A 42,399-nucleotide genomic window follows, 5' to 3' on the forward strand; every position below is an offset into this window, starting at 1 on the left:
GGGGTGCTCGAGGAGTGGGGGGTGATCATGCGGCTCATGCTGGCCGACGGGGATGAGAGCCCGCCGAGAGATACGTCGGAGTCCGCTGTGCGTCCGGTCCCCCGGGGGCCCGGAGTTGAAGGTTTCGTGTGTCAATGACCCCCAGGTGTACACAACTCGGCAGGCGGGCGAACGCTCATTTCGAATGCGGGTGCGGATACCGTCGGTAACTTATCTGAAGTTGCCCATCTTTGAACTTTGGTCATCTGAACTTCTTGTTTCCTGTACATCAATTGTGCGAAAGTGAGCGCCCTCATAGCGGTGAGTAACTGACGCCGCATAGGTATGCACCAATCAGGCACCTGCTTTCCGACGGACGTGCGCATTCCGCCTGCCGTCCTGCGGCTTGGAAGGAATTGGTTCAGTGCAATCCCCCTACCCCCCACGACCTCCGTTCCCGCCGCGCCCCGGCTCCGCTCCGGAGGAGTCCGACCGCAACCTCGTCGCGCGACTGGGCCAGGGTGTCGACGGTACGCGCGCGGGTGCGTTGCTGCTGGCCAGGCACTGGCAGGCGACATACGACTACGCAGCCATATGTCTGGTCTCGGCGGACGGTCCGGCGTCCATGGTCGCCGCCGCCGCGTTCCACCGGGTGCTCGGCCGGCCCGCTCCCGGCGCACTGCGTCCGCAACTGCTCGGAGCCGTCCGGGACACGGTCAAGGAGTGGGCCGCGGACGAGCGGATTTCTCTTGTGCTGCCGGAGCTCCGCAAACCGACCGGAGGGCGCGGGCTGCGTGCCGCACGCTCCGTGACGCCCGAAAGGCGACAACTCGCCGAACGGGCATTCCGCGCCCTTCCCGGAGCCTCGCAATGCCTGTTGTGGCACACCGAGGTGGAGGCGGAATCGATAACCATACCGGCCGGTCTGTTGGGTGTGGACGCGCCCACCGCCACGGCCGCGCTGGAGCAGGCGCGCGAGCAATTCCGCACCGGCTGCGTACGCGCCCACCGGGAACTGGCACCCGGCAGGGAATGCCGCTTCTACAACCGCCTCCTCGACGTCCCCATCCGCCGGGGCGGCGCCCTGCTCCCGGACGTCCAGCAGCATCTGACGGAGTGCCGCTACTGCCGCCACGCCGCCGAGCAGCTCAGCCACTTCGAGAGCGGGCTCGAGGTGCTTCTCGCCGAGACCGTCCTCGGCTGGGGCGCCCAGCGCTACCTCGACTCCCGCCCCGGCCGCGGCGGGGACCGCGCGGGACGCCCCGGCCGTCCGAACAGCGGCGGCCGGCACCGGCCCGCCACGCCTCACAGGCGCACCAAAGCCGTGGTCGTCGGGGTCGGCCTGACCGCCCTCGCCCTGCTCCTCACCGTTCTGGTCACCAAGGGCTGGTCCGAGGACAGCGGTGTCCCGAACGTGCGGGCCACCTGGAGCGCGGTGAGCAGCAGGTCCCTCGATCCGGCCAGGTCCGCCGGCGACACCTCGTCGGCCGGATCACCCTCGCCCGCCTCCGCCGGGCAGTCCGTCGAGGTCGGCCGCGGGCGGCTCCGCAACACCGACCGGGGCCTGTGTCTCGACGCCGAGGGCGGCCGGGCCGGGGCGGGGGTGGCGGCGGTGCTTGCGGCCTGTTCCTCCGCCGCGTCCCAGCAGTGGTCGTACCAGGACGACGGGCTGCTGCGCAGCGACGCCGACCCGACCCTGTGCCTGGACGCCGACAAGCGCTCGCTGGTCCTCGCCGGTTGTGTCGTACACGCGGGGGAGGTGCGCTACGACCTCACGGTGCGCGGGGAGCTGCTGCTGCGCGGCGGCGGCGGACTGCTCGTCGCGGCCGGACGGGGCACGCGCCTGGAGGTCGCCGAGCGGAACGGCTCGGCCGGGCAGCGCTGGGAGCTGGAGACCGGCGGCGACGTGCGCACCCCGGACGACCCCGGGAAGCGGCCCTCGGAGGAGCAGCCCGTGCCCGGCGCGACCCCGCCTGCGCCGCCCCCCGGCCGCGCCCCGCGTCCGGCGCCGCAGGACGAGCAGTACCGGCCGAAATTCGCCCAGGTCCACAGCGAGCCCCGGCCGGCCGAGCCGCCGGCCCCGCTTGCCCCTCCGCTGGACCAGGTCCGCACGCTGACCGCCGACGCCCTGAATACGGTCACGGCCACCCTCGGGTCCGTCCTGAACCGAACGGGTCCCGCCGGCCTGGGTTGAGGAACTGCCCCAGCCGGATGCCGTACGCCGTTGTCCTCCGGGAAAATGGGGGCCATGTCTTCCGGGAAAATGGGGGCCATGTCGACGGCATCCGGAACCGGACTGGGCGCGATGATCCGCACGTGGCGGGACCGGCTGCCACCGTCGGCCGCCGCGCTGCCGACGGCCCGCGGGCGCCGGGCGGCCGGCCTGCGGCGTGAGGAACTGGCTGACCTCGCGGGAGTCTCGGTCGACTACATCGTGCGCCTGGAACAGGGGCGGGCCACGACCCCCTCGGCGTCGGTGGTGGCGTCCCTGGCACGGGCCCTGCAGCTGTCCACCGCCGAACGCGACCACCTGTACCGGCTGGCGCAGCTCGTCCCGCCGACGGACGGCGCGATCTCCGACCATCTCCCGCCCGGCATGCAGCGAGTGCTCGCCCGGCTCGGGGACGTGCCGGTCGCCGTGTTCGCGGCGGACTGGCAACTGGTGTGGTGGAACCGCGGGTGGGCCGCCCTGCTCGGCGACCCCTCCGCCTCACCGCCGCGGCTGCGCAACTTCGCCCGCGACAGGTTCCCGGTGGACGCCGGCCCGGGCCACCTCGCGCACTGGCCGGTGACCGAGGCGGACCGCGCCGCCACCGACGCCGCCGTCGTCTCCGACCTGCGCCGCGCCACCGGCCGCTTCCCGCAGGACACCCGCCTGGCCGCGCTGATCCGTGAACTGACCGCGGGCAACAGGAGGTTCGCCGAGCTGTGGGCGGCCGGAGAGGTCGCCGCGCACCGCGAGGACCACAAGACGATCGACCACCCCTCGGTGGGCCCGGTCACCGTGGACTGCGACACCCTGACCGACGGCGACACCGAGCTCAAGATCGTCATCATGACCGCCGTACCCGGCAGCGAGGACGAGACCAAGCTCCGCCTCACCGCCGTCGCCGGCCCACCGGCCACCAAGCACAACTGACCGGCTCCGCCTGACGGCCGACCGGCCGCGGATGCTCGGTGGACCGTGGCGTGAACCATGTCGTACCTGGTACTGGCAGTCCTACCGTCACCCAGGGCACTGGTTGTCCTCTCGTCACGGTCCGAGAGTGGACGCATGACCACAACATTCATCACAGGTGCCAACAGGTCCCTCGGCCACGAGACCGCCCGCCGTCTGATCGAGGCCGGACACACCGTCCTGGTCGGCGCGCGTGACCCGGAGCGTGGCCGGGCGGCCGCCGACGCACTCGGTGCCCGTTTCGTTCAGATCGACGTCACGGACGACGCGTCGGTCGCCGCGGCCGCCGCCGACGTCGCGGCTCATGAGGGCGGCATCGACGTCCTGATCAACAACGCGGGTGTCCTCGGGACGCACAGCCCCGCCGACCAGATCACCGCCGCCGACGCCCGCGAGGTGTTCGAGGTCAACGTCGTGGGGATCGTCCGGGTGACGCACGCGTTCCTGCCGTTGCTGCGCAAGTCCGCGCAGCCGGTCATCGTCAACGTCTCCAGCGGGATGGGGTCGTTCGCGCTGACCCACGACGCCGGGCGCGCCGAGGGCCGGATCCTCGCGCCACTCTACACCGCCTCGAAGGCCGCGGTGACCATGCTGACAACGCAGTACGCGAAGTCCTGGCCGGACGTGAAGGTGAACGCGGCCGACCCGGGCTACACCGCGACCGACTTCAACGGACACAGCGGCCCGCAGACGGTGACCGAGGGCACCGACGCCATCGTCGAACTCGCCACCATCGGGGCGGACGGCCCGACCGGGACCTTCCGTGACCGTCACGGCGAGGTGGCCTGGTGACGGCGGGAACCCCTGAGCACCGCGATGTGCGCTCTCCGGGACGGCGCCCGGGTGGGCCGACCCGGTAGGCTTCCCGGCATGCGCCCCCGTGCGGCGCATGCCGGGAAGACGGCTGTCAGGGTTCACGATCGGGGAGGAACCTGCGTTGCACGTCCAGGAGTGGCTCGACACCGTGCCCGCGGCCGCCGTCTACGCCGTGGTGGCGCTGGTCATCGGCCTCGAGAGCCTGGGCGTCCCGCTGCCGGGCGAGATCGTCCTGGTCTCCGCGGCTCTGCTGTCCTCCCAGCACTCCGGCATCAACCCGGTGGTCCTCGGCGCCTGCGCCACCCTCGGCGCGGTCATCGGCGACTCCATCGGCTACGCCATCGGCCGCAAGGGCGGCCGGCCCCTGCTCGCCTGGCTCGGCAGGAAGTTCCCCAGACACTTCAGCGAGGGCCATGTCGCCACCGCCGAGCGCTCCTTCGAGAAGTGGGGCATGTGGGCCGTCTTCTTCGGCCGCTTCATCGCCCTCCTGCGCATCTTCGCCGGCCCCCTCGCGGGCGTCCTCCACATGCCGTACTGGAAGTTCCTGATCGCCAACGTCCTCGGCGGCATCTGCTGGGCGGGCGGCACCACGGCGGTCATCTACTACGTCGGCGTCGTCGCCGAGGACTGGCTGAAGCGCTTCTCGTACGTGGGTCTGGCGGCCGCGGTGCTGGTCGGTGTGGCGTCGATGCTGCTCGTACGGCGCAAGGCCAAGAAGGCGGCGGCGGAGCGGGAAGCGGCCGAGTCGGAGCCGGTCCCCGCCGCCGACTGACGTCCAGGACCGACTGACGTCCACGACCGGCTACGGCTGCCGCCGACCGACGTCCACGACCGACTACGGCTTCTCGTGCACCTCCTGGTGCGCCTTGGCGAGTTCGGCGTAGAGCGATCCGTTCAGCGTGATCCCTTGGCGCTCCTCGTCCGTGAGGGGCCTCTTGACCTTGGCGGGCACCCCCGCCACCAATGAGCCCGGCGGCACCTGCATCCCCTGCGGCACCAGTGCCTGCGCGGCGACCAGCGACCCCTCGCCGATCACGGCGCCGTTCAGCACGGTCGCGCCCATCCCGACGAGGCAGTCGTCTCCCACGGTCGCCCCGTGCACCACCGCGTTGTGACCGACGGAGACCCGCTCCCCGACATGGACCGGGAACCCCGGGTCCGCGTGCAGGGTGCAGTTGTCCTGGATGTTGGCCTGGGCCCCGACGAAGATCCGCTCGACATCGCCCCGCAACACGGCGCCGTACCAGACGCTCGCGCCCGGCGCCAGCGTCACGTCCCCGATCACCGACGCCGTCGGCGCGACGAACGCCTCCCCGTCGATCCTCGGTTCCTTCCCGCCGATGCCCGTGATCAGTGCCTTGCCCGCCATCACCGCTCCACCTTCCGTCCTGGTACCGGCACCGTAGGCGATGAGCGGCCGCGATGTGCTGCCGGGGGCGGCACATCGCCTGTGGAGGGTGATGCCGGCCGGGCCGCGGGAGGCCGACCGTGGTGTCATGGAATTCACGACTCCGCGGCAGCGCTGGCTGGCACGGACATCACTGGTGGCGGGGGCCGCCGCGGTCGCCGTCCTCGCCGTGTTCGGCGGTCTGCGGACGGTGGGCCTGCTGACCGTCGGACTGACCGGTACCGCGGTCACGTTCATGGCCGTCCGGTGGGCACTCGGCCGACCGGGCCCCTCCCGCCCGCTCGCCGTTCTGCTCGCCTCCGCCGCCCCCGTCTGGGTGCTGGTGGTCTACAACCGCGCCCATCTGGGCTGGGTCGTCGCCGTGGCCTGGGCGCTGTGGCTGCTCGCCATCGCGACCGGCCGCGACGCCCTCGCCCGGACCGACGCGCCGCTCCCGCTGGCGGAGCGGCCGGCGCCGCCCGCCCGGCACGCCGTGTTGATCATGAATCCGCGGTCCGGGGACGGCAAGGTCGAACGCTTCCGGTTGCGCGAGAAGGCCCAGTCCCTCGGGGCACGGGTGGTGCTGCTGGAGGGGCCGGGCGAGACAGACGTCGCGGGACTCGCCCGCAAGGCCGTCGAGGAAGGCGCGGACCTGCTGGGCGTCGCGGGCGGCGACGGCACCCAGGCCCTGGTCGCCGATGTCGCCGCGTCGTTCGGTATCCCGTTCCTGGTGATCCCCGCCGGCACCCGCAACCACTTCGCACTCGACCTCGGCCTGGACCTCGCCGATCCGTCCGCGGCCCTGGACGCGCTGCACGACGGCGTGGAGTTGAGGGTCGACCTGGGCCGGGCGGGCGCCCGGCCGTTCGTCAACAACGTCTCGTTCGGCGCCTACGCCGAGGTCGTACGGAGTCCCGCCTACCGCGACGGCAAGACCCGCACCACCCTGGAACTCCTGCCGGACCTGCTCATCGGTCACCCGGGCGCCGTCCTGCTCGCCCAGGCCGGACGGACGGTCTTCACCGCACCGCAGGCCCTGCTGGTCAGCAACAACCGCTACGGCACCAGCGACATCGCCGGCCTGGGACGCCGGGCACGTCTGGACGGCGCGGAGCTGGGAGCCGTGGGCGTCGACGTGAACAGCGCCGCCCAGGCCGCCGGGCTGCTGCGCGGGCGGCGCGCCGCCGGACTGACCTGGACAACGGCCAGGCGCGTGGTCGTCGACGCCGACCGGCCCTCCCTCCGGGTCGGCGTCGACGGCGAGGCGCTGACCCTGCCCGCCCCTGTGCGCTGCGAGATCCGGCCCCGTGCGCTACGGGTACGGGTGCCACGGCAGCGCCCGGGCAAGCGCGCGGCGCGACCGCGGTCGGCCTGGCGCCGGCTCCTGCGGCTGAGCCGCCCGGCACTGCGACGCGAAAGCAGGACGCCGTCGCCCTGACCGACGCGAAGGCAACTCCGCGTCCCTGTCCTGCTCCGTGCGGACCACCTTCGTCAGCCCGCGGCCCCCGCCTGGGGCATGCGGCTGCGGGCGACGGCCTTGCCCAGTTCCCACAAGGCCAGCAGCGCCAGAGCCGGCAGCAGGGCCCAGCCGAACTGGCCCAGGGTGAGCGGTGTCGTACCGAGCAGGCGGTTGAAGACGTCCGTCTGGGTCGCCAGGACCGCGAGGACGAACTCGCCGAACATCGCCCAGTTCATCTGCCTGCTGTCGAACGTGTCGGTGGTCAGGGCCGTCTCCGTCTCGCTGCGGCACTCGACGGCGGCGACGATCAGGCACAGCGCGAACGAGGTGAAGGCGATGGAGTTGCCGATCGCGACGCTGTCGAAGCGGACCTCGCCCAGCTTGATCAACGACAGCAGCCCGATCGTGATCGCCAGCCCGGCGAGACCGACCGTGACCATCAGACCCGGTGTCATCACCGGTTCGCCGCGGGGCCGCGGCCTGCGGGACATCAGCCCGGGACTGACCCGGTCGAAGCCCAGCGCGAAGCCGAACGCCGCGTTGACGAAGAAGTGGATCCACAGCACCTGGGCCGGCGTGAACGGCTCACCGCCCGCGATGTTGAACAGGGACGCCCCGAGGAAGGTCAGCACGAACACGACCAGCAGAACCAGCACGAAGCGGATGTACTTGGTGAGGTTGTCGTAGATCTTCCGCCCCTGCTCCACCGCGAAGACGATCGTGGCGAAGTTGTCGTCGGACAGGATCAGCCGCCCGGCGTTCTTGGCCACCTCGGTGCCGGAGCCCATGGCGATCCCGATGTCCGCCGCCTTGATGGCCGGAGCGTCGTTGACGCCGTCCCCGGTCATGGCGACCACCTCGCCCTTCTTCTTCAGCGTGTCGGCGAGGAGCACCTTGTGCTCGGGGGCGACCCGGCCGATCACACCGATACGGTCGATGCGGTCCAGCCGTTCCTGCTCGCCGAGCGCGGCGAAGTCGGAGCCGAGGACGGCCTCGCCCTCGATGCCCACCTGCTCCGCGATCGCGGCTCCCGTGACCACGTCGTCCCCGGTCACCATCCGCACGCGGATGTTGGCCGCCCGCGCTCCGGCCACCGCCTTCTTCGACTCCTCGCGCGGCGGATCCTCCATCCCGACCAGGCTGGTCACCCGCACCCCCGTGACCAGGGCGAGCAGATCCCCGTCGGCGGCGAAGCCGTCCGGGTCGACGTCGACGGTGGCGGCCGCCATCACCCGGCGCCCCGCGCGTTCCATCCGCTCCATCTCCTCGTGGGCCCGCTTGTCGAGCTCGGAGCTCCAGGGAATGCTCGCGCCGTCGCTCAGCGCCGTCGCCGCCCGTGCCATCACCGCGGGCGCGGCCCCCTTCACGAAGCACCGCACGACCGGCCTGCCGCGGCCGTCGGTCGCGGAGTGGAAGGTGGCCATCAGCTTGTACGAGGGGTCGAAGGGCAGAGTCGCCAGCCGTGGGAACCGCTCCCGGCTCGCCTCCAGGTCGAGGCCCGCCTTGTGGCACAGCACCAGCAGCGCCCCTTCGGTGGGGTCTCCCACCACCCGGCCGTCGACCAGCTCGGCGTCGTTCGCCATGAGATAGGGCAGGATCGCGTCCTCGATGCCCGAGGAACGGCCGACGGCGTGGTGGATCCGGCCCTCCAGCTCGTACCCGGAGCCCGAGACGGTGTAGCGGTCGAAGGCGTCCACGACCTCGACGGCCGTCATCTGGTTCAGCGTCAGGGTGCCGGTCTTGTCGGAGTTGATCGCCGAGGTGAAGCCCAGCGTCTCCACCGACGGAAGGTCCTTGACGATCGCGTGGTGCCGTGCGAGGTCCAGTCCGCCCAGCGACAGGATGGTCTGGGTCACCGTGGGCAGGGCCTCGGGGATGGCCGCGATCGCCAGCGACACGGCGGCGACGAACAGCGCGTCCCACGCCTCGCCGCGGGCCCGGCCCAGGACGAACATCACGATCATGGTCAGGCCGGCTGCGCCCGCGATCCACAGGGTCAGCCGGTCCAGTTCACGGGTCAGCGGCGAGGCCTCCCGCGGGGTGGCCGAGAGCATGCCGGAGATCTTGCCCAGTTCCGTGTCGGCGCCCGTGCCGGTGACGAGCATGACGCCACTGCCGTGGGTGACGGGGGTGTTCATGAACGCCGTGTTCGTACGGTCCCCGGGTCCGAGCCCCGTACCGCGCACGATCGCGGTGTCCTTGGCGGCGGGTGTGCTCTCGCCGGTCAGCGCCGACTCGTCGATCTGCAGCGCGCTCGCCGCGACGAGCCGGCCGTCGGCGGGCACGTCGTCGCCGGCCGCGATCAGCGCGACGTCCCCGGTGACGACCTCTTCGGCCGGTATCTCCGTCTCCGTCCCGTCCCGCCGCACCCGGGCCGTCGCCTTCATCATCGACTTCAGGGCGTTCATGGCGCTTTCGGCCTTGCCCTCCTGGCGCATGCCGATCACCGCGTTGAGCACGGTCAGGACCAGCAGGAGTACGGCCGTGCCCCACTCCTGGATGGCCAGCGACACGATCGCCGAGGCGACCAGGATGATCTGCATGTAACTGCGGTACTGGTCCAGCAGACGGCGCCAGCCGGGCCGGGGCTGTTCCTCCGGCAGGGCGTTGGGACCGTCGCGGGTGAGCCGCTTCGCCGCCTCCGCGGCGCTGAGTCCGGACCGGGGGTCCACACCGAGGGCGCTCGCCACGGCCTCGGGCGACTGCGCGTACCACGGCTCGGCAGTCATCGGCCCGCTCTGTTCCCCGTGCGCCGGGGAACTCGGGGAACTCGGGGAGCTCGGGGAGTTCGGGGAGTTCTGGGAGTCCGGGGAGCCCTGGGAGGTCATGTGCCGTGCCCGCCCTTCCGGTGGGCCACCGAGGCGGCGTACGGATCGGCCGGTGCGCCGGGCGGCGCCTCGGCCTCCAAATCCTCCTTCACCAGGGACAGTTCGTGCCGGGCCTTCTCGCCGACCTCCGGGTACTGGGGGTCGATGTCGATCAGCGTGTGGGCGAGCACGGAGGCCGCGCAGATCCTGGCGAACCACTTGTGGTCGGCGGGTACGACGTACCAGGGGGCCCAGCGGGTGCTGGTGGCGGACAGCATGCGGGAGAACGCGTGCTGGTAGTCGTCCCACCAGGCCCGTTCACGGACGTCCGAGGCCGAGAACTTCCAGTTCCGTTCGGGTACGTCGATCCGCTTCAGGAAACGGGTGCGCTGCTCCTCCTTGGAGAGGTTCAGGAACAGCTTCACCACACGGAAGCCGTTGTCGTACAGATACCGCTCCCAGTCGTTGATCTCCCGGTAGCGCCGCCGCCACACGCCCTTGGCCTTCGCCTCCTCCGGCAGCCGCTGACGCTCCAGCAGCTCGCTGTGCACCCGCACCACCAGCACCTCCTCGTAGTGCGAGCGGTTGAAGATGCCGATCTCACCGCGCCGGGGCAGCCGGCAGGCGTAGCGCCACAGGTAGTCGTGGTCGAGTTCCTCGCTGGAGGGCACTCTGAAGTTCGCCACGTGGACGCCCTGGGGGTTCACCCCGGTCATCACGTGCCGGATGGTGCCGTCCTTGCCGCCCGCGTCCAGGGCCTGCAGGCACAGCAGTACCCCGTATCTGCCCTCTGCGGCCAGCCGGCGCTGGTAGTCGGCCAGCAGGGCGACGCCCGTCCGCAGCAGTTCCCGGCCTTGCTTCTTGCCGCCGATCCCGCCCTTGAAGCCGGGGTCGAAGTCGGTGGCGAGATCCACCTTCGACCCCGGCTTCACCCGCAGCGGTGCGATGAACTCGGCGATGCGCTCGGCCCGTTCGTCCGTCATGGTGGTCGCCCGGCCCGTCAGGAGGGCTCCCGGTCCCGCTCCACCACGCACAGGGCCCAGATGACGAAGGCGTACAGCGCGATCAGGGTCAGGGACCAGAACGGGTAGTAGGGGACGTCCAGGAAGTTCGCGACGATCGCCAGCGCCGCGATGCCCACGCCCAGCACGCGCGCCCAGGTCGCGACCACGACGAGCCCGAGACCCACGACGATGGCGACGGTTCCGACGGCCAGATGGATCCAGCCCCAGCTCGTCAGGTCGAACTGGAAGGTGTAGTCGCGGGTGTTGAGGAACACGTCGTCGTTCGCGACGGCCATGATGCCCCGCACGACGTCGAGGATGCCGCCCATGATGAGCAGGACGGCGCCGAGCGCGGTCAGTCCGCTCGCGGCCTGCTGGACGCCCTCGGAGCGGTGGTGCTTCACAGCGGTGGTGGCCATGGCTGGGACCTCCGTCCCTGGATCGGCCGCCGGTCGCGGCCCTGCTCCTCCACGCCTACTCCGCCGTCACCCGTTCCGCGTCACCTTCTAAGGGTGATGCCGTCCGGCCGGATACCGGGCACCTCGAGGGTCGCACTGCTGCGGTGGGGTGAAGATCACAGCCCCTCGACCTCATAAGGCCGGCGAACGCTCAGTACGGTGACTGCGTGCCGAAGAGCAAGAACACGTTCTCATCCTGGCGGCGGAGCCTCGCCCAGCGCGCCGTCCACGCGGGCTGGGCCTGGGTGCAGCGCTCGGGCTCGGTGACGGCCGAGAGTCCCGGCCGCTTCCGCTTCGGCGCCCTCGGCGCGCACACCCGTCTGGCCTTCCCGCTCGGCACCGTCTTCGGCGAACCCTGGATCCACCTCGGCTCCCACTGCATCGTCGGCGAGCAGGTCACCCTGACGGCGGGTCTGATGCCCGACCTCGACCTCGGCCCCGAACCGATCCTCCGCATCGGCGACGGCGTGGTCCTGGGCCGCGGCAGCCATGTCATCGCCGACACCACGGTGACCATCGGCAGCGACTGCTACTTCGGGCCGTACGTCTACATCACGTCAACAAACCATTCGTACGACGATCCGCACCAGCCGATAGGCAAGCAGTGGCCGCGCATGGAACCGGTGGAGATCGGCCCGGGCTGCTGGGTCGGCACGAACGCCGTGATCCTGCCCGGCGCGAAGATCGGCCGGAACGTGGTCGTGGCCGCCGGCGCGGTGGTCCGCGGTGTCGTGCCCGACCATGCCGTGGTCGCGGGCGCACCCGCCCGGGTCGTACGGCGCTGGACACCTGCGGACGGCTGGCAGCCGCCGCTCAGGACGCCCGCGCCGGTGCCGATCCCCGACGGGGTGACGCCGGAGCAGCTGTGCGCCCTCTCGGAACTGGACGACGAGGCCGTGGCGCGGCTCGCCGAACTGGACGCCGAGCCCTCCTGACTCAGCCCGCGGCCAGCAGCAGCGTGCCGACGAGGGCGAGGCCGGCGCCCGCCGCCTGGATCGCGCGGAGCCGTTCGCGGAGGATGCCGCGGGCGGCGAGGGCGGTCACCACCGGATACAGCGAGGCGAGCACGGCGGCCACCGTGACGGGACCGTGCTGGGCGGCCACCGAGTAGGTGCCGTTCGCGGCGACGTCCGCGAGCCCGACGAAGGCGAGGGCCGGGAGCGCGGCCCAGGGGAAGCGGCCACCCGGGAGAGCCTCGCCGCCCCGCTTGACGGAGACGTACAGGGCGGCACCGCCCCCGAGCACGTTCGTCACGCGCTGCACGAACAGGGCGAGGAACAGGCCGGTGACGGTCGTCGACGCCTCAGCGATCAGCGCGAACACCGTGCCGAACCCGAGCGCCGCGATCAGCGTGAGCACGATCGCCCGGCGCTGCACGGCGGCGCCCCCGAGCTGCGGACCGCCCGCGAGCACCACGCCCGTGACGGCGACGGCGATCCCGGCCACCTGCGTCAGACCGGGGCGCTCGCCGAGGAACAGGCCCACGCCGACGGGGACGGCCACACTCAGGGTCGCGAGCGGGGAGACGACCCCCATCGGACCCAGCGCGAGCGCCTTGTAGAAGGAGATCATCGCCACCGGCCCGGCGAGGCCCGCCGCGAAGGCGAACCACAGCCGCGGCCCGGCCTCGCTCCAGCCGCCCGTGGCCACGACGATCGCGCCCAGCACGGCCGCCGCGATCGCCTGCGAGACGACGACCACGGTCAGAGCCGGGGTGCGCCGGGTGAGCAGTCCGCCGCCGAAGTCGGCCAGGCCCCAGAGCAGGCTCGTGGCCAGGGCGAAGAATGCTGTCACGGCTCGCCTCGCAGTACAGTTCGGTGAACGATCGGGTGCACCTCACCGTAGTCCAGTGCAGTGGACCCTGTCATTCAAGATATTGGCCTTCCGGTCATCCAGGACAATGACCTCCCGAGATTGGACATCGGACGGAACGTGTCGGACCTCGACCTGCTGAACCAGTCCCTGGCGCGCAACGTCAAGCGCTGGCGCAATGAGCGCGGCTTCACCCTGGACGCGCTCGCCGCCCGCGCCGGCGTCAGCCGGGGCATGCTGATCCAGATCGAGCAGGCCCGCACCAACCCGAGCATCGGCACGGTCGTGAAGATCGGCGACGCGCTCGGCGTCAGCATCACCACCCTGCTCGACTACGAGCGGGGGCCGAAGGTCAGGATCGTCCCGGCCGACCAGGTGGTCCGGCTCTGGCACACCGACGCCGGCAGCTACAGCCGGCTCCTCGCCGGCACCGAGGCGCCGGGACCGCTGGAGATGTGGGAGTGGCGGCTGATGCCGGGGGAGGGCAGCAGCTCGGATCCGCACCCCGCCGGCACGGTGGAGATCGCCCATGTCACCGAGGGTGAACTGACCCTCACCGTCGAGGGCGCCGAGTACCGCGTCCCGGCCGGTGCGAGCGTCACCTTCGAGGCCAACGCCCCGCACGCCTACGGCAATCAGGGCGAGGTCCCCACACGGCTGGTACTGGCGGTCTCCGTCCCGCCCGTCCCCTGATCGGGCACCGGCCGCCCTGTTAGCGTGCCGTCATGGACGCACCCATCGGACACTTCGACACCGCCCTCCCCGCACCCGACGCCCTCGGCGAACTGACCGCCCCGGTCGCCGCCGCCGTACGCGGCTGGAGCGGCAGCGTCCCGGCCGAGCAGATCGTGTACGTCGACACCGATCCGCAGTGGGCCGACACCGCGGTCTTCGTCCAGCACTACGGGCAGGAGCTGCTGGAGAGGTCGGCGAACTGCGTGGTCGTCGCGGGCAAGCGGGGCGGCGGGACGACGCTGGCCGCGTGCGTGGTGCTGTCCACGACCCGGGTCGACGTCAACGGCGTGGTGCGCCGCCAACTCGGCGCCCGCAAGGCGTCGTTCGCGTCGATGGACACGGCCACGGGGGAGAGCGGCATGGAGTACGGCGGCATCACCCCGATCGGACTCCCCGACGGCTGGCCCCTGTTGATCGACTCGGCCGTCGTGGACCTGCCGTACGTCCTGGTGGGCAGCGGCCGCCGCCGGGGCAAACTGCTGGTCCCGGGCAAGGCCTTCGCCGAACTGCCGGGTGCCGTGGTGCTGGAGGGGCTCGGGGTGGCCTGACCGGGGCCCCTCCAGCACCAGGCCCCGGGCGAGGAAGGGGATGGTCCGACTCAGGCCGCGGTGTGGTGCGCCAGCGCCCGGTGGGGGTCCTCCTCGCCCGGGGCCGGTGCCGGGTCCGCGTGGACCAGGGCCGCCGTCAGGCGCGGTACGGCGTGCAGCAGGGCGTGTTCCGCGTCGACGGCGATGCCGTGGGCCTGCCGTACCGTCGCCTCGCCGTCCACCACGACCGCCACCTCGGCGCGCAGCCGGTGCCCGATCCAGCGCAGCCGCAGCTCTCCGACCCCGCGCACGCCCGGCACCTCCCGCAGCGCCTGCTCCGCCCGGTCCACCAGGGCCGGGTCGACGGCGTCCATCACCCGCCGGAACACCTCGCGCGCCGCGTCCCGCAGCACCAGCACGATCGCCGCCGTGATCGCCAACCCGACGATCGGGTCGGCCAGTTGCCACCCCAGCGCCGAGCCGCCCGCGCCCACCAGCACGGCCAGCGAGGTGAATCCGTCCGTACGGGCGTGCAGTCCGTCGGCGACCAGCGCGGCGGAGCCGATCGAACGGCCGACCCGGATCCGGTACCGCGCCACCCACTCGTTGCCCGCGAACCCGGCCAGCGCCGCCACCGCCACCGCCGGCACATGCTCCACGGGGCGCGGATCGAGCAGCCGCCCGACCGCCACCCATGCCGCGAAGGCGGCCGACGCGGCGATCGTCAGCACGATCACGATCCCGGCGAGGTCCTCGGCCCGCCCGTAGCCGTAGGTGAAGCGCCGCGTCGCCGCCCGGCGCCCCAGCACGAAGGCGACGCCGAGCGGTAGGGCGGTCAGCGCGTCGGCGGCGTTGTGCACCGTGTCGCCGAGCAGCGCCACCGATCCGGACAGGACGACCACGACCGCCTGGACGAGCGCGGTCGCGCCCAGGACGGCGAGCGAGACCCAGAGGGCGCGCATGCCACGAACCGAGGACTCCAGGGCGGAGTCCAGCTTGTCGGCGGTCTCGTGGGAGTGGGGGGTGAGCAGATGGCCCAGTCGGTGGCGCAGTTTCGCCCGCCGGTGAGGGTGGTCGTGGCCGTGACGGTGTTCGTGAGCGGACTCGTGGCCATGGTGGTGTGCGTGGTCATGGTCATGCGCGTGGTCGTGCCGGTCGCTCACGTCGGTTCCCTTCCGGTGTCGCGGGAGTGGACGCGGGACGCCCACGACGCCATTATGTGCGTATGAGCGCACGCATGCACCTATCAACTGCGCACGATGCGCATCCGCGCACCCCGGGCGAGGAGCAGTTCGCGCTCGCCGCCGAACTGCTCGCCCTGCTCGGCGACCGCACCCGCCTCACCCTGCTGCACGCCCTGACCTCGGGCGAGGCCGATGTCACGACCCTCACGGAGGCCTGCGGCGCGGCCCGGCCCGCCGTCAGCCAGCATCTGGCACGGCTGCGCCTCGCGGGCCTGGTGACCACACGGAAGGAAGGGCGGCGGGTGATCTACTCACTGCCCGACGGGCATCTGCGGCGGCTGGTGGACGAGGCCCTGAACGTGGCCGACCACCGGCTCAGCGACCGGCCCCTGCACGACTGAGGCGGGTCACCGGGGGATCGTGCCGAGGTACTGCTCGGCGAACGCGGCCGCCGCGGCGGGGGACGCGAAGAGGCGACGCAGCCGGGCCAGCGTGGTGCCCGCACGGTAGGCGTCGCCGGACGACGTGCCGTGGTACACCTCCGACAGCCACTGCGAGAACTCCTGGTAGTCCCACACCCGGTCCAGGCAGGCGTCGGAGTAGCCGTTCAGGCCGCCCGGTTCGCCCTTGGTGAGGTACTCCACGAGACCGTCCCCCAGCAGGAAGGCGTCGTGCAGGGCGAGGTTCATGCCCTTCGCCGCGATGGGGGCGGTGAGGTGGGCGGCGTCCCCGGCGAGGAAGAGACGGCCGAACACCATGGGTTCGACCACGTAGTTGTGCATGTCGAGGACCCGTTTCTCGATCAGCCGGCCCTCGGTCAGCGGGGGCCGGTCGGCCGCGCCGAGGCGTTCCTGCAGCTCGGCCCAGACCCGCTCGTGGGACCAGTTGTCCGGGTCGTCGCCGGGAGGGCACTGAAGGTAGTAGCGGGTGACCTCCGGGCTGCGGGCCATGTGGCCCGCGAAGCCGCGCGGATGGACGCCGAAGACCACGCAGTCGCTGGACGGCGGCGCCTCGGCGAGCAGCGCCAGCCAGCCGACGCCGTAGTCGTGCCGGGCGATCCGGGCCCGCTTCGGCAGCACGGTCCGCGTCACCCCGCGCGCCCCGTCGCAGCCGGCGACGAACTCGCAGTGCACCAGCACCCGTTGCCCGGTCCCCGGGTCGAGGTACGACACGGTCGGCCGGTCCGAGTCCAGGCCGTGCAGCTGGACGTCGCGCACGCCGAACCGTATGGCTCCGCCACGCACGTCGGCGTACTCGCGCACGAGGTCGGTCACCAGCAACGGCTGCGGATACACGAAGTGGTGATGCCCCGTCAGTTCCTGGTACGGGAAGCGGTACCGCTGCCCCTCGAAGCGGAACTCGCACTCGGTGTGCAGCTGCGCCCGGTCCAACAGGTTCTGCGCGAGACCCCGTTGTTCCAGTCCGCGCACCGCCCACTCCTCGATCACCCCGGCCCGGGGCCGCCGTTCGATGAACTCCCGGGTCTCGGTCTCCAGGACCAGACAGTCGACCGAGGCGGCCCGCAGGATGTTCCCGACGGTGAGACCGGCAGGCCCGGCGCCCACGATCACGACCGGAAAGCGCTGCGGGGAGGGCGAGTCGGGGTCCTGGGCGGGGAGAGTCACCCGAGCATTATGACGACGGCCCGCCGGCCACGGCAGGGGAGCCGCGGCCGGCGGGCCGGTCGGATCGGGAGGGGGCGGGTCAGTGCGCGGGCGCGTCCGTGACCACGACCTCCTCGATGCTGCGCTCGATCTCCTCCGGCCGGGAGGCGGTCGCCCGGGCCCAATAGTAGATGCCGAGCGAGAACACGGCGATGATCAGGATGTCCCACCACAGACCGATGGTGCCGCTGCCGCCGAAGCCGCCCTCGGCGGAGATGAGGCCAAGGCCGATCAGATAGACGGGCAGCCACTGGGCGGCCCTGAAGTCCATCCGCGGCGCGTCCGGCTGGTTGGTGGCGTTGGCCCACCAGGCGTAGCCGCCCAGCAGCAGATAGCCGAGGACGACCGCGATGCCCAGCCGCCACAGGGTGTCCCAGCCGGCCCAGTAGATGATCAGGTTGGCCACGATGAAGGACAGCGGCGAGATCACCTTGCCCGCGGGCAGCCGGTACGGGCGCTCGTGGTGCGGCAGCCGTTCGCTGAAGACGCCGTACGCGAGCGGCGCGCCCGCGTACATCAGGACGCTCGCCGAGGTGATGAAGCCGACCAGCTCCTGCCAGCTCGGGAACGGCAGGAAGCAGACCACGCCGGTCACGAACGAGATGATCAGGCCGAACCAGGGCACGCCCCGCTTGTCGGTCTGGGCGAAGATCTTCGGCGCGTAGCCGTTCTTGGCCAGACCGTAGGAGACACGGGAGGTGGCGGTCGTGTAGATCAGGCCGGTGCCGCCGGGGGAGATGACGGCGTCCGCGTACAGGACGACGGCGAGCCAGCCGAGACCCACCAGGGTGGCGAGGCCGGCCCAGGGGCCGCTGATGCCCGGGAAGTCGAGGTGCGCCCAGCCCTTGGCGAAGGTGTGGTGCGGCAGCGCGGCGATGAACACGACCTGCAGGGCGACGTAGATCACGGCGCCGATCGCGACCGAGCCGAGGGTGGCCCGGGGCAGGTCCCGCTGCGGGTTGCGGCTCTCGCCGGCCAGCTGGATGGCCTGTTCGAAGCCGAGCAGCGCGAAGATGATGCCGCTCCCGCTGATCGCACTGAGCACGCCCTTGGCGCCGAACGGCGCGAAGCCCTCCGAGGTGAAGTTGCCCGTGTGGAAGTTGCCCACGGCGACGATGAAGATCGCGGCCAGCGGTACGGCGATCTTCCACCAGGTGGCGGCGCTGTTGGTGTGTGCCAGCGCCCGTACGCCGAAGAAGTTGACCGCGACGAACACGGCCATGAGCAGTACGGCGACCACGAAACCGGAGGGCGTGAGGGTCTGGTCCTTGTGCTGCAGACCCTGCGCCCAGCTCCAGTGACCGGCGTAGCCGATCATCGCCTCGACCTCGATCGGCGCGACCGTCGCGGCCTGCAGCCAGGAGAACCAGCCGAAGGACAGGCCGGCCAGGCCGCCGAAGGCGTAGTGCGGATAGCGTGCCGTGCCGCCGGCCACGGGGAACATGCCACCGAGCTCGGCGTGCACGAGGGCCAGCAGGACGATGGCCACCGCGCCGATCAGCCACGAGATGATCGCCGCGGGCCCGGCCGCGACCACGGCCTTCTCGGCGCCGTACAGCCAGCCGGAACCGATGATCGAACCGACGGATGCCCACATCAGACCGATCAGTCCGACGTCCCGCCGCAGGCTGGTCGGACCCCTGGTGCCCTCTGCCGAGGTCTGCTCGACGCTCACCATATTTTCAGCGACCTCTCACGAGTTGAATAGAACTTTTCAGTGCGTGCGACGTCGCAGATTACGAATCACCGGCGGACGGCAGAAGACTCATGGTGAAGTTTTGACCAACGCCCGGTACGTTCCTGGACAGCGCTTCAGCCGCCGTGTACGCACACGAAACCCCTGTGACCAGTGCAGCTGTTCACAGGGGCGGGGTCGGGACGCCGGGCCGGCTAGTCGAGGCGGGGAATCTCGATCGCGGGGCAGCGGTCCATGACCATGTCCAGTCCGGCGGCGCGCGTGCGCTCGTACGCGGCCTCGTCGATGACGCCGAGCTGGAACCAGACGGCCTTGGCACCCTTGGCGACGGCCTCGTCCGCGACCGCTCCGGCGAGATCGCTGTTGACGAAGACGTCGACGACGTCCACGTCGAAGGGGATGTCGGCGAGGGAGGCGTAGCCCTGTTCGCCGTGCACCGTCTCCGCCTTGGGGTGGACCGGGACGACCCGCTTGCCGAAGCGCTGCAACACCTGGGCGACGCCGTACGCCGCGCGCCGCTGGTTCGAGGAGAGGCCCACCACCGCCCAGGTGTCGCCGAGCCCGGTGAGGATCTTGCGAACCGTTGCCTCGTCGCCGTACACCCGGGCCTCCCTGAGCCGTCGTGAAGTGCTGTCGCAGTCGACAACCGAAGCCCTCGCGCGGGCATTCCTGAACGCGGCCCGCCCTTCGACGGCGGCGACGAGGAGGCGTTGATTTCCACGCGCGTGTCCGGAATCCGCGCCGGATGCCTGCGCACGCGCGTGTGCCCGCCTACGCTCACCCCGTGCTGCGCATCACCGACGCCCGAACCCGTCAGTCCGTCGACGCCGCCCCCGCCCGCAGGGGGCTGACCCGGATCGAGGCCCATGTACCGAGCTTCGACACCGGCGCCCTGCGCGTGCTGCTCGTCGCCGATCTGCTCGTCCGGGCCCTGGAGCTGGGCGGTACCCCGGCGTGGGGGGTGCTGACCGGTGAACGGGAGCAGTCGGAGCTGCGGGCCGGGGCCGCAGCGCTCGGTGTACGGCCGTTCGAGGACCGCCGGGACGTCGGCTCCGGACTCGGCGAGGGGCAGGTCGTCCATGTCGTCGCCGAGGGCGGCGCCTCCCCCGAGGGGCTCCGGGTCGTCGTCGCCCCGGTCGACCCGGAGGAACCCGGCGCCACCGAGGGCGCCGATCCTACGGCCCTGCGCCTCGCCCTGATCTCCCGGCGCCACGGCGAACCCGTGCGGCTCGACCGCGCAGCCCTCGCCGACGCCCACGACACCCTCGTACGCTGGCGGCAAGCGGTCGCCGCCTGGGCGCGGCAGCCGTCACGGCCCGTGCCCGAGGAGGCGCGCACCCGCCTCCGTACCGCCTGGGAGGACGATCTGGACATTCCCGCCGTGCTCCAGGCGCTGACCTGGGTGGAGACCTCCGCCGACCTGCCGGAGGGCGCCCGCTTCGAGACGTACGCCTACGCCGACCGGCTCCTAGGCCTCGAACTCACCCGCGACCTGGGGTGCCCGTCGTGATCGCGCGCGCCGGAGCCGGTCCGCTGCGCCGCCTCGTGGTGCTGCGGCACGCCAAGTCCGCCTGGCCGGACGGCGTCCCGGACCACGAGCGCCCGCTCGCGCCGCGCGGCAGACGTGACGCGCCCGCGGCAGGCCGTGCGCTGGTCGAGGCCGACTGCCTGCCCGACCTCGCCCTGTGCTCCACCGCCGTGCGCGCCCGCCAGACCTGGGAGCTGGCCTCGGCCCAGTGGGGCACACCGCCGCCCGTACGGCAGGACCCGCGGCTGTACGCCGCCGATGCCATCGACCTGCTGGGGGTCGTGCACGAGGTGTCGCCCGAGGTGGAGACGCTGCTGCTGATCGGGCACAACCCCGGCCTGGAGGACCTGGTCCTGGAACTCGCCGGGGACGGCCTGGACGACACGCTGGACGAGGTACGGACGAAGTTCCCCACCTCGGCGATCGCCGTACTGGCCTGGCACGGCACCAGCTGGCAGGCCCTCGCCCCCGGCACCGCGCTGCTGACCGGGGTGATCGTGGCACGCGGCAAGAAGGACCGCTGAGCGCTGGCGATGACATCGGGGCAGGTGGGAGTCTGTGCGTCGGCGCCAAGGTAGCGTCACTGATCTACCGGAAAGGGTCGGGCGGAACCGTGGTCGATGTCGTGGGTGTCATGGAGGCACTTGCCGAGCAGGGCGTCACGGTGCTGTTCAAGGCGGATGCGGAGCGCATGCGTGACGGAGTGCGGCCGTGGACCTTCGTCGCGAGCGGTGCTCCCTTCCACGAGGACCTGCTCGTGCGTACCGATGCCGCCTCGGTGGAAGCCTGCCTGGAGATCTGCCTGCCGCAGCTGCGCGAGCGCGGACTGGTCGTCCCTGGGTGACGACCCGGTTGACTAGGCTGACCGGATGCAGGACGAGTACCGCACTGTCGCGCGCGTGGGTGTGCATGAGATCGAGGTCAACCGGTCGCGCTTTTTGTGCGCGCTCGCTCCGGCCGGCAGCGAAAAGGAGGCGCAGGACTTCATCGCCGCCGTCCGCAAGGAGCACACGGACGCCACCCACAACTGCTGGGCCTACGTCATCGGTGCCGACGCCTCCGTCCAGAAGGCGAGCGACGACGGCGAACCGGGCGGCACCGCCGGCGTCCCCATGCTGCAGATGCTGCTGCGCCGCGAGATGCGGTACGTCGTCGCCGTCGTCACCCGCTACTACGGCGGCGTCAAACTCGGCGCGGGCGGCCTCATCAGGGCGTACGGCGGCGCGGTCGGCGAGGCTCTGGACACCCTCGGCACCCTCACCCGCCGCCGCTTCCGCCTCGCCACGGTGACCGTCGACCACCAGCGCGCCGGCAAGGTCCAGAACGACCTGCGGTCCACGGGGCGCGAGGTGCGGGACGTGCGCTACGGCGAGGCGGTCACCATCGAGATCGGCCTGCCGGACGCCGACGTGGAGGCCTTCCGTGCATGGCTGGCCGACGCCACGGCCGGCACCGCGGGCTTCGAACTCGGCGGAGAGGCCTACGGAGACGCCTGACGTACCGGATGTAACGGTCGTAACGGACAGGCGCAGTACGGCTCATGACGGGCCGATACGGGAGTAACCACCCGTGATGTCGGACCCGGCCGTTAGTCTCGGGGATCATGAGACTGCTGCACACTTCCGACTGGCATCTCGGCCGGGCGTTCCACCGGGTGAACATGCTTGGTGCCCAGGCCGAGTTCATCGGCCACCTCGTCGCGGCCGTGCGCGAGCACGCCGTGGACGCCGTGGTCGTGTCGGGAGACGTGTACGACCGCGCGGTGCCGCCGCTCGCCGCGGTAGAGCTGTTCGACGACGCCCTGCACCGCCTCGCCGACCTCGGCGTGCCGACCGTGATGATCTCCGGCAACCACGACTCGGCCCGCCGCCTCGGTGTCGGCGCCGGACTCATCGGACGCGCGGGCATCCATCTGCGCACCGAGCCCGCGGCCAGCGGAACGCCGGTGGTCCTGGCGGACGAGCACGGGGACGTGGCCTTCTACGGACTGCCCTACCTCGAACCCGCCCTGGTGAAGGAGGAGTTCGGCGTCGAGAAGGCAGGACACGAGGCGGTGCTCGCCGCCGCCATGGAGCGCGTCCGCGCCGACCTCGCCACCCGCGCGCGCGGCACGCGCTCCGTCGTCCTCGCCCACGCCTTCGTCACCGGCGGCGAGGCCAGCGACAGCGAGCGCGACATCACCGTCGGCGGGGTCGCCGCCGTACCCGCCGGCGTCTTCGACGGCGTCGACTACACGGCCCTCGGCCATCTGCACGGCTGCCAGACCATCACCGAGCGCGTCCGTTACTCCGGCTCCCCGCTCGCGTACTCCTTCTCCGAGGCCGACCACCGCAAGTCGATGTGGCTCGTCGACCTCGACGCGCACGGCGCCGTCACCGCCGAGCGCGTCGACTGCCCGGTGCCGCGCCCGCTGGCCCGCATGCGCGGCCGGCTGGAGGATCTGCTCGCCGACCCCGCCCTCACCCGGCACGAGGACGCCTGGGTCGAGGCCACCCTGACCGACGCGGTCCGCCCCGCCGATCCCATGGCCCGGCTCACCGAGCGCTTCCCGCACACCCTGAGCCTCGTCTTCGAACCCGAGCGGGCGCCGGACGACCCCGACGTGTCCTACGCCCGGCGCCTGGCCGGTCGCAGCGACCAGGAGATCGCCGAGGACTTCGTCGCCCATGTGCGCGGCGCCGGACCCGACGAGCGCGAACAGGCCGTGCTGCGGGACGCCTTCGACGCGGTGCGCGCCGACGAGGCCGTGCGGGAGGTGGCACGGTGAGGCTGCACCGGCTGGACATCACGGCCTTCGGACCCTTCGGGGCCGCCCAGTCCGTCGACTTCGACGAACTCTCGGCCGCCGGCCTGTTCCTGCTGCACGGCCCGACCGGGGCCGGCAAGACCTCGGTTCTGGACGCCGTTTGCTACGCCCTGTACGGGACGGTCCCGGGAGCGCGCCAGAGCGGTCAGGGCCTGACCCTGCGCAGCGATCACGCGTCGACGGCCACCCGCACCGAGGTCACCCTCGAACTGACCGTCGCCGGACGCCGGTTGGAGATCACCCGGCAGCCGCCCTGGGAGCGGCCCAAGAAGCGCGGCTCCGGCACGACGCTGGAGAAGGCGCAGAGCTGGCTGCGCGAGTACGACACCACGACGGCCGACTGGAAGGACCTCAGCCGTTCCCACCAGGAGATCGGCGAGGAGATCACCCAGCTGCTCGGAATGAGCCGCGAGCAGTTCTGCCAGGTCGTGCTGCTGCCCCAGGGCGACTTCGCCCGCTTCCTGCGCGCCGACGCCGAGGCGCGCGGCAAGCTCCTCGGCCGCCTCTTCGACACCCACCGCTTCGCCGAGGTGGAGAAGCGCCTCGCCGAGCGCCGGCGCGCCGCGGAGGCCCGGGTGCGCGAGGGCGACGCCGAACTGCTGGCCGACGCCCACCGCATGCAGCAGGCCGCGGGCGGTGCGATGGAGCTGCCCGAACTGACGCCGGGGGAGCCGGGGCTGGCGGAAGCCGTCGTCGCGGCCGCCGCCGTCGCCCGCAGCACCGCCCGCGAACAGCTCACCATCGCCCACCTCCGCCTCACCTCCGCGGAGTCGGCCCACGCGGCAGCCAAGCGGGTGCTGGACGACGCACGCGAACTGGACCGGCTGCAGCGGCGGTTCACCGAGGCGCGCGAGCGTGCCGCGCGGCTGGAGGAGCGTGCCGACGCCCACCGGGAGGCCCAGGCGCGCATGGAACGCTCCCGCAAGGCGGAGGCGGTGGCACCGGCGCTGGACCTCCGGGAGGCCACGGACGCCGAGCACCGCAGGGCGGCGGAGGCGGAGGCACGCGCGCGTGCCCTGCTGCGGAACATCCTGGAGCCGGCGGCAGGACTCACCGACGCCGGTGCCGTCGCTCTCGCCGCCGCCGCTCGCCGTGCCGTCGAGGAGCTGGGTGGTCTGGAATCCGCGCGACGGGCCGAACAGCGGCTGGCCGAGCTGCTGAAGGAGCGGGAGGGGCTGGAGCGGCAGGAACGGGCCGACGAGGACGTCCTGCAGGAGGCCGAGGCGTGGCTCGCCGGGTGGGACCAGATGCGCACGGCACTCCAGAGCGGTGTCGACTCCGCGCAGGAAGCCGCCACCCGGGCCGAACAGCTCGCGGTGCAGCGGGACCCGGCCCGCAGGCGCCTCGCCGCCGCCCGACAGCGCGACCAGCTCGGCCGGGACGTCGACGACGCCCAGCGCCAGGTCCTGGCCGCCACGGAGTCCGCGCAGAAGGCGCGTGCCGAATGGCTCGACGTGAAGGAACAGCGGCTGAACGGCATCGCAGCCGAGCTGGCCGCCCAGCTCACGGACGGCGAACCCTGCGCGGTCTGCGGCGCCGTCGAACACCCCGCGCCCGCCCGCAAGGACGCCGGGCACGTCGGCCGGGAGACCGAGGAGCGCGCCCTCGCCGCCTACCAGCACGCCGACGAACAGCGCACCGAGGCCGAGCGGCGCCTGGGTGTCGTACAGCGCGCCCTGGCCGCCGCACAGGGCGAGGCCGGCGACACACCCACCGAGCAACTGGCCCTCCAGGCAGATGAGTTGGAGCAGCAGTACACGGAGGCCCGCGCCGGAGCGTCCGCGCTGTCCGGCGCCCACGAACAGCTGCGGCAGGCCGAGGAGGAACGCGACCGGCGGGTCTCCGCCCAGCAGGAGGCCGCCGTACGCGCCGCCTCCCGGGTCGCCCGCCGGGACGCCCTGGACCAGGAACGGGCCGCTCTCGAAGCGGAGTTGACGCAGGCCCGGGGTGCCGCCGGGAGCGTCGCCGCCCGCGCCGCCCAGCTCGAACGCCGGGCCGCCCTGCTCACCGACGCCGCCGACACCGCCCGCGCCGCCGAGGACACCGCGGGGCGGCTCAAGGACGCGGACGCCCGGCTCGCCGACGCCGCCTTCCGGGCCGGCTTCGAGACCCCGCAGGCGGCGGCCGCCGCACTCCTCGACGACCACGCCCACCGCGAGCTGCAACGCCGCCTGGACGCCTGGCAGTCCGAGGAGGCCGCCGTACGCGCCGTCCTCGCCGAGGCCGACACCGCGGCCGCCGCCCAGCAGCCGCCCGCCGACCTCGCCTCGGCGGAACGGGCCGCCGCCGAGGCGGGCCGCCGGGTCCGCGAGGCCGCCTCCGCGCGCGACGCGGCGGCCCGCCGCTGCACCGAACTCGACCGACTCTCCGCTCGCTCGGCCGCGGGGCTGCGCCGGCTCGCCCCGCTGCGGGAGGAGTACGACCGGGTGGCCCGTCTCGCCTCCCTCACCGCCGGCACCTCCGCGGAGAACGACCGCAAGATGCGCCTGGAGTCGTATGTGCTGGCGGCCCGCCTGGAGCAGGTCGCCGCCGCGGCGACCGTGCGGCTGCAGCGCATGTCGTCCGGCCGCTACACCCTCGTCCACTCCGACGACCGCACCGGACGCGGCCGCAGCGGTCTCGGTCTGCACGTCGTCGACGCGTGGACCGGCCGTGAGCGGGACACCTCCACGCTGTCCGGCGGCGAGACGTTCTTCGCCTCGCTCGCCCTCGCCCTCGGCCTGGCGGACGTCGTCACGGACGAGGCCGGCGGGGTCCGCCTGGACACCCTCTTCATCGACGAGGGCTTCGGCAGCCTGGACGACCAGACCCTGGACGAGGTGCTGGACGTGCTCGACTCACTGCGCGAACGGGACCGCAGCGTCGGCATCGTCAGCCATGTCGCCGACCTGCGGCGGCGCGTCCACGCCCAGTTGGAGGTGGTGAAGGGCAGATCCGGGTCGACGCTGCGGCAGCGCGGTCACTGACCGAGCGCTCGGCGCGGCAGCGGCGAGGAGTACACGACGCTCGTCGTCACCGAGCCCAGCGTGCCGATCTTCCCCGACACCTCCTCCAGGTGGCGCATCGAGCGGGCGGCGACCTTGATGACGAAGCAGTCGTCGCCGGTGACATGGTGCGCCTCGAGGATCTCGGGCGTCACGGCGACGAGGTCGTGGAACGGCTTGTAGTTGCCGTTGGGGTACCGCAGGCGCACGAACGCCAGGATCGGCAGCCCCAGCCGCTCCGGGTCCACCACGGCCGCGTAGCCCTGGATGACACCCGCCTCCTCCAGCCGCCGCACCCGCTCGGTGACGGCGCTCGGCGACATGGAGACGGCCCGCGCCAGCTCGGCGTAGCTGGCCCGTCCCTCCCGCTGCAGGACGTCCAGGATGCGCCAGTCGGTTGCGTCCGGGGAATACGCGGTCATCACCGATGGATAGCAGGGGAATCCCCGGCGGATCAAGGGATGCGCCGGGAAACGGCACTTCAGAGGGCGGACGTCCGCTCGTAGATTTCAGGCATGACCACCGACACCGTGAACCCCGTCCTCAGGGTCGCCCCCGCCGCCCCGGCGCAGGCCGCCGCCTACTTCCGCGCGAGCCTCGCCTTCCACGCCGACGTCTCCGACGTGGCCGCCGCGCTGGCGGCCGACGGCGGTCCCGGCTTCGTCCTCGTGGACTCCCGCTCCACCGGGTCCTGGGAGCAGGGCCACATCCCCGGCGCGCTCCACCTGCCCACCGCGCTCATCCCCGAGCGGGCCGAGCAGCTCCTCGACAGGTCCGTGCCGGTCGTCACGTACTGCTGGGGCCCGGGCTGCAACGGCGCCACCCGCGCCGCGCTGGCCCTCGCCGAACTCGGCTACCAGGTCAAGGAGATGCTCGGCGGCTTCGAGTACTGGGCACGGGAGGGCTTCGCGTACGAGACCGGAGGGGGCTCGGAGCGCCGGCCGGCGGACCCGCTGACGGCGCCGGTGCGGGGCGGGGAGCCGGCGCTATGTCACATACCACCGTCCGCGGCACCGGCACCGGTCGACTGCGGCTGCTGATCCCCTCGACCGTCGCGGTGACCATGACGACCGCCGCGAATCCCCCCGTGCGTGGCCGACGTGCGCGACCCGTGCGTGGCTGCCGTGCGTGGTCCGTGCGTGGCCGCTCCGAGCGACCCGTTTGCGACTGCCGTGCGCGACCCGTGCGTGCCGCTGCGAGCGACCGTGCGCGACCGCCGTGCGTGACTGCCGCGCGTGGCCACGTGCGCGACCGGCAGCGGGCGGTCGACCTCGCGGAGCGGGCCGGCCGGGACGACCTGCTCGCCTCGGTCTACGGCGCCTGGACCGAGCCCTCGCTCTGGCGCAGCCGGCTGGAGGGCTTCTTCGACCGGACCGCCCTGGCCCGCCCCGCCATGCATGGGCCCGTGCGCGTCGCAGTGTGTGGCCGCTGCGAGCGACACGAATGCGAGCGCCGTGCGTGAACGCCGCGAGTGGCCCGTGCCTGGCCCCCGTGCGTGACCACCGCAAGTGGCCGTTGAGGAGCCCTCGCGGACGGCGAACACCGGTGATCCCCGCCCACGCCCCCGGCGTGTACGGTTCTGCGCCATGGTGCGATACGCGGATCCCGGAAGGCTGGAGTGGGTCGAGTCGGGCGGTGGTCCGCTCATAGCCGTGCCGGAGACGGTGCTGCCGTTCTGGGCGGGCGCCGACGGCGAGGAGGCTGCCTCCGACTACGACCGCGCCTGCGAGGTCGACGGCGTGGTGGGACTGCTCCCGGTCGGTGACTCGGCCGCCCTCGTCCTCGGCGACGAACCGGCCTCGACCGCCTATCTGCCCGAGCACGCGGCCTTCGTGCGCTGGTGCGCCGCCAACTCCGAGGACGAGCTCCTGGCCGGCGTCCCGGCCGCCCTCGCCTCCGCGGACTGGAAGGACGAGGTGAGCTGGGACGTGCCGGGCACCGTCGTCCTGTTCGACTCCGCCTGGCCCGGCAGCGAGACGGAGCGGACGGAGAGCCTGAAGGTCGCACTCGAACCCGGCCGCTACGCGGTCCGCGCGGCCAACGTCCAGCCGGGACCCGAGACCTGGCTGGGCCTCGTACAACTGCGTCGGATCGAGAAGGGCTGACAGCCGGACAGCCGGCACGAAAATCCACGTGCGGTCCGCGGGCGACGTCCGGATCATGGTGGCCCATGCCCCCACTTCCGCACCCCGCCCCCGAAGACCTGCGCCGTGACCCCCTGCCGCTGCGCGGCCGCACCGCCCTGGTCACCGGCGCCAGCAGACGCGACGGTATCGGACATGCCGTCGCCCGGCGGCTGGCGGCGTACGGCGCGAGCGTCTATCTGCACCACCATGTGCCGCACGACGCGGCCATGCCCTGGGGCGCCGACCGCCCCGAGGACGTCATCGCCTCCGTGCGCTCCGCGCTCGGCGATCCCGAGGCGCGGGTCCTCGCGGGCCCCGGCGACCTCACCGACCCTGCCGCGCCGGCCGAGTTGATCGGGACGGCCGCGTCCGCGCTCGGCGGCCGGCTCGACATCCTCGTCGCCAACCACGCCCTCAGCGGCAGCGACGGCACCCTCGATGAGATCGACGCCGCGATGCTGGACGCGCACTGGGCGGTCGACACCCGTTCCGTGCTGCTCCTCGTCCAGGCGTACGCACGGCTACGGGCTCAACTCCCGCCGCGCACACCCGGCGGACGCGTCGTGATGATGACCTCCGGGCAGGACCTCGCGGGCGGTATGCCCGGCGAGATCGCCTACGCCCTCCAGAAGGGCGCCCTCGCCTCCATCACCCGCTCCCTGTCGACGACGCTCGCCGAGCACGCGATCACGGTGAACGCCGTCAACCCCGGCCCCGTGGACACCGGTTACGCGACCGGGGAGCTCCACGAGGCCGTCGCCGCCCGCTTCCCCGCCGGCCGCTGGGGCATGCCCGACGACCCGGCCCGCCTCATTGCGTGGCTGGCCACGGACGAGGCGGACTGGATCACCGGCGAGGTCGTCAACTCGGAAGGGGGCTGGCGGCGTTGATCACAGACCGGCCAGCTCGTCCACCAGGTCGTCGAGGCCCAGCGAGCCCTGCGAGAGGGCTGCCATGTGCCAGGTCTTCAGGTCGAAGGCGTCGCCCTTGCGCTCGCGTGCCTTCTCCCGGCCCAGCAGCCAGGCGCGTTCGCCCAGCTTGTAGCCGATGGCCTGGCCCGGCATGGACAGGTAGCGGGTCAGCTCGCTCTCCACGAAGTCCGCGGGACGGCTGCTGTGCGAGCCGAAGAACTCCTGCGCCAGCGCGGGCGTCCAGCGCTCCCCGGGGTGGAAGGGGGAGTCGCCGGGGATCGTCAGCTCCAGGTGCATGCCGATGTCGATGATCACGCGGGCGGCCCGCATCATCTGTGCGTCCAGGTAGCCGAGCCGGCGCTCCGGGTCGGTGAGGAAGCCCAGCTCGTCCATCAGCCGCTCCGCGTACAGCGCCCAGCCCTCGGCGTTGGCGCTGACCATGCCCACGCTCGCCTGGTAGCGGGAGAGGTCCGCGGCGACGTGCTTCCACTGCGCCAGCTGGAGATGGTGACCGGGCACGCCCTCGTGGTACCAGGTGGACACCAGGTCGTAGACGGGGAAGCGGGTCTGGCCCATGGTGGGCAGCCAGGTGCACCCGGGGCGCGTGAAGTCGTCCGACGGCGGCGTGTAGTACGGCGCCGCCGCGCTGCCGGGAGGGGCGATCCGGGACTCGACGCGCCGTACCCGCTCGGCCAGGTCGAAGTGGGTGCCGTCCAGCTTCTCGATCGCCTCGTCCATCAGGGACTGCAGCCACCGCTGGACCTCGTCGACGCCCTCGATGTGCGTGCCGTGCCGGTCCAGGTGGGCGAGGGCCACCCACGGCGTCTCGGCGCCGGGCAGGATCTTCTCGGCCTCGGTCCGCATCTCGCCCAGCAGCCGGTGGTACTCGGACCAGCCGTACGCGTACGCATCGTCGAGGTCGAGGTCCGTGCCGTTGAAGTAGCGGACCCAGCGGGCGTACCGCTCGCGGCCCACGACGTCCGGCGCGCCCTCGACCGCCGGGGCGTACACGTCCCGTACCCAGTCGCGCAGGGCGACGACGGCCTCGCCGGCCGAGCGGGCCGCCGCGTCCAGCTCGGACCGGAGCGCCTCGGGCCCCGAGGCGGCGTACTGCTCGAACCAGCCGTGCCCCGCGCCGTCCGCGTCGGCCCACTGGCCGAGCTGCTGGACGAAGGTGGCGGTGGCCCGGGGTCCGCCGTACAGCTTCTTCTCCAGCCCGAGGGCCAGGGACTCGCGGTAGCCCGCCAGCGCGGCCGGCACCGCGCGCAGCCGCTCGGCGATCGCCGCCCAGTCCTCCTGCGACTGCGCCGGCGTCACGGTGAACACCTGCCGGACCGCGTGCGCGGGGGAGCTGAGGTTGCTGACGGCGCGCAGGCCCTCCTCGGCCTCGTGCACGGCGAGCCCGGCGGTCAGCCGCTCGCGCAGCAGACGCGCGCACCGGCGCTCGATGTCACTGTCCGCGTCGGGCAGGCGCTCCGCCTCGGCGAGCCGGAGCAGGGTCGTGCGCGACAGCTCCGCCTGGGCCTCCTCACCCGCGGGCGACAGGTCGGGCAGCCTGCTGGAACTCTCCTTCACGCCGAGGAAGGTGCCGGTGATCGGATCGAGGGCGACGAGATCGTCGACGTAGGCGTCGGCGACCTCACGGGGCAGCGGGCTCTTGATCTCAGACATGGGCCCATCCTCGTACGACGGCCCGTCGCACGTCACCCCGATTGAGCCGACGGCGAAGGCGGGAGCAGCGGCCCGCAGTCCCACTGCTGGAAGATCAACCGCGTTTCCACGCGGGCCACTTCACGCCGTGCCGTGAACTCGTCCAGCACCAGTCGCTGCAGATCCGCCATGTCGGCGACGGCGACATGGACCAGATAGTCGTCCGGCCCGGTCAGATGGAAGACGGTACGGGACTCCGGCAGCGCCCTGATCCGCTCCACGAACGGCCCCACCAACTCCCTCCGATGCGGCCTGACCTGCACCGACAGCAGAGCCTCCAGCCCCCGCCCCAGCTTGGCCGGATCGAGCCGCAGCTGATGCCCCAGGATCACGCCCGCCCGCCGCAACCGGGTCACCCGGTCCAGACACGTCGACGGCGCCACCCCGACCTGTGCGGCGAGATCGCGGTACGTGGTCCGGGCGTCGTTCTGCAGCAACCGCAGCAGATGCAGGTCCACCGGATCCAGTACGACGGATTCACCCATCACCCGAACGTAGCACGGGACACTGCTCCCGCCGCCCGCCCGATGTTCACCCTTCCTCGCATGGACTCCACGAGAGCACTGGCCACCGAGGCCGTCCACGCCGGCCGCGACGACCTCGCCCGGCAGGGCCTGCACACCCCGCCCATCGACCTGTCGACCACCTACCCGTCGTACGACAGCCGTGGTGAGGCCGCCCGCATCGACGCCTTCGCCACCACCGGCGCCGAACCGGAGGGCCCGCCCGTCTACGGCCGCCTCGGCAACCCCACCGTGGCCCGCTTCGAGACCGCCCTGGCCCGACTGGAGGGCACCGAGTCCGCGGTCGCCTTCGCCAGCGGTATGGCCGCGCTCAGCGCCGTCCTTCTCGTACGGGCGTCGATGGGCCTGCGTCACGTGGTAGCCGTACGCCCCCTCTACGGCTGCACCGACCATCTGCTGACCGCCGGCCTGCTCGGCACCGAGGTGACCTGGACCGACCCGGCCGGCATCACGGACGCCCTGCGCCCCGACACCGGACTGGTCATGGTCGAGTCCCCGGCCAACCCGACCCTCGCCGAGGTCGACCTGCGGGCCGTGGCCCACTCCTGCGGCTCGGTCCCCCTCCTGGTCGACAACACCTTCGCCACCCCGGTCCTGCAGCGCCCCGCCGGACAGGGCGCCCGACTGGTCCTGCACAGTGCCACCAAGTACCTGGGCGGCCACGGCGACGTGCTGGCGGGCGTGGTGGCCTGCGACGAGGAGTTCGCCGGCCGCCTCCGCCAGATCCGCTTCGCCACCGGCGGCATCCTCCACCCCCTCGCGGGCTACCTCCTCCTCCGCGGCCTTGCCACCCTGCCGGTCCGCGTCCACGCGGCCTCCGCCACCGCCGCCGAACTGACCCGCCGCCTCACCGCCGACCCCCGCGTCACCCGTGTCCACTACCCCCGAGTCGGCGGCGCGATGATCGCCTTCGAAACCACGACCGACCCCCACGAGGTCATAGCCGCGGTCCGCCTGATCACCCCCGCGGTAAGCCTCGGCAGCGTGGACACCCTGATCCAACACCCGGCTTCCATCAGCCACCGCATAGTCGACGAACAGGACAGACGGCACGCAGGCGTGAGCGACCACCTCCTGCGCATGTCAGTGGGCCTGGAGGATGTGGAGGATCTTTGGCTGGACTTGAATCAGGCGTTGGGCCGGCGCCCCGAAAGGGGCGCGGGGCTGTGTCGATATGCGGCTCCGCCGCGGGGCGCGATCAGCCACAACGCACCCGCAGAGGCCGCTGAATCAGATCCCCCTACGGCGCTTCGGCCCTCGTAGTCACCCGTGCGTCCACATCCAGCCGAGCCGTGATCACCAAGGTCCCCTCCTCAATCTGGTAATCAAGAGGAACCCCCAACCCCCGCATGGCGGCGACCATCCCCGTATTGGACGCCTGCGTCACGGCATACACGCTCTCGCACCCCGCAGCCAACGCCATCCCGACCAGCCTGCGCAGCAACTCCGCTCCGACTCCGCGCCGCTGCCACTTGTCCTCCACCAGCAACGCGACCTCGGTCTCGTCGCCGTCCCACAACAGGTGCCCGAGTCCGACGATGCGCCCGGACGCGGTCTGCACGGCCAGCGTCCGGCCGAACCGCGGGTTCAGCAGGTGGTTCAGATAGCGGTCGGCGTCCCCGACCGGCCCGTGGTACCGCAGCCCGAGCGTCCGCGCGGAGCACCGCTCGTGCATCTCCCGGGCGGCCTCCAGATCCCGCGTGTCCGCCCGCCGTACGGTGATGTCGTTGCCCTCGGGCAGCGTCAGCACGTCGTGGCCGTGCGGCAGGCGGGGACCGAGCCGCGCGTCCAGGTCCACCAGCGCGCGCGCCCGCGCGAACTCGGTCGGGGTGAACGGCAGGTACGGCCGCTCCACGGTGATCACTCCACCCTCCGGCGCCCGCAGTCGCATCACGGTGTCCTCCAGCACGCCCTCCACCGGCACGCCCTCCGGTGCCCGTCCGCCGCCGACCGGCACGGCGGGCGTCTGGCGGATGGTGCACCGGCCCACCAACTGCCGCAGCGCCAGCGGCAGTTCGGCCGCGTCCAGGGCGGTGCGGGCGGCCAGGCCCAGCACCCGGGTCGGTGCGTCCACCAGGTCATGGGCATCGGCCCGCTCGATCCACGTGTCCGCGCCGCCGGCCGCCGCGACCACCCGGGTGAGCTCGGACGCCTCCAGCTCGCCGGGGGCCCGCAGCAGGAACTCGTCCACCGTGCCCACGGCCAGCGGATGCGTCTGCAGGCTGAGGATGTCCACCTGTCGTCCGGCCAGTGCCGTGCACAGCGCGGCCAGCGATCCGGGTTCGTCCTTCACGGTCGTCCGCATCCGCCACAGCACGCCGGCGCGGGGCCCGGTCTGCCGCTCGGGCGGCAGCGACCGGGCGTCGGTATCGCTTGTCGGGGGTGCGTGACCGTGGCGGCGTGACCACCAACTGTGGAACACCGTGGCAAGGCCGACGAGGTTCTTCCGCTTCGCACGCGTCACATCAGATATTTCTTGACCCATACAGCCACTGTGAAGGAAACGTGTTGCGTGATCACGAACGCACTGTGACTGATGGGTAAAGCGTGCTTATGTACCTTTTGGTTGAATCTTTTCCTTCGTCAGGGCCGCGCGCCGAGGGATGACGCCGGAACGCGGCCCTGGAACGAGGGTACGGGAGTTACTGGCCGACCCGGCCCGGCTGCAGCGTCCGAGTGAACAGCACCGTGCCGTCGTACTCGCGCAGACGCACCGTCAACTCCCCGCTGTCGCCGTCGATGTCGACCTCGCCGAAGAACTGGTAGCCCTCGGCGGGTGACACGTTCGAGGCGGTCGGCGCCTTGACGAACACCCGGTCGGGGCCGAACGTGCCGTCGAGCGCGTTGGCCGGGAAGGCGCCGGCGTTCAGCGGGCCCGAGACGAACTCCCAGAACGGCTCGAAGTCCTTGAACGCGGCCCGCGAGGGGTCGTAGTGCTGGGCCGAGGTGTGGTGGACGTCCGCCGTCAGCCAGACCGTGCCGGTGATCCGCCGGTGTTTGATGTACCGCAGCAGCTCGGCGATCTGCAGCTCGCGGCCGAGCGGCGCTCCGGGGTCGCCCTGCGCGACGGCCTCGAAGTTCGGCTTGCCCTCGACCGGGTCGGGTACGACGAGGCCGAGCGGCATGTCGTTGGCGATGACCTTCCACACCGCGCGGGACCTCGCCAGCTCGCGCTTGAGCCACTCCAGCTGCTCACGGCCGAGGATGCCGACCGGGTCGGTGGTCTGGTTGTCCGGCGAGTTGGCGTTGCGGTAGGTGCGCATGTCGAGCACGAACACGTCCAGCAGCGGACCGTGGCTGACCTTGCGGTAGATCCGGCCGTCCGGGCGGCCGCTGATGGTGGAGATGGGGAAGTACTCGGAGAAGGCCTGCCGGGAGCGCACGGCCAGGTCGTCGAGCTTCGTGCCGGCCGGGTAGGCGGTGCCGGTGCCGATGACCTCGCCCGGGTACCAGTTGTTGCGGACCTCGTGGTCGTCCCACTGGATGATGTTGGGCACCTGGGCGTTGAACCGGCGCAGGGCCGCGTCCAGCAGGTTGTAGCGGAAGTTGCCCCGGTAGTCGGCGAGGGTGGTCGCGACGTGCGACTTCTCCTCGGTGGTGACGTTCCGGTAGACGGTGCCGTCGGGCAGCGCCTGCGTGGCGGAGATGACGCCGTCGGCGTAGATGTTGTCGCCGCTGCACAGGAAGAAGTCCGGGTCGACCTTGGCCATGGCGTCGAAGATGCGGTAGCCGCCGATGGATTCGTTGATGCCCCAGCCCTGGCCGGCGAGGTCGCCGGACCACACGAACCTGACGCCCTTGCGGCGCTTGACGGGCGCCGTCCGGAAGGTGCCGGTGACGGGTTCGCCGGTGCGGCGCGGGTCGTCGGGGTCGGCGAGCAGTACCCGGTAGTGGATCTGCTCGCCCGCGGGGAGCCCGTGCAGCCGGGTCGTGCCGGTGAAGTCCGAACCCTCGCCCAGCAGCGGACCGTGCCATCGGCGCGGGTTGCGGAACGACTCGGTCGCGGACGTCTCGACGATCATCCGCGCGGGTCGGTCGGAACGCACCCACACCAGCCCGGAGTCGGTGGTCACGTCTCCCGCCTGCACACCCCAGCTCGCCCTCGGCCGCCCCGACAGGGCGAACGCCGGCGCCGCGCCGAGGGCGGTGGGCAGGGTCAGGGCCGCCGACGCGGCGAGCGAGCCGCGCAGCACGCTGCGGCGGGCGGGGAACGGACGGTGCGACATGGATGCGCCTCCAGGGACGGGATCCGGCCAGTGTTAGCGGTCCCACACCTACTGGGGCGCCGCAGCGCACACGCAAACCACAAGTGAACAACTGACCGCCGGGGCGCGGGAATCGACTACTCGGCCATCAATCGCACGCCCGCTCGGATCCGTGCGGGGGACAGATGGGCGTATCCCAGGACGAGTCGCACGGCGTCGTCGTCCTGCCGGGCACGCGCGTGCGTGTAGTCCGTCAGCGGCCGTACGGCGACACCGGCTTCGGCCACGCGCGCGAGGAAGCGCTCCTCGGGGCCGTAGCGGGGCGGGAGCGCCGCGATGACGTGCAGTCCGGCGGCGATGCCCGACACCTGCGAACCCGGGAGGTGCTGCGCCAGCGCGGCGACGAGCGCGTCCCGCCGCTCGCGGTAGGCGCGTTGGCAGCGTCGCAGCTGGCGGTCGTAGTCGCCGCGCTCCACGAACCGGGCGAACAGCGCCTGATCCAGGGTGGGATGGCCGAGGTCCATGGTGCGCTTGCGCTCGACGACCTCGTCGGCCAGCGACTCCGGCACGAGCAGCCAGCCGAGCCGCAGCCCCGGGGCGAGCGACTTGCTGACCGACCCCGTGCAGGCCACCCGCTCCGGGTCGAGGCCCTGCAGGGCGCCGACGGGGGCGCGGTCGTAGCGGAAGTCCCCGTCGTAGTCGTCCTCCAGCACGAGACCGTCCACCGAGCGTGCCCAGTCGAGCAGTTCGGCCCGGCGGCGCGCCGAGTAGGCGATGCCGGTGGGGAACTGGTGCGAGGGGGTCGTCACCACGGCCCGTACGCCCGACTCGCGCAGCGCACCGACGCGGAGCCCTTGGTCGTCCAGGGGGACGGGCACGGTGGTGACGCCGGCCGCGGTGTACAGGGCGTCGTGCTGGGGGCTTCCGGGGTTCTCGACGCCGACCGTGCGCAGTCCGCGCGCGTGGAGCGCGAATCCGAGCAGCGTCGTCGCCTGCGCCACTCCGGAGACGACCACGATCCGCTCCGGGTCCGCCACCACGCCCCGGCGGCGCGCGAGCAGTTCCGCCAGCGCCGTGCGGAGCCGGGGCAGCCCGCGTGGATCGGGATAGCCGAGATCCTGGTGTGGCAGCTCGGCCAGCACACCACGCTGCGCCGCGGCCCAGGCCGCGCGGGGGAACAGCGACAGATCCGGTGTGCCGGGCACGAAGTCGGCCTCCGTGCCGGGCGACCGGGGCGCGAGGTCACGCGCGCGTGGCCGGGCCGCGCGCACGGCACCGCTCACCCAGGTGCCGGCACCCCGGCCGCTGCGCAGGTACCCCTCCGCCGTCAGCTGCTCGTACGCCTCGGTGACCAGCCCCCGCGACACCCCGAGGTCGGCGGCGAGGTCCCGGCTCGACGGCAACCGCGTCCCGGGCGCCAGCCGCCCCGACCGCACGGCCTCCCGCAGCGCCGCCTGCAGGGAACGGCCACGCGCGCGTGCCGGGGCGGAAGCGGCCGGCAGCAGCAGCTCCCAGGCGGGGGAGACGGCGGACTCCGCCGTGCCGTCCGGATTGGTCCCCGATGGCCTCATGGAAGTGGACCTTAAACCAGACCGCCCGGCTCCCTAGCGTCACCGCCATGAACGCCACCACCGCCCGCGGAGCCCTCCTCGCCACCCTCGCCTGTGTGCTCGTCGGCGGCTCCTTCACCGCCAACAGCGTCCTCGGCCACTACCCGTACGCGGGCGGGCAGTTCCTGCGCTACGGGGCGGCCTGTCTGCTCCTCCTCCCGCTGGCCGGCGCGGACGCGGCAGGGCGGCTGCGGACGCTGACAACCCGCCAGTGGGTGCGGCTCGCGGCACTGGCCGCCATCGGCATGGTCGGCTTCAACCTCGCCGTCATCGCCGCCGAACGCAGCGCGGAACCTGCGGTCCCCGGCGTCCTCGTGGGCTGCGCGCCGGTGATCGTCGCCGTCCTGGTGCCGCTCCTGGCGGGACGGCGGCCCCGGCGCCGGGTGCTGTACGGGGCGTCGCTGGTCGCCCTCGGCGCCTTCACCGTCCAGGGATGGGGCCGTACGGACGCGGCCGGGCTCGCCTTCTCGGGCTGCGCGCTCGCCGGCGAGGTCGGATTCGCGGTCCTGGCCGTGCCCGTGCTGCGGGTGCTGGGACCCCGGCTGCTGTCGGCCACCGTGTGCGGGCTCGCGGCGGCCGAGTCGGCGATGGTCGGACTCCCGCTGGACGGCACGGCGTGGCTGCGCCGCCCCGACGGCGCCGAGGCCGCCGCGCTGGTGTGGCAGGCGGCCGTCGTCACCGTCGTCGGCTTCGTGTGCTGGTACATGGGCATGCAGCGCATCGGCGTCGAGCGCGCCACGCTGTTCTCCGGCCTGATCCCGGTCGCCGCCGCCTGCACCGCCCCGCTCGTCGGAACGGGCGCCTACGGGCCCGCCCAGGCCGTCGGCAGCGCCCTCGTGGGCGCCGGAGTCGCCCTCGGGTCCGGGGCGTTGACGCGGGGGCGGAGGGGGTCAGCGGCTGCCGTCGAGGAGGACGCGGGCGACCAGCGCCGGATCGTCGTTCATCGGGCAGTGCCCGCAGCCGGGCAGGCGCACCAGCCGCGCCTTGGGGATGATCTGCTTGGCGCGCACGCCCTGCCGGCGCACGAGGAGCATGTCCCTGGTGCCCCAGGCCACCGTGACGGGAATCGTGGGGATGTCGTCCCTGAACAGGACGGTGGCACCGGACTTGAGCGTGGCGTCGAACCCGGTGGCTCCGGCCAGCGCGAGCGTCTCGGCGACCACGGCCTCCGGTGAACGGCGGCCCGGGCGGGCGTAGATGGTGCTCGTCAGCATCGTGCGGCCGGCCGCCGACCGGGACAGCCGCTCGACCAGCGGCAGCGGCAGACGTTGCGCGATACGGCGCATCGCGAGCAGGACCCCGAAGGCGTACCGCCGCTCGGCCTCCGACCAGAACCCGGCGGGGGAGAGGGTGGTGACGGACCGTACGAGCTGCTCGCGGCCGAGTTCCAGGGCGAGCAGGCCGCCGAGCGAGTTGCCCGCCACATGGGGCCGGTCCAGCTCCAGCGCCTCGCAGAACGCGCCGAACACGGCCGTGGTGGTGGGCAGGTCGTAGTCCAGCCCCTCCGGCAGCCCCGGGGAGGCGCCGAAGCCGGGCAGGTCGACGGCGATCACGTCGCGCTCGGTGGCCAGGATGTCCACCACCGGGTCCCAGGCCTGCCGGTGGTGACCGATGCCGTGCAGCAGGAGCAGCGGCGCACCGCGGCCCACGCGCGTGTAGGCGACGGTCACGGGCTGCGGGCCGCGTGGGGAAGGGACCTTGAAGGAGACGGTGGCGGACATGGGTGCTCCTCGACTGGGGCTCGCTCGGTGCTCACTGACGGACGCGCTGTAGACAGCTTGTCAGCAATTGCTACCGACGGGTAGCCCCTCGTAGGCCGTCCGCCGGACTCGAACCCTCGCGCTCAATGTCCCTTGCGCACCTCCAGGTTGAAATCGGCGTGCCCGGTGTGCCGGAACAGCTCCAGCCACAGCGGCAGGAACATCTCCACGCCGCGCGCCGAGCGGATGCCGCCCAGGTCGAGCACCCGGTGGGCCGGCCACCCGAACTCGCCGAGCATGCCGGTCACCTGCTCCTTTGCGCCCACGTCGTCCCCGCACACGAACACCTGGTGCTCACCGGGCACCAGCGAGGGCTCCACCATCACCTTGCAGTTGACCGTGTTCAGCGACTTCACCACGCCCGCGTGCGGGAACGCCCGCTGGATCTGCTCGCCCACGCTGTCCGACCCCACGGGGTCGAGGCGCACCTGCCCGTCCTCGAACGCCAGCGGGTTCGTCACGTCGACGACGACCTTGCCGTCCAGGTTCTCCGCCCCGGCCGCATCCAGCGCGGCGAGCGCCACCCGTCCGCCCACGGCGACCACGACCACCTCGGCCGACGAGGCCGCCTCCGCGAACGTGCCGGCCCGCGCGCCCGCGCCGGCGCCCCGCGCCCACTCCAGGGCGGCCGGATTGTCCTTCGTACGGGACCCCAGTGTCACCTCGTGGCCGAGTTCCGCCAGCTTGCCGCCGAGCGTCCGGCCCACGTCGCCCGTGCCCAGAACCGCGTACCGCATGGCCACCTCCGTCCGTCCGGACCGCCGACCGCCTCGGCGGCTCGCGGCCAATTCTGCTCCGGGTTCTCCTTTGGGACACGCCCATTTCCGCTGGACATGTCCGCACGCGTCGCATGGGATGGGGCCGTGACGACCGACACCGCGACCGATGTCTTCGAAGAACACCGGCCCGTCCTGCTGGGCGTCGCCTACCGCATGCTCGGCCGGGTGGCCGACGCGGAGGACGTGGTCCAGGAGGCGTGGCTGCGCTGGTCCGGCGCGGACCGCGGCGAGGTGCGCGAGCCGCGCGCGTACCTGGTGCGGATCACCACCCGCCTGGCCATCGACCGGCTCCGCCAGGTCAAGGCGCGGGGCGAGACGTACGTCGGCCCGTGGCTGCCCGAGCCGTACGTGACCGACTTCGGGGCCACCGTCCCGGACACCGCCGAGCGGGCCGTGCTCGCCGACTCCGTCTCCCTGGCCGTCCTGGTCGTCCTGGAGTCGCTGTCCCCGCTGGAGCGCGCCGTCTTCGTCCTCAGGGAGGCGTTCGGCTACCCCTACGCCGACATCGCGGCCATGCTCGACCGCGGTGAACCGGCCGTACGGCAGCTCGCCGGGCGGGCCCGCAAGCACGTGGAGGAACGGCGGCCCCGCTACGAGGTCGATCCGGAGCGGCGCCGGGAGCTGACCGAGCGGTTCCTCGCCGCCGCCGGGGAGGGTGACCTGGACGGTCTCATGGCGCTGCTCGCGCCCGACGTACGGCTGGTGGGCGACAGCGGCGGGAAGGCGCGGGCGCCGCTGCGGGTGCTGGAGAGCGCGGACAAGGTGGGCCGCTTCCTCGTCGGCGCCGCGGCGAAGGGCGTACCGGACCCGTCGTTCCGCATCATGGAGCTCAACGGCGGTCCCGCGATCGTGGCGCTGTCCGCCGGCAAGCCCGACAGCGTCTTCCAGCTGGACGTCTTCGAGGGCCGTGTGCAAGCGGTGTACATCGTGCGCAACCCCGACAAGTTGCGGTCTCTGCCCGTCGATTAGGTAACCGCTCTCTATGTGGTCCCTATGGGATCGAGGATTGGTCTTGACCAAGGGTTTGGGCCGCCCTATGGTCGCAGAGAAGTGCAACAACCTTTAATAAACAAGGGCGCTAAAACGCCGCCGGACCACGGCGATTGCGGAGGACAGGGTGGGGACCACGCAGCTGGAATCGGTGCCGGAACCGAAATACTGGCATCTCAAGACCGTGCTCAGTGAGGCACTGGACTCCGAGTTCACCGTCGGTGAGATCCTGCCGAACGAGCGCGACCTGGCCGCCCGCTTCGGCGTCGCCCGCGCGACGCTCCGCCAGGCCCTGGAGCAGCTCGAACTGGAGGGCAGGCTGCAGCGCCGCCGCGGGGTCGGTACGACCGTCGCCCCGCCGCGCGTGGGGGTCGCCGTGGGCACGGAGCAGCACGCCTGGCCGGGGGCCGCCGGTGACGTCTGGCAGGCCGTCGACTGCGCCCTGGCCGCAGCGCCGGCCGCCGTCGCCGCCGCGCTGGAGACCGGGCCGGAGGAGGCCGTGCACACGGTGCGCCGCTCCCGGGTCTCGCACGGCCAGCCCGTCGCCGCCGAACTGCTCTACGTCCCCGCCTTCTCGGTGCCGGACCTCTCCGCCATAGACGCCCCGTCCGGACCGGCACGCGCGCGTGCGGTGCTGCGTGAGCTGCAGCGGCTGGAGCTGGAGGGGCAGGAGAGCTCGGTCGAGCTGGGCTCCGCGCGCGCGGACGACGCGAAGGAGCTGGACCGGCTGCCGGGAGCGCCCGTCCTGGTCGTCACCACCCGCTACCTCGCGGCGGGCCGCATCGCCGCGTACTCCGTCGCCACGTACCGCGCCGACACCTGCCGGCTGACGTTCGGCGACTCGGGCAACGTGGAGATCCACCAGGATCCCGAACGCCAGGCGTCCTGACCCCACCCCACCGACCCACGCCGTGCGCCCCGCAACTACGCCGGGGCGCACGGCGTTTCCGCGGCGGGCGGGGGGCGTGGACCGTGGGGCATCGGCTCGAGTTCGTCGCTCGGGGGGCACGCGGGTGCTGCGCTCGCGTTCGGTGCTTGCGGCTCGGCGCCGGCGCCGAGCGGCAAGAGGCTGGGGCGTCGCCCCAGTCGGCGTCGGATGCGGCGTGGCCGCCCTGAGCCGCCGTATGGCCCTGTGGCTGGCGCGCCTCCGGGTGTTACTGCCGCTGCGGCTGGGATGCCTGCTGCTGGCGGTGCTGGCGGTGCTGGCGGTGCTGTTGCTCCCGCTGTGGCGTCCGGTGCCGCAGGAGCCCAGTGCCTCAGGGCATCCACAGGTCTGTCACGGGCCCAGGGCCTTGCCCGGGCCGGGGCCGCGGCGGGCTGTTGCTGTGGCCTCTACCGCGAAGAGCTGTTCCTCCACGTGGTCGAGGGCCAGACGGAGGGCGCCCGTCGCCACCGCGACCTCGCCCAGGAGGGAGAGGGTCACCTTCGGGGGACGGAGGCAGTAGCGGGCCAGTTCGCGGCGCAGGGGATCCAGGACGCCGTCGAGGCCGGCCGCCCAGCCGCCGATGACGACGAGCTCGGGGTCGAGGGCGAGGACCAGGGCGGCGACGTCGTGGACTAGGCGCTGGATGAAGCGTTCGACGGCTGCACGGGCCCGCTGGTCGCCCTCCCGGGCCTGCGCGAAGACCTTGGCGACGGCCTGCTCGTCGAGGGGATGGAGGGGCTCGTCGGTCGTGGACAGCAGCGTCTCCGGCGTGGCCTCACGGCCCAGCAGATGCAGCGCGCCGATCTCCCCTGCCGCCCCGCCGAACCCCCGGTGC

40 protein-coding genes and 1 pseudogene are annotated in these 42,399 nt (G+C 72.5%); 23 read left to right on the forward strand and 18 right to left on the reverse strand.

Annotated elements, in window-relative coordinates; all coding sequences use genetic code 11:
• The first annotated feature begins 403 nt into the window (after positions 1–403).
• From GRC12_RS10770 to GRC12_RS10785, 4 genes are all read left to right on the forward strand, one after another.
• Entirely contained in the window at positions 404–2,173 is a 1,770-nt protein-coding gene (locus GRC12_RS10770) for a ricin-type beta-trefoil lectin domain protein (protein ID WP_208778974.1), read from the forward strand.
• Positions 2,174–2,251: 78 nt separating this feature from the next.
• On the forward strand, positions 2,252–3,118 hold the full coding sequence (locus tag GRC12_RS10775) for a helix-turn-helix domain-containing protein (RefSeq protein WP_244372608.1): 867 nt from the start codon (positions 2,252–2,254) through the stop codon (positions 3,116–3,118).
• Between the two features lie 135 nt (positions 3,119–3,253).
• Positions 3,254–3,949 carry an SDR family NAD(P)-dependent oxidoreductase gene (locus GRC12_RS10780; protein ID WP_208778975.1) on the forward strand — a complete coding sequence of 232 codons (696 nt, stop codon included), beginning with the start codon at positions 3,254–3,256 and terminating at the stop codon, positions 3,947–3,949.
• Between the two features lie 145 nt (positions 3,950–4,094).
• On the forward strand, positions 4,095–4,745 hold the full coding sequence (locus GRC12_RS10785) for a DedA family protein (RefSeq protein ID WP_208778976.1): 651 nt from the start codon (positions 4,095–4,097) through the stop codon (positions 4,743–4,745).
• Positions 4,746–4,808: 63 nt separating this feature from the next.
• On the opposite strand, the gene GRC12_RS10790 is transcribed toward GRC12_RS10785, so the two are convergent.
• Complete coding sequence (locus GRC12_RS10790) at positions 4,809–5,342, reverse strand: gamma carbonic anhydrase family protein (RefSeq protein WP_208778977.1); 534 nt, start codon at positions 5,340–5,342, stop codon at positions 4,809–4,811.
• A gap of 127 nt (positions 5,343–5,469) precedes the next feature.
• Here GRC12_RS10790 and GRC12_RS10795 point away from each other — a divergent pair, with 127 nt between their 5' ends.
• The gene (locus GRC12_RS10795; RefSeq protein WP_208778978.1) at positions 5,470–6,798 is read left to right on the forward strand and encodes a diacylglycerol/lipid kinase family protein; all 1,329 of its coding nucleotides are present in this window, start codon (positions 5,470–5,472) and stop codon (positions 6,796–6,798) included.
• A 53-nt stretch (positions 6,799–6,851) separates the two neighbouring features.
• Here the strand turns inward: GRC12_RS10795 and GRC12_RS10800 are convergent, their stop codons facing one another.
• The 3 genes from GRC12_RS10800 to GRC12_RS10810 all read right to left on the reverse strand — a co-directional run bounded on the left by GRC12_RS10800 (position 6,852) and on the right by GRC12_RS10810 (position 11,049).
• Positions 6,852–9,548 (reverse strand): cation-translocating P-type ATPase, encoded by a 2,697-nt coding sequence (locus GRC12_RS10800; protein WP_208778979.1) that lies wholly within the window; start codon positions 9,546–9,548, stop codon positions 6,852–6,854.
• Between the two features lie 95 nt (positions 9,549–9,643).
• The gene (locus GRC12_RS10805; protein WP_208778980.1) at positions 9,644–10,609 is read right to left on the reverse strand and encodes a polyphosphate kinase 2 family protein; all 966 of its coding nucleotides are present in this window, start codon (positions 10,607–10,609) and stop codon (positions 9,644–9,646) included.
• A 17-nt stretch (positions 10,610–10,626) separates the two neighbouring features.
• Entirely contained in the window at positions 10,627–11,049 is a 423-nt protein-coding gene (locus GRC12_RS10810) for a DUF7144 family membrane protein (RefSeq protein ID WP_208778981.1), read from the reverse strand.
• 206 nt (positions 11,050–11,255) lie between these two features.
• Between GRC12_RS10810 and GRC12_RS10815 the strand changes: the two genes are divergently transcribed.
• Positions 11,256–12,023 (forward strand): acyltransferase, encoded by a 768-nt coding sequence (locus GRC12_RS10815; RefSeq protein WP_208778982.1) that lies wholly within the window; start codon positions 11,256–11,258, stop codon positions 12,021–12,023.
• A gap of 1 nt (position 12,024) precedes the next feature.
• Here GRC12_RS10815 and GRC12_RS10820 read toward each other — a convergent pair whose 3' ends face one another.
• On the reverse strand, positions 12,025–12,882 hold the full coding sequence (locus GRC12_RS10820; protein WP_208778983.1) for a DMT family transporter: 858 nt from the start codon (positions 12,880–12,882) through the stop codon (positions 12,025–12,027).
• 138 nt (positions 12,883–13,020) lie between these two features.
• On the opposite strand from GRC12_RS10820, the gene GRC12_RS10825 reads away from it, so the two are divergent.
• Entirely contained in the window at positions 13,021–13,593 is a 573-nt protein-coding gene (locus tag GRC12_RS10825) for a helix-turn-helix domain-containing protein (protein WP_208779009.1), read from the forward strand.
• Between the two features lie 32 nt (positions 13,594–13,625).
• On the forward strand, positions 13,626–14,183 hold the full coding sequence (locus GRC12_RS10830) for a YbaK/EbsC family protein (protein WP_208778984.1): 558 nt from the start codon (positions 13,626–13,628) through the stop codon (positions 14,181–14,183).
• Positions 14,184–14,233: 50 nt separating this feature from the next.
• Here GRC12_RS10830 and GRC12_RS10835 read toward each other — a convergent pair whose 3' ends face one another.
• Positions 14,234–15,325, reverse strand: a complete 1,092-nt coding sequence (locus tag GRC12_RS10835; RefSeq protein WP_208778985.1) for a cation diffusion facilitator family transporter — start codon at positions 15,323–15,325, stop codon at positions 14,234–14,236.
• Between the two features lie 62 nt (positions 15,326–15,387).
• Between GRC12_RS10835 and GRC12_RS10840 the strand changes: the two genes are divergently transcribed.
• Positions 15,388–15,747 carry an ArsR/SmtB family transcription factor gene (locus GRC12_RS10840; protein WP_165955046.1) on the forward strand — a complete coding sequence of 120 codons (360 nt, stop codon included), beginning with the start codon at positions 15,388–15,390 and terminating at the stop codon, positions 15,745–15,747.
• A gap of 6 nt (positions 15,748–15,753) precedes the next feature.
• Here the strand turns inward: GRC12_RS10840 and GRC12_RS10845 are convergent, their stop codons facing one another.
• The 3 genes from GRC12_RS10845 to GRC12_RS10855 form a co-directional block, all read right to left on the reverse strand.
• Positions 15,754–16,971: a 4-hydroxybenzoate 3-monooxygenase gene (locus tag GRC12_RS10845; RefSeq protein WP_208778986.1), complete on the reverse strand. Its 1,218-nt coding sequence runs from the start codon at positions 16,969–16,971 to the stop codon at positions 15,754–15,756.
• 79 nt (positions 16,972–17,050) lie between these two features.
• Complete coding sequence (locus tag GRC12_RS10850; protein WP_208778987.1) at positions 17,051–18,688, reverse strand: APC family permease; 1,638 nt, start codon at positions 18,686–18,688, stop codon at positions 17,051–17,053.
• Positions 18,689–18,900: 212 nt separating this feature from the next.
• Positions 18,901–19,308: a CoA-binding protein gene (locus GRC12_RS10855; RefSeq protein WP_208778988.1), complete on the reverse strand. Its 408-nt coding sequence runs from the start codon at positions 19,306–19,308 to the stop codon at positions 18,901–18,903.
• 143 nt (positions 19,309–19,451) lie between these two features.
• On the opposite strand from GRC12_RS10855, the gene GRC12_RS10860 reads away from it, so the two are divergent.
• From GRC12_RS10860 to GRC12_RS10885, 6 genes are all read left to right on the forward strand, one after another.
• Positions 19,452–20,216, forward strand: a complete 765-nt coding sequence (locus GRC12_RS10860) for a hypothetical protein (protein ID WP_208778989.1) — start codon at positions 19,452–19,454, stop codon at positions 20,214–20,216.
• Positions 20,213–20,758, forward strand: a complete 546-nt coding sequence (locus GRC12_RS10865; protein ID WP_208778990.1) for a SixA phosphatase family protein — start codon at positions 20,213–20,215, stop codon at positions 20,756–20,758. Before GRC12_RS10860 ends, GRC12_RS10865 begins: the two co-directional genes overlap by 4 nt.
• A 110-nt stretch (positions 20,759–20,868) precedes the next feature.
• Positions 20,869–21,078 carry a hypothetical protein gene (locus GRC12_RS10870; RefSeq protein ID WP_244372610.1) on the forward strand — a complete coding sequence of 70 codons (210 nt, stop codon included), beginning with the start codon at positions 20,869–20,871 and terminating at the stop codon, positions 21,076–21,078.
• 25 nt (positions 21,079–21,103) lie between these two features.
• Positions 21,104–21,730, forward strand: a complete 627-nt coding sequence (locus GRC12_RS10875; protein WP_208778991.1) for a YigZ family protein — start codon at positions 21,104–21,106, stop codon at positions 21,728–21,730.
• Between the two features lie 107 nt (positions 21,731–21,837).
• Positions 21,838–23,001, forward strand: coding sequence for an exonuclease SbcCD subunit D (locus tag GRC12_RS10880; RefSeq protein ID WP_208778992.1), 1,164 nt, complete (start codon positions 21,838–21,840; stop codon positions 22,999–23,001).
• Positions 22,998–26,006 (forward strand): AAA family ATPase, encoded by a 3,009-nt coding sequence (locus GRC12_RS10885; protein WP_208778993.1) that lies wholly within the window; start codon positions 22,998–23,000, stop codon positions 26,004–26,006. The genes GRC12_RS10880 and GRC12_RS10885 overlap by 4 nt, the downstream gene beginning before the upstream one ends.
• Here GRC12_RS10885 and GRC12_RS10890 read toward each other — a convergent pair.
• On the reverse strand, positions 26,000–26,446 hold the full coding sequence (locus GRC12_RS10890) for an Lrp/AsnC family transcriptional regulator (protein ID WP_133047557.1): 447 nt from the start codon (positions 26,444–26,446) through the stop codon (positions 26,000–26,002). The genes GRC12_RS10885 and GRC12_RS10890 overlap by 7 nt on opposite strands.
• A 93-nt stretch (positions 26,447–26,539) precedes the next feature.
• Between GRC12_RS10890 and GRC12_RS10895 the strand changes: the two genes are divergently transcribed.
• The 4 genes from GRC12_RS10895 (at position 26,540) to GRC12_RS10910 (ending at position 29,040) form a co-directional block, all read left to right on the forward strand.
• Positions 26,540–27,064: a rhodanese-like domain-containing protein gene (locus tag GRC12_RS10895; protein WP_208778994.1), complete on the forward strand. Its 525-nt coding sequence runs from the start codon at positions 26,540–26,542 to the stop codon at positions 27,062–27,064.
• A 182-nt stretch (positions 27,065–27,246) separates the two neighbouring features.
• Positions 27,247–27,486, forward strand: coding sequence for a hypothetical protein (locus tag GRC12_RS10900; protein WP_208778995.1), 240 nt, complete (start codon positions 27,247–27,249; stop codon positions 27,484–27,486).
• A gap of 124 nt (positions 27,487–27,610) precedes the next feature.
• The gene (locus tag GRC12_RS10905; protein ID WP_208778996.1) at positions 27,611–28,129 is read left to right on the forward strand and encodes an immunity 21 family protein; all 519 of its coding nucleotides are present in this window, start codon (positions 27,611–27,613) and stop codon (positions 28,127–28,129) included.
• A 65-nt stretch (positions 28,130–28,194) separates the two neighbouring features.
• On the forward strand, positions 28,195–29,040 hold the full coding sequence (locus GRC12_RS10910) for an SDR family oxidoreductase (protein WP_208778997.1): 846 nt from the start codon (positions 28,195–28,197) through the stop codon (positions 29,038–29,040).
• On the opposite strand, the gene GRC12_RS10915 is transcribed toward GRC12_RS10910, so the two are convergent.
• A complete protein-coding gene (locus GRC12_RS10915) occupies positions 29,041–30,732 on the reverse strand; it encodes a DUF885 domain-containing protein (protein WP_208778998.1) in 1,692 nt (563 codons plus the stop codon).
• A gap of 32 nt (positions 30,733–30,764) precedes the next feature.
• A complete protein-coding gene (locus GRC12_RS10920) occupies positions 30,765–31,256 on the reverse strand; it encodes an Lrp/AsnC family transcriptional regulator (protein ID WP_133047562.1) in 492 nt (163 codons plus the stop codon).
• Between the two features lie 60 nt (positions 31,257–31,316).
• Here GRC12_RS10920 and GRC12_RS10925 point away from each other — a divergent pair, with 60 nt between their 5' ends.
• Positions 31,317–32,558 carry a trans-sulfuration enzyme family protein gene (locus GRC12_RS10925; protein ID WP_308286524.1) on the forward strand — a complete coding sequence of 414 codons (1,242 nt, stop codon included), beginning with the start codon at positions 31,317–31,319 and terminating at the stop codon, positions 32,556–32,558.
• Here the strand turns inward: GRC12_RS10925 and GRC12_RS10930 are convergent.
• From GRC12_RS10930 to pdxR, 3 genes are all read right to left on the reverse strand, one after another.
• A complete protein-coding gene (locus GRC12_RS10930; protein WP_208779000.1) occupies positions 32,536–33,780 on the reverse strand; it encodes a GNAT family N-acetyltransferase in 1,245 nt (414 codons plus the stop codon). The two genes, GRC12_RS10925 and GRC12_RS10930, sit on opposite strands and share 23 nt — an antisense overlap.
• Before the next feature lie 157 nt (positions 33,781–33,937).
• Entirely contained in the window at positions 33,938–35,521 is a 1,584-nt protein-coding gene (locus GRC12_RS10935; RefSeq protein WP_208779001.1) for an alkaline phosphatase D family protein, read from the reverse strand.
• Positions 35,522–35,637: 116 nt separating this feature from the next.
• On the reverse strand, positions 35,638–37,071 hold the full coding sequence (pdxR, locus tag GRC12_RS10940) for a MocR-like pyridoxine biosynthesis transcription factor PdxR (RefSeq protein WP_208779002.1): 1,434 nt from the start codon (positions 37,069–37,071) through the stop codon (positions 35,638–35,640).
• A 47-nt stretch (positions 37,072–37,118) separates the two neighbouring features.
• Here pdxR and GRC12_RS10945 point away from each other — a divergent pair.
• A pseudogene (locus GRC12_RS10945) lies at positions 37,119–37,955 on the forward strand (DMT family transporter); the annotation flags it as partial.
• A 45-nt stretch (positions 37,956–38,000) separates the two neighbouring features.
• Here the strand turns inward: GRC12_RS10945 and GRC12_RS10950 are convergent.
• Positions 38,001–38,831 carry an alpha/beta fold hydrolase gene (locus GRC12_RS10950; RefSeq protein ID WP_208779003.1) on the reverse strand — a complete coding sequence of 277 codons (831 nt, stop codon included), beginning with the start codon at positions 38,829–38,831 and terminating at the stop codon, positions 38,001–38,003.
• 122 nt (positions 38,832–38,953) lie between these two features.
• Complete coding sequence (locus GRC12_RS10955; protein WP_208779004.1) at positions 38,954–39,607, reverse strand: NADPH-dependent F420 reductase; 654 nt, start codon at positions 39,605–39,607, stop codon at positions 38,954–38,956.
• A 126-nt stretch (positions 39,608–39,733) separates the two neighbouring features.
• Here GRC12_RS10955 and GRC12_RS10960 point away from each other — a divergent pair, with 126 nt between their 5' ends.
• Positions 39,734–40,618, forward strand: coding sequence for an RNA polymerase sigma-70 factor (locus GRC12_RS10960; RefSeq protein WP_208779005.1), 885 nt, complete (start codon positions 39,734–39,736; stop codon positions 40,616–40,618).
• Positions 40,619–40,766: 148 nt separating this feature from the next.
• Positions 40,767–41,528, forward strand: a complete 762-nt coding sequence (locus tag GRC12_RS10965; RefSeq protein WP_208779006.1) for a GntR family transcriptional regulator — start codon at positions 40,767–40,769, stop codon at positions 41,526–41,528.
• Between the two features lie 387 nt (positions 41,529–41,915).
• Here GRC12_RS10965 and GRC12_RS10970 read toward each other — a convergent pair.
• Positions 41,916–42,399 (reverse strand): ROK family protein (locus GRC12_RS10970; RefSeq protein ID WP_208779007.1); only part of this gene is annotated, 484 nt, incomplete at its 5' end.

Origin of the sequence: Streptomyces griseorubiginosus (assembly GCF_017614965.1) — a bacterium.
In the GTDB taxonomy this organism is placed as follows: Bacteria; Actinomycetota; Actinomycetes; order Streptomycetales; family Streptomycetaceae; genus Streptomyces; species Streptomyces griseorubiginosus_B.

What these genes read in the sequence shown, in the direction of transcription:
- GRC12_RS10830 (WP_208778984.1), top strand. Translation starts at nt 13,626, where the DNA reads ATGGACGCACCCATCGGACACTTCGACACCGCCCTCCCCGCACCCGAC.
- GRC12_RS10850 (WP_208778987.1), bottom strand. Translation starts at nt 18,688, where the DNA reads ATGGTGAGCGTCGAGCAGACCTCGGCAGAGGGCACCAGGGGTCCGACC.
- GRC12_RS10880 (WP_208778992.1), top strand. Translation starts at nt 21,838, where the DNA reads ATGAGACTGCTGCACACTTCCGACTGGCATCTCGGCCGGGCGTTCCAC.
- GRC12_RS10890 (WP_133047557.1), bottom strand. Translation starts at nt 26,446, where the DNA reads ATGACCGCGTATTCCCCGGACGCAACCGACTGGCGCATCCTGGACGTC.
- GRC12_RS10860 (WP_208778989.1), top strand. Translation starts at nt 19,452, where the DNA reads ATGCCTGCGCACGCGCGTGTGCCCGCCTACGCTCACCCCGTGCTGCGC.
- GRC12_RS10775 (WP_244372608.1), top strand. Translation starts at nt 2,252, where the DNA reads ATGTCGACGGCATCCGGAACCGGACTGGGCGCGATGATCCGCACGTGG.
- GRC12_RS10955 (WP_208779004.1), bottom strand. Translation starts at nt 39,607, where the DNA reads ATGCGGTACGCGGTTCTGGGCACGGGCGACGTGGGCCGGACGCTCGGC.
- GRC12_RS10935 (WP_208779001.1), bottom strand. Translation starts at nt 35,521, where the DNA reads ATGTCGCACCGTCCGTTCCCCGCCCGCCGCAGCGTGCTGCGCGGCTCG.
- GRC12_RS10840 (WP_165955046.1), top strand. Translation starts at nt 15,388, where the DNA reads ATGAGCGCACGCATGCACCTATCAACTGCGCACGATGCGCATCCGCGC.
- GRC12_RS10910 (WP_208778997.1), top strand. Translation starts at nt 28,195, where the DNA reads ATGCCCCCACTTCCGCACCCCGCCCCCGAAGACCTGCGCCGTGACCCC.
- GRC12_RS10925 (WP_308286524.1), top strand. Translation starts at nt 31,317, where the DNA reads ATGGACTCCACGAGAGCACTGGCCACCGAGGCCGTCCACGCCGGCCGC.
- GRC12_RS10920 (WP_133047562.1), bottom strand. Translation starts at nt 31,256, where the DNA reads ATGGGTGAATCCGTCGTACTGGATCCGGTGGACCTGCATCTGCTGCGG.
- GRC12_RS10915 (WP_208778998.1), bottom strand. Translation starts at nt 30,732, where the DNA reads ATGTCTGAGATCAAGAGCCCGCTGCCCCGTGAGGTCGCCGACGCCTAC.
- GRC12_RS10795 (WP_208778978.1), top strand. Translation starts at nt 5,470, where the DNA reads ATGGAATTCACGACTCCGCGGCAGCGCTGGCTGGCACGGACATCACTG.
- GRC12_RS10790 (WP_208778977.1), bottom strand. Translation starts at nt 5,342, where the DNA reads ATGGCGGGCAAGGCACTGATCACGGGCATCGGCGGGAAGGAACCGAGG.
- GRC12_RS10800 (WP_208778979.1), bottom strand. Translation starts at nt 9,548, where the DNA reads ATGACTGCCGAGCCGTGGTACGCGCAGTCGCCCGAGGCCGTGGCGAGC.
- GRC12_RS10810 (WP_208778981.1), bottom strand. Translation starts at nt 11,049, where the DNA reads ATGGCCACCACCGCTGTGAAGCACCACCGCTCCGAGGGCGTCCAGCAG.
- GRC12_RS10780 (WP_208778975.1), top strand. Translation starts at nt 3,254, where the DNA reads ATGACCACAACATTCATCACAGGTGCCAACAGGTCCCTCGGCCACGAG.
- GRC12_RS10930 (WP_208779000.1), bottom strand. Translation starts at nt 33,780, where the DNA reads ATGGGTCAAGAAATATCTGATGTGACGCGTGCGAAGCGGAAGAACCTC.
- pdxR (WP_208779002.1), bottom strand. Translation starts at nt 37,071, where the DNA reads ATGAGGCCATCGGGGACCAATCCGGACGGCACGGCGGAGTCCGCCGTC.
- GRC12_RS10870 (WP_244372610.1), top strand. Translation starts at nt 20,869, where the DNA reads ATGGAGGCACTTGCCGAGCAGGGCGTCACGGTGCTGTTCAAGGCGGAT.
- GRC12_RS10805 (WP_208778980.1), bottom strand. Translation starts at nt 10,609, where the DNA reads ATGACGGACGAACGGGCCGAGCGCATCGCCGAGTTCATCGCACCGCTG.
- GRC12_RS10875 (WP_208778991.1), top strand. Translation starts at nt 21,104, where the DNA reads ATGCAGGACGAGTACCGCACTGTCGCGCGCGTGGGTGTGCATGAGATC.
- GRC12_RS10905 (WP_208778996.1), top strand. Translation starts at nt 27,611, where the DNA reads ATGGTGCGATACGCGGATCCCGGAAGGCTGGAGTGGGTCGAGTCGGGC.
- GRC12_RS10950 (WP_208779003.1), bottom strand. Translation starts at nt 38,831, where the DNA reads ATGTCCGCCACCGTCTCCTTCAAGGTCCCTTCCCCACGCGGCCCGCAG.
- GRC12_RS10895 (WP_208778994.1), top strand. Translation starts at nt 26,540, where the DNA reads ATGACCACCGACACCGTGAACCCCGTCCTCAGGGTCGCCCCCGCCGCC.